The following is a 50,132-nucleotide window of genomic DNA, read 5'->3' as shown; positions in this document are numbered from 1 at the left end:
CCCCGGGGGGGGGAGCCGGTCTGGTCGCGGCCCGGTCCGGGTGGGCTCAGGGGCGGCCGGCGCCCGGTGCGGGCGCCGGGTAGGCGACCAGCCGGCCGGTGGGCTCGGGTGACGGCGGGTCGGTGAAGTCCTGCCCGACGACGTAGAGGTGCGGGTCGGCGCCGCGACTGAGGGCGCAGGCGAACGCGCCGCGGCCGAAGTCGACGGTGGCCAGCACCTCGCCGCCCTCGCGGACCCGGACGCAGTGCTGGTTGCCGACGTCGGCGTACCAGACCGCGCCCTCGGCGTCGACGCAGATGCCGTCGGGGTGGTCGCCGGGAGTGTCGGCCCAGACCCGCCGCTCGCCGAGCCTGCCGCCGGCCTCGATCGGGAACGCGGTGAGCCGGTTCGCGTACGACTCCGCGACGATCAGCGTGCCGCCGTCGGCGGTGACGGCCATGCCGTTCGGGAACGCGAGGTCACCGGCGACGTGGTCGACCCGGCCGTCCGGCGTGACCCGGACGACGAGGCCGGGCGCGAACTCGCCGCCCGGGAAGTCGAACCCGATGCCGTTGACGTACGCGTCGCCGCCCGCCGTCACCACGATGTCGTTCCACGGGTGCTCGGAGAACCCGCCGAGGTCCGCGTGCGGGACCAGCGATCCGTCCGGCTCGCGGCGCAGCAGCAGGCGGCGTGCGGAGTCGACCACCAGCAGCCGGCCGTCGGGCAGGAAGTCGATGCACATCGGGAACGACTCGACCGTCGCCACCACCTCGTGCCGCCCATCGTCGTCGACCGCGATGACCTGGTGGGCGCCCCAGTCGGAGAACCACAGCCGGCCGTCGTGCCAGCGCGGCGACTCGCCGAACGCGATCCCGTCCATCAGCACCCGTGCGCTCACGCCCGTGCCTCCTGTGTCGGTCTGACGGGGTAGACCGCGGCGGAGGCGGGAACTCATCGCGCGCCGCGGTCGAGGCGGCGCAACCGGCGCCGTCCGTACACGGCCAGTGCGGGCTTGAGCAGGATCCACTCGCCGAACCGGTAGTCCGCGCCGCGGACCAGGCGGCGGGCCAGCTCCGGGTGGGCGCGGTGGAGGTAGGCGCGGCCCTTCTCGGCGTGCAGCGGGTGCGACACGATCTTGATGCGGTCGGCATCGGCCAGCAGCGGAGCGACGTTGCGGATGTTCTCCCAGGTGGTGCGGCTGTCCGGCTCGAGCCGCAGGTCGCCGTCGTAGCCGCGCCCGGCCCGCGCGTACCGCGCCATCAGCGTCGCCTCGGGGACCGGCCCGGCGGTGCTGCCGCCGCAGACGACCAGGCGGGACGGGCCGAGGCCGGGCCGCCGCGACCGCAGCCCGGCCCGGACCCGCCAGCGGTTCATCGCGTTCGCCCGCGGTCCCGCGTCGCGGTACCCGAGGACGACGACGGCCTCGCTGCCTCCCGCTGTCGGCGCGTCGCCGAGGCGGCGGTACGACGCCCGCCAGTGCTCGTACTCGCCCCAGAGCAGGACGGCGCCCAGGACACCCGCGACCCACGCACGCCTCATGTCCCGACCCTACGAAGCCCGGACGCGCCGAGGGGCGGCCGGGCCGTGGCCCCGCCGCCCCTCGTCCGGCCGGCTGGCTACTTGCGCAGGAAGCCCAGCAGCGCCTCGGAGACCTCGTCGGCGTGGGTCCAGAGCAGGCCGTGCGGCGCGCCCTCGATCTCGACGTAGTCGGCGTCCGGGAGCCGCTTGGCGAACTCGCGGGCGGTCGCGTCGATCGGCAGGATCCGGTCGGCCGTCCCGTGCAGGATCAGCGCCGGGACGTCGACCTTCTCGATGTCCGCCCGGAAGTCGGTCAGCCAGCTCTGCACCACGGCGAAGGAGGCGTACCAGGACGCTCCGGCGGCGACGTTCCAGCTGGCCCGGACGGCGGCCTCGCCGATGCGGCTGCCGAGGTTCTCGTCGAGGTTGTAGAAGTCGCTGTAGAACTGGTCGAACCAGGCGTAGCGGTCGGACTTCGCCGCCTGCTCGATGCCGGCGAACACGTCCGCCGGCACGCCGGTCGGGTTGTCGTCGGTCTGCAGCAGGAACGGCTCGAGCGACGCGAGGAAGGCGGCCTTGGCGACCCGCTCGCTGCCATACGTGCCCAGGTAGCGGCCCACCTCGCCGGTGCCCATCGAGAACCCGACGAGCACGACGTCGCGCAGGTCGAGGGTGTCGAGGACGGTCTTGAGGTCGGCGGCGAAGGTGTCGTAGTCGTACCCGGTGGTCGGCTGGCTGGATCGGCCGAAGCCGCGGCGGTCGTAGCTGATGACGCGGTAGCCGGCGTCCAGCAGGGCGGCCGACTGCTTCTCCCACGAGTGCCCGTCGAGCGGGTAGCCGTGGATCAGCACGACCGGCTGCCCGGTGCCGTGGTCCTCGTAGTACAGGTCGACGTTCGCCGAGTTCTCGGTTCCGACGGTGATGTACGGCATTGGCGTGGACTCCTTCTAACTGGCTCGGGCGCTTGTGGGGGTTACAAGATCGATCGAATCATGGTTATTCCAACCTGTCAAGAACGTTGATGGGGTTAGGATGGCGGCATGGCGGAGTTGCTGCTGGACCTGGTGAACTCGCGGATCGTCTATCCCGACGGTCCGCACGACGAGCTGGGCTCCGACGCCGCGGCCCGCGAGTGGCTGCGGTCGCGAGGTGCTCAGGGCACGCGCGCCGAGATCGCCGACGCCCGCGAGGTGCGGTCCGTCCTGGCCGCGGTCATCCGGGGCGAGGCGCCGCTGGAGGCGCTGGCGCCGTGGGTCGAGGTCATGCGGCGACGCGCCCGGCTCACCCCCGACGGCCTCCGCTGGCAGGACGACGTCCCCGCCGGCCGGTCGGTGGGGGTGCGGGCCATCGAGGAGTGGGCCGCGCTACAGGGCCCGGACGGGTCGCGCATCCGCCCCTGCGCCGCGCACGACTGCCAGCACTTCCTCGTCGACCACAGCCGGGCCAACGCCCGGAAGTGGCACTCGATGGAGATCTGCGGCAACCGTGCGAAGGCGCGCCGCCACTACGCCCGTTCGAAGGGCGCGACGGACGACTGACAGGGGCTGGGCGACGTTTGCCTCGCCCCGGCGACAGGTGGGACACGGTGGCGACGTGTGCGTTCGGCCGGGTTCGGTCCCCGCCCGGCTGGGAGGGCTTCCCACCCTACGGGCGGGCGCCGACAACGTCCGCTCGCCGACGAACCGTGCGCTGGAACGCAACCGTGGCTATTGAAGTGGCGTCAGTCGCCGAGTTCGGTGAAGAGGGTGAGTTGCAGGCCGCCGGGGGCGTCGAGGCGGGCGTTGAGGGAGTCCCAGGGGGTGCGCGTCGGCTCGGCGAGGACCGTCGCGCCGGCGTCGGCGAGGCGTCGAGTGGTGGCCGCCGAGTCGTCGACCTCCAGGGCGACGCGGATCGGCCCGGCCACCCGTTCGCCGACCTCGACGCGGTCGATGAACTCGGCCTGGTCGTGGTCGACGATCTCGATCGTGGCCCGGCCGGCGCCCAGCAGGACGACCCGGCCGTCGGGGGAGGAGAAGTCGGCCAGCTCGGGCAGGCCCAGCACGTCGCGGTAGAAGTGGACGGCGGCGTCGTGGTCGGGGACGGTGACGACGAGGCGGAGTTCGCGCACCGGCGCGGAGTCGGTCATGCCCCCAGTCTGGACGCCGCCTCCGTTGTCGGCCAGGCCATGCCACGCTGGTCCGCGTGACCCTTCCGCCCCACATCGTCGTCATGGGCGTGTCCGGCTCCGGCAAGACGACCGTCGCGACCCGGCTCGCCGGCGCGCTCGGCCGGCCGTTCGCCGAGGCCGACGACCTGCACCCGGCGGCCAACGTCGCCAAGATGGCGGCCGGCACGCCGCTCACCGACGAAGACCGCGCGCCGTGGCTCGCCACTGTGCGTGACTGGCTGACGAGCGAAAGTCGGCAGGGCCGCGCCGCCGTCGTCACCTGTTCGGCACTGCGCCGGGTGTACCGCGACGTGCTCCGCGAGGCGTCCGGCGGGGTCGTGTTCGTCCAGCTCGACGTCGACCCGGAGCGGCTCGCCGTCCGCATGAGGGCGCGAAAGGGCCACTTCATGCCGCCGAGCCTGCTGCAGTCGCAGCTCGACACGCTGGAGCCGCTGGGCCGGGACGAGGACGGCGTGCGGGTCGCGGCCGGCGGCGAGGCGGACGACGTCGTCGCCGAGGCGCTGCGCCGACTCGGTGCGAGGGCGCACGGTCACGCGCAGTGATGTGACCCCGGCCTCGGTTTCAATTCCGGTACGAACCGGGTATACCGGGTCGGCGGGCAGGGCGCGGCGAGACGTGGTCTCCGCTCGCGGGGGTGGCGGAGAACGTCGCTGCGCCGTGCCCGTCCCCGGGCGGGCCGCAGCGGCGACGGTGTGACCGGCGTCGCCCGGCCGCCCGGAACTCCACGGCGGTCCCGGCCGTCTTCTCAGTGGCCCGAGCGACCAGACCGCGCAACGTACCATCGAAGACGTCATGAGCAGGGAACCCGAACCCGAGAACGCCGAATCCGCCGACACCACCGACCACCCCGAACGGGGTGGTCCGCGTTATCGAGCCGGCCGCCAGAAGCGGACCGGCTGGCGCCGCATCTTCAACTGGAAAGTGTTCGGCTTCACCGTGCTCGGCATGTTCCTGCTGTTCGCGGGGGCCATCGGCATCGCGTTCGCGATGATCGACGTGCCCGAGCCGAACGACTTCTCCACGTCCGAGTCGACCATCGTCTACTGGGACGACAGCCAGACCGAGCTGGGCCGGTTCAGCGCCGAGAACCGTGAGATCGTCGGCATCGAGGAGATCCCCGAGACCCTCCAGCAGGCCGTCGTGGCCGCCGAGGACCGCAGCTTCTACGAGAACTCCGGGTTCTCGATCACCGGCATGGCCCGGGCCGGCTGGGACGCGCTGACCGGCTCGTCCAGCGCCGGCGGCGGCTCCACGATCACCCAGCAGTACGTCAAGAACTACTACCTCACCCAGGACCGCTCCTACACCCGGAAGCTGCGCGAGCTGGTCATCTCGGTGAAGATCGACCAGGACGTCGACAAGGACCAGATCCTGGGCGACTACCTCAACACCATCTGGTTCGGCCGCGCCACCTACGGCGTGCAGACCGCGTCGCGGTCCTACTTCGGTGTCGACGTCGCCGACCTCGACCTCGCGCAGAGCGCCGCGCTGGCCGCGATCCTGCGCTCGCCGACGCGCTACGACCCCACGCTCGGCCCCGAGAACGCGGAGCGGTTCGCGCAGCGGTTCCAGTACGTGCTCGACGGCATGGTCACGACCGGCGCCGTCGACCAAGCCACGGCCGACGCCACGGTCGCGCCGGAGATCCTGCCCGAACAGCAGGTCAACCGGTACGGCGGGCCCAACGGCTACCTGCTGATGATGGTCCGCAACGAGCTGGTCGCGATGGGCTACGACGAGCAGGAGATCGAGACCGGCGGCCTGCGGGTCACGTCGACGTTCAACACGCAGGCGCAGTCGGCGGCCATCCAGGCCATCCAGGACGAGCGGCCCACCGAGGACGCCGACGGCGTGCGCATCGGCCTCGCGGCGGTGCGGCCCGGCGACGGCGCCGTCGTGGCGGTGTACGGCGGGCCCGACGCCGTAGAGCAGAGCTACAACGACGCCGTCGACGCCGTCCCGCAGGCCGGCTCCACGGTGAAGCCGTTCGTGCTGGCCGCGGCGCTGGAGAACGGCTACTCGCTGCGCAGCACGTTCTGGGGCAACTCGCCGTTCGACCCGCCCGAGCTGGGCCCGCCGGTGAACAACCAGGGCAACGAGGACTACGGCCGCAACGTCAGCCTGGAACGCGCGATGGAGAACTCCGTCAACACCGCGTTCGTCGACGTCGCGATGGAGATCGGGGCCGAGAAGGTGGCCGACTCCCTGGTCCGGGCCGGGTTCCCCGACGACGAGCAGTTGTCCGCGAACCTCAACCCGCGGGTCGCCATCGGCATCGGCGGCGTCTCGGCGCTGAACATGGCCAACTCCTACGCCACGCTCGCGTCCCAGGGCCTGCACTCGAACACGACCACCATCCAGCAGATCGTCGACCGCGACGGCGCGGTCACCCACGAGCTGCAACCGGCCGGGGAGCGGGTGTACGAGGAGGACGTCACCCACGACGTCACCTACGCGCTCGCCGAGACCGCCCGTACCGGCACGGCCGAGGTCGCACGCGATCTCGACCGCCCGGTCGCGGCGAAGACCGGTACCCACGACGACAAGACGGCCTGGTTCGCCGGCTACACGCCGCAGCTGGCCGCGTCGGTCGTGTACTTCCGCGGCGATGGCACCGAGTCGCTCGACGGCGTCGGCGGCATGTCGCACTTCAGCGGTGGCGCCTACCCGGGCCGCACGTGGACGGCGTTCATGGAGGGCGCGCTGGAGGGGCTGCCCGAGGAAGACTTCCCCGACGCCGCGAACATCCGCGAGGACAACGGCAACGACGACGAGGACCGGCCGAGCAACAACCGTCCCAACCGTCCGGACGACGACGAGGACGACAACGACAACGGCAACCAGAACGGCAACGAGGGCGGTCAGCCGCCGACCGAGGAACCGCCGCCGACCGAGGAACCGCCGCCGACCGAGGAGCCGCCGCCGACCGAGGAGCCGCCGCCTCCGACCGAGGAGCCGCCGCCTCCGACCGAGGAGCCGCCGCCGGGCACCGACGGCGGAACCGACACCGGCGGCACCGACACCGGTACCGACGCGGGCGGCACCGAGAGCGGAACCGACTCGGGCGGCACCGAGAGCGGCACGCCGGCGCCGGGCGCCCGGTCCGGCCAGGCTGCGGTCGTGCTGGTGGGAGCGGGGGCGCTGGCCGTCGGCGGGATCAGCCGGCGGCGTCGATGACCGCGAGGGCGGTGGCGAGGTCGTGCACCACGATCGGGTCACCGCCCGCGGCGTCGCCGGTCGCCTTCTCGTGTGCCTCGAGCCGTAGCCAGTCGGCCCACGTCACAACCCTGACGCCGCGCTCGGCCAGCAGCTTGTCGACGCCGTCGGGGTCGGACGGCCGGTCCGGCAGGGTGCCGAGGTCGGCCAGCACCGACTCGGCGACCTCGTTGGCGTCGCCGCGGTTGGTCGCGATGACGCCGGTGGGGCCGCGGCGCAGCCAGCCGGTCACGTAGACCCCGGCGAGCGTCGCGCCGTCGTCGAGCACCCGTCCGTCCTGCGACGGGACGGTGCCGCTGCGCTCGTCGAACGGCAGCCCGGGGATCGGCGTGCCGTGGTAGCCGATGGCCCGCACGACCAGCTGCGTCGGCAGCGTGAGCGGCGCAGCGTCGCCGGTCCGGGTGGGCTCCAGCTCGATGCCGGTGACCGCGGTGTCGCCGAGGATGCGCGCCGGCCGGCGCCAGTAGTGCAGGTGGATGCGGCGCGGCGCGCCGGTGGCCGGCCGCTCGGACCACTCGCGGCAGACGTCGACGGTGACCTTGGCGTGGCGGTCGTGGGCCACGGCCTCTTCGTCGGCCGGGCCGAGCACGAGGTCGGCGGGGTCGACGACGAGGTCGACGGCGTCGAGGGCGCCCAGCTCGTGCAGCTCCGGCGAGGTGAACTTGGCCTGCGCCGGCCCGCGCCGGGCGACCAGGTGGACGTCGGTGACGGTGCTCGCGGCCAGCGCGTCGACGACGTGGCGCGGCATCGAGGTGGTGCGCAGCGTGGCGGCGTCCTTGGCGAGGATGCGGGCGATGTCGAGGGCGACGTTGCCGGCGCCGATGACCGTCGCGGTGGTGAGGTTCGCCGGCAGTTCGACGGCGCCCGCCTCCGGATGGCCGGTGTACCAGGCGACCAGCTCGGACGCGCCGTACGAGCCGGGGAGGTCCTCGCCCGGGATGCCCAGCCGGCGGTCGCCGAGCATGCCGGTGGACACCACGACGGCGTCGTAGCCGGCGCGCAGCTCGTCGACGGTGACGTCGCGGCCCACGCTCACGTTGCCGAGGAACCGCACCCGGGTGTGCTCGAAGCCGCGGGCCAGCACCCGGGAGATGTTGCGGGTCTTCGGATGGTCCGGCGCGACGCCGTAGCGGACCAGGCCGTACGGCGCGGGCACGGCCTCGAACACGTCGATGCGGTCGAACAGTTCGCCCTTGACCAGCGCCGCGAGGGCGTACAGCCCGGCCGGACCAGCACCGACGATGGCGGCCGCCCGGCCGGCCGCCTCGGATCGACTCTCGTCGTCCTCCATCGCCCCAACCTAGGCCGAAACCGGCCGCGCGCACCACCCCGATTCCAGGGACGGCTCACGGCCGCCCGCCGCCTGCGTCCGGTCAGCTGCGGGTGCCGCGGGCACGGCGGGCGACCCGGCGCTGCCAGCGGTCCATCTCCGAGCGCAGCGGCGTGGCGAGGAACTCGCCCAGCGTGACGCCCGCGGCCAGCGCCAGCGCGATGCCGAACGCGGCGATCAGCTGTCCCGTCCCGCCGACGACGTCGTCGCCCTCGACCATGCGGAACATCGCGTTGTAGATCGCCAGGCCCGGCAGCAGCGGCGTGATGCCGCACACCGAGATGACCAGGTTCGGCGTCTTCAGCGGCTCGCTCAGTCCGCCGGCGATGAGGCCCACCACCAGCGCCGCGAGGAAGGACGAGCCGGCCGGGCCGATCTCCAGCACCTGACGGCCCAGCAGCAGCACCGCGGCCGCCACCATGCCGACGCCGACCACGACCGGGATCGTGCGCGCCCGCGTGTACGACGCGAGGCTCCAGGCGCCGGCGATGAGGCCGCCGCTGAGGATCTGGATCGTGGTCGGGAGGTTCAGCGTGCCCGGCTCGAGGATCGTCAGCGGGATGCCGGCGCGCTGGCCGAGATCGAGCATGACGCCGATGCCGACCACCAGCCCGATGGTGTGCAGCACCACCTCGTATGTCCGCGCGGCCGCCGTCAGCGGGTAGCCGGCGATGGCGTCCTCGGCCGAGCCGACCAGTGACAGCCCGGCCAGCAGCACGACGATCCCGGACGCCACGATCAGCGACGGCGGCAGCAGCGTCGGCGACCAGCCGAACCGGTCCGTCGCCCACAACGCCGCCAACCCGACCACCGTCGCCAGCCCGGCGCCGATGACCTGCTGGAACAGGTACGGCAGACCCCAGCGGCGCAGCGCACGCAGGGTCCGGTCGATGACGATGGTGGTGGCCGCCGCGACCAGCGCCACCAGCCAGCCACCGTTGAGCAGCAGCGCCACCCCCGAGGCCATCAGGCCCAGCGCCAGCGTCACGATCCAGCGCCGGTAGGGATGCGGCGCCGCCAGGATGTCGTCCAGCTTCCGCTGCGCGTCGTCGAGGGTGACCCCGCCGCGATGCACCTCGTCGACGAGGTCGAACAGCTCCGCCAGCCGGCTGTAGTCGGAGTTGCGCAGGTTGATGACGCGGACCTTCGTGATCGGGTCGTCGTCGCGGTCGATGGACGCGATGATCGAGATGAACGTGATATCGACCTGCAGCCGCGTCACCCCGAACCCGGCCGCGAGCCGCAGCAGCGCCGCCGTCACGTCCGCCACCGGCGCGCCCGTCGCCATCATGGCGTCGCCGGTGCGCAGGATCAGGTCCAGGACCTGCCGTTCCTCGTCCGCCGTCAACCGGCTCTGCAGGCCGCGGATCGCCAGCGGCTGCGTCGGCGGGCCCTGCGGGCGGACCACGCGGCGGGCGCGCTGCCGGAACGGGCCCTGGGCGCTCGGGTCGGACGTCATGATCTGACGGTACGAACATCGCGCAGACTTGTCCTGTGACTCTCATCGCCGTGGCGCACGGGACCCGCGCCCCCGAAGGCCCCGTCGTGCTGGCCGCGCTGCTCGATCGGGTCCGCGAGCTGCTGCCCGGAGTCGACGTGCAGGTGGCCTACGTGGACGTGATCGGGCCGACGCTGGCTGACGTGCTGGCGTCCGTGCCCGCCGGGTCGCGCGCGGTCGTCGTGCCGATGTTCCTGGCGTCGGGGTATCACGTGCGGGTGGACGTGCCCTCTGCCGTGGCGGCGGACGGTGGGCGCGCGGTCGTCACGCCGGCGCTCGGCCCGGACCCGGCGATCGTCGCGGCGGTGGAGGATCGGCTGCGGTCGGCTTCCGTTGAGCTGCCCGACGCCGTGGTCCTGGCCGCCGCCGGCTCGTCCGACCCGTCGGCGCTGGCCGAGGTCTCCGTCGCGGCGTCGCTGCTGTCGTCGGCGCTGTCCCGTCCGGTCCTGCCGGCCTTCGTGACGACCGCCTCGCCGTCGGTGCCCGACGCGGTCACGTCCCTCCGCGGCGCCGGCCACCCGACCGTCGGCGTGGCGTCCTACCTGCTCGCGCCCGGCCTCTTCCAGCAGCGCCTCACCACCTCCGGCGCCGACATCGTCGCCCCGCCGATCGGGCCGCACCCCCTGGTGGCCCGGCTGATCGCCGACCGCTACCGCGCCGCGGTCGCCGTCACCCCATGATCATCAACCTTCTGTGTCGTGATAGCAGCACAGAAGGTTGATGATCATGGCTGCTGCTCGCGGAGCCCGGCGTCGGCGAGGCGGCGGAGACGGTCGGCGTAGCCGTCTGGCTCGGGGCGGCGCACGGTTTCGGCGGAGATGGCGTCGTACACGCCCCGGGCGGTCAGCGCGCGGGCGGCCAGCCACGCCGCCGCACCGGCGCTGCTACCCTCCTCGTCCTCGTCGACCGCGTGCAGCATGTACGTGGTCAGACGGGTCGTTCCCCAGTCCCCGGCCGGAACGGGATACGGGTCGCCGGGAGGCGCCTCGGGGCCGAAGACGTCGTACCAGAGATCGCGCAACCACTCGTCGGTCGCCCACTGGGACGAGTTCGGCAGCGGCGGGTACGACGAGTCGCGGACGTGCACGGCGAGCTCGTCACGGATGGCCCGGAAGCTGCCGTCGGCGTCCTCAGCGAGCCGCTGGGGGGCACGCTCACAGGCCTCGACGTACATGTCGGCGGAGTCGGTGGTGTCGAACCAGGTCCCGATGTACCTGGCGAAGTCCTTGGTCCGTGGGATCACGCGGGGTTCTCCAGGCGTACGTTGTCGGGTCCGGGTGCTGAAGTCGGATAGTACGTGGTCAAGGTCCAGCCGTTCGGTCGCTCTCGGAAGACCAGCCGGACACCCGGGTCGGTGCCATCGACGAGCGGGTCGAACGCCAGGGTCCGGACCGGCGGCGCACATTCACCTTCCCTGCGCATGGCATCGGCTCGCACCCGGACCCAGTCTCGGGCGGACTCGTCGGTGTCCGTCCCAGTACCTCGGAAGCCGGACGCGTCGGCCGGGCGTAGACCCGCGGTGTCCGCAGGCAGGAAGAACGCAACGGCGCCGTCGTCGGCGTGGTCGGCGAACAGTCCGCCGAGGCCGCCCGGGTACCGGTCGGCGTGGGTCAAGAATGCGTCGAGCGGGCGCGCGAACGACTCGGGCGAGGTGAATCGGCTCGCCTCCGTGCCGGCCCGGTGTCGCGACACGACCTTGCCGTCGTCGCGGACGCGCCAGGAGTCGGCGCCGTCGGTGCCGTGGTCGGGTGGGCGGGTCCAGCCGGCGCGGAGTTCGAGGTCGCGGTCGCCGACCTGGGGACCGTGGACCTGGACCGCATGGCAGTCGGGGTGGGAGAGCCACGTCCGCACGAGGTCGCGATGTTCCGGCGCGACCGCCGCCACGATGCGGTCGCGGGCCGCGTCGATGTCGGCCTGCTCGGTGTGCGGATGGGCGGCGGCGGCGGCCTTGGAGGTGGCGCGACCACGGGACTGGTCGCCGAGGACGGTGGCGACGTAGGAGCGGGCGAAACCGTCGGAGAAGGCCGAGAGGAAGGCGGGATCTCCGGCGACGCGGAGCCGGGCGGTGTCGAGCGGCGGCAGCGGGTCCAGGTGGTGGTGGCCGACGGCGAGGAGGTCGAGCAGGGCGTGCACTTCGGTGGCGATCGCCATGCGGGTGGCGGTGGCCAGCGCCGTCAGCTCGGCGGGCACGGCGGCGGCATGCCCCGCCACGTCGTCGGCGGCGCGCCGGGCGAGTGGGTGCCGTGCGGCGCGGGCGGTCTCGGACGGTCGCCGGGCGGACTGGGCAACGCGGGCGCTCACCTCATGGAGGTCGCGTTCGGCGTCGGCGCAGGCCCGCAGCAACGACTCCACCGCCTGACGCAGCACGCTCTGGCCCGGCCCGCTCACACCACCGAAGGTCGCCGCCGGCCCGCTCCTGTGACAGCGCTACCTCGTGGGCCAGGGCACCTCGGTGCGGGTCGGCGTCGCCCACGGTCCGGCGGTGATGGCGCCCAGCTGGCCGTCCAGCCCGTTGCCGGCCAGCGGCGGGGCGAACACGCCCTGACCGTCGGCGCCGGCGACCAGCCAGGTCTCGTCGACGCCTTCCAGCGGCCTGGCGCCGACGGGGCCGGGGTCGACCTCCTGCCACTGGCCGGCGTCGAGTCGCCACAGGCCGCTGGGCTGGAGGGCGGAGCAGTCGCTCGCGGCCTCCTCCATGGTCGCGAAGAGCGACGCACCGTTGAAGAACACGTTCTCGACGATCAGCCCGTCCGGCACCGTCGCGGTGGCGACCTCCGTCAGACCGGCGCCGTCGAGGACGGTGACCTCGGCGCCGCACGCCCCATAGCCGGTGACGACGGCCACCTGCCCGCCGTCGGCCGTGACGGCGATCGGCGCCTGCCGCGAGCCCATGACGTCGTGCGACAACTCGGCGCTGCCGGATGCCGGGTCCAGCAGCCAGATCCGCTCGGACGCCTGCGCACCACCCGACTCGTGCACGAGCAGCTGTCCGCCGACCGTCCCGAGCAGCGTCTTCGACCCGACCGCGTCGGCGGGGAACGTCGGCGTCGTCGTCGTGACCTCGTCCAGGGTCGCGGCGTCGTACCAGGTGAGGACCCCGGAGTAGTCCATGCCGACCACGAAGTCACCGGCCTCGCCGTCGACGGTGGCGTCCTCGAGATAGGCGGGGGTGACGCCGTCGTCCGAGCACCAGCCGCATGGCATCTCGACCAGGGTCTCGTCCGCGCCGGTCCACGAGAACAGCTCACCGTCGTCGGCGCCGAACAGCGTCGACCGGTCCGACGACCAGTCCACCCAACGCAGCCGCACGCCCGGGTCGAGCTCGCGGACCCGCTGGACGCTGCCGCCGTCGAACGCGAACACGACGTCGTCCTGCACGAACACGGCCTGTGTGGCCTCGGACGGGTCGGCCGACGGCGTCGAGGGCGGCTCGCTGTCCAGGACCTGCTCCAGCGCGCCGGTGATGTCCAGGAAGCCGTGGCCCACGCCGAGTCCTAGCCGGTCCTCCTCGTCCAGCGGGTCGAGGTCGGCGGTGTCGACCAACGCGTGCGCGATCCCGCCGCCGGGCGCTTCCGGCGCGGCTGCCCGGATCAACGCGGCCGCGGCGGCGACGTGCGGCGCGGCCTGGGACGTGCCCTGAATCGCCTTGTACCCGCCGCCGGGGTAGGTGGACAGGACGGCGTTGCGCAGGTCACCGCCGCCCGGCGCGACCATGTCGATGTACTCGTTGCGCGTGGAGTACCCGGCGAGGTCGAAGTCCTCCTGGACCGCGCCGACGGCGATCACGTCCGGCAGGGCGGCCGGAGTCTGCAGTTGGTTGTGCTCGTCGCAGTCGGTGAGCGGCGACGGGCCGCAGTTGCCGCCGGACGAGACCACGACCACGTCGCTGCTGACGGCGAAGTACACCGCCGCCGCCTCGACGTCCAGGTCCTGGAGCTCCTCGACGTCGGGCGACTCCGGAATCGGCCCGCCGAAGGACATGTTGACCGCGTCGGCGCCGTGGTTGACGGCCCAGACCAGTCCGGTCGGCCAGCTCGGACCGACGTCGTTGGTATCCTTCAGGCGCACTGGCACGTCGAGGACGCTCACCCGCGGCGCGACCCCGACGATGCCGCCGTTGTCGCGACGGGCGGACGCGATGCCCGCGACGTGCGTGCCGTGGCCGTCCGGGTCGTGAGCGCCCTCACCTGGGTAGTGGCGGCGTTCGACGACGGCGTCGCCGAGGTCCGGGTGCGTCTCGTCGATGCCGGTGTCGAGGATCGCCAGCACGGCGCCGTCGCCGTCCGGCCAGGGCAGCTCGGGCGACCCCTTCTCGGCGCCGAGCCGGTCCAGCGCCCACTGGTCGTGGCGGCGGTCGTCCTCCGCGTCGACGGCGACCTCGCGGACCACGCCGGCGGCGACGACGCCCGGCTCCTCCAGCAGCTCGGCCCGCCGCCGATCGACCTCGCCGGTCGCGACGTACTCGGTGGTCGCGACGAGGCAGTCGTCCTCGTCGACGCGCAGCACGTCCAGGGCGACCAGCGTGTCGTCGCCGGGCGCGGCGATCGGCTGGTCCGGGCAGTCGGGACCGGGGACCGCGCGGTCGAGCAGCTCCCGCTGCTCGTCGCTGAGCACGGCGGCGAGGTCGGCCGCACCGTCCGCGGTGTCGGTGGTGTCGCCGTCGTCGCGGGTCACCACGACGACCGCGACTGCCGCCACGATGACGACGAGGGCGGAGATCGCGAGCAGCAGCCGGCGGTTCACGGCGTGCGGTTCACCCGCTCACCGGGTGGCAGTGGCTCGTTGTGCACGACGACGTCGAACTCGCCGCGGATCTCGATGCGTCGGGCGTCGCCGTCAGCGGCCTTCAAGGCTTGCGCCCAGACGGCGGGGTTGACGCGGAGAACGGTGACCTCGTCGTCGGGCTTCTTCGGCACCGGGTCACCGTACGCCTGTCAGGTGTCCGGCAGGTGTCCTCGGTCGCGACGTGGCGCACGTCACGCCCCGCGCGCCGCCAGCACCCGGCCGAGCGCGTCGACCGCGAGGTCGATCTCGTCGCGCGTCACCACGAGCGGCGGCGCGAACCGGATGGTCGAGCCGTGCGTGTCCTTGACGAGGACGCCCTCGGCCAACAGCGCCTCGCACGCCTCGCGGCCGCTCATCAGCTCAGGGTTGATGTCGACGCCGGCCCACAGCCCGCGCCCGCGCACCTCGACCACCCCGCGCCCGATCAGCTCGCCGAGCCGCGCGTGCAGGTGCGCGCCCAGCTCGACGGCGGCCCGCTGCCACTCGCCGGTCGTCAGCATCGCGACGACGGCGCGCCCGGCCGCGCAGGCCAGCGGGTTGCCGCCGAACGTGCTGCCGTGCTCGCCGGGGTGGATGACGCCGAGGACGTCGCGGTTGCCGACGACCGCGGACACCGGGACGACGCCGCCGCCGAGCGCCTTGCCGAGCAGGTAGAGGTCGGGAACGACGCCCTCGTGCTCGCAGGCGAACGTGGTGCCGGTGCGGCCGAGGCCGGACTGGATCTCGTCGGCGATGAACAGCACCTGCCGCTCGTCGCACAGCCGCCGCACGTCCGCCAGGTACCCGGGCGGCGGCACGACGACGCCGGCCTCGCCCTGCACCGGTTCGACCAGCACCGCCACCGTCGTGTCGTCGATCGCGGCCGCCATCGCCGCCGCGTCGCCGTACGGGACCACCCGGAATCCGGGCGTGAACGGGCCGAAGTGGGTGCGCGCGACCGGGTCGGTGGAGAAGCTGACGACGCTGATGGTGCGGCCGTGGAAGTTGCCCTCCGCGACGATGATCGTCGCCTGGTCCGCCGGCACGCCCTTGACCTCGTAGCCCCACTTGCGGGCCACCTTGAGGCCGGTCTCGACCGCCTCGGCGCCGGTGTTCATCGGCAGCACGAGTTCCTTGCCGGCGAGGTCGGCCAGCTCGCGGGCGAACGGGCCGAGCACATCGTGGTGGAACGCGCGGCTGGTCAGCGTGACGCGATCGAGCTGCGCCTTGACGGCCGCGACGATCTCCGGGTGCCGGTGGCCGAAGTTCACCGCGGAGTACGCGGCGAGGAAGTCGAGGTAGCGGCGGCCCTCGACGTCGGTGACCCACGCGCCCTCGGCCTCGGTGACGACGACGGGGAGCGGGTGGTAGTTGTGCGCGGTGCTGCTCTCGACGAGGGCGATCGCGTCCTGGGTGCGGGTGGCCTGCATCGTCTGATCCCCCTTGTCCTTGCGCAACTCGCCGCCGTTGGCGACCTCGCGGTCAGCGATCGTCATGAGAGCTCCTCGGCGATGGTGGGGGCGTGCAGTTCCAGAGTGGCGCACTTGACGCCGCCACCGGACCTCAACAACTCGGAGACGTCGACGGGAACCGGCTCGAACCCGGCCCGGGCGACGGCGTCGGCGAGCGTCTCGGCCTGGGCGGCCAGGACGACGTGCCGGCCGTCGCTGACGGCGTTGAGCCCGAGCACGAGCGCATCGGCCTCGGTGGCGACGATCGCCTCCGGGAACAGCCCGGCCAGCAGCTCCTGGCTGGCCGGCGCGAACGCTGGCGGGTAGTACGCGATCGTCGTCGCGTCGAGGACGGCGAGCGCGGTGTCGAGGTGGTAGAAGCGCGGGTCGACCAGCTCCAGCGGCACGACGGGAACGCCGAAGACGGCGGCCAGCTCGGCGTGCGCGGCAGGGTCGGAGCGGAACCCGGCGCCGGCCAGGATCCGCCCGCCGGCCCACGCGAAGTCGCCCTCGCCCTCGTTGACGGCGACCGGCTCGGTCACGCCGATGCCGACGCCCTCGAGCCAGGACCGGTGCGCGGGCGCCTCGTCGGCCCGGACCAGCTCGCGGAACCGGGCGCCGAGCGCGCGGTCGCCGACCACGAACGCGCCGTTCGCCGCGAACACCATGTCCGGCAGGCCGGGCCGCGGGTCGAGCTGGTGCACCCGGTGCCCGAGCCGCTGGTACGTCGCACGCAGGTCGTCCCATTGGGTCAACGCACGATCAACGTTGACCGGCTGGGATGGATCCATCCACACATTGATCGAGTAGTGGACGGCGAAATGCTCCGGCCGGCACATCACGTAGTCGCGGGTGGTCGCGACGCGGTGGCCGGGTCGAGGTAGCCGGGTCAGCTCGGTGGCGTCGTTCACGGTCACAGCGCCAAGGTAGAGCGCGGCGGCGGTAGCGATCGAGATCGTTTCATTGCCGCATGCGGGCGAAACGTTGCGTCCGTTCTCGAACGATCGGCGATTCGTTGCGTGCGACGGCGCGGAAGGGGACGATCCACCCATGACACTCGACACGCTGGACGAGCGGATCATCCGGGTCCTCATGGCCGACGGCCGGGCCAGCTACGGCGCCATCGGCCAGAAGGTCAGCCTGTCCGCGCCCGCCGTCAAGCGTCGCGTCGACCGGTTGCGCGCCCGCGGCGTCGTCACCGGGTTCACCGTCAGGGTCGAGCCGGCCGAGATCGGCTGGAGCACCGAGGCGTACGTCGAACTGTTCTGCAACCCGCGCACGACCGGCGAGCAGATCGCCCGCCGCGTCCAGGCCTACCCGGAGGTCGTCGAGGCGTTCATGGTCACCGGCGACGCCGACGCCATGCTGCACGTCTTCGCCGGGAGCATGCAGCACTTCGAGCGCGTCCTGACGGAGATCTCCGCCGAGCCGTTCGTCGCCCGCACCCGCAGCGTGCTGGTGCTGTCGCCGCTGCTCCGGCGCGTGCAGGCGCCCCGGACGGACGAGGCGCCCGCCACCGACTGACGCCCGCCGCACCGCCCGCCCTGCCGCACCGCCCGACTGGCCGCCCCGCCCCGACTGGTCGCCCGCTCGCCGCGCCGCGCCGCCCATCCGAAGTTGATCTTGGAGTAATGCACCTCTCACGGGGCGATATGCCCGATTGATACCGCCGTTGGTCCAAGATCAACTTGGTGGAGGGTGCGGGGACTGGAATTACACGGATGTAGTTGGTCAAGGCGACACGCCGTGTGACTCCTGAAATTCTTGTGGTTCCTGTTCTCTCCCGTGACTTTCTTGGCTACTGTGCTTCGTGGGACGCCAGGTACGGGGGAGGTTGTCAGTGCGGAATCGGTTCGTGGCAGGGGTGTTGGCCACCGCGCTGGCCGCCGGCGTGGTCGGGCCGGCGCACGCCGACCCGGCCGTTCCCACCGAGTCCGAGCTGCAGGACGCTCGCGACGCCGAGGCGGCCGCCGCCGGCGGCGTGGCGGCGCTGGAGGCACGGCTGGCCGATCTGACGGCGCAGGTCGACGCCCTGTACATCGCGGCGGCCAAGGCGATCGAGGCGTACAACGGCGCCCGGGTGCTGCTCGAGCAGGCCACCGAGGCAGAGGCGACGGCGCGCGTGGCGGCGGAACAGCGCGCGGCCGAGGCCGAGCGGGCCCGCGTCGAGCTGGGCCGCATGGCCGCGGCGACGTACAGCCAGGGCGGCCAGCTGGCCGGCGTCGGCATGGTGCTCGGCGCCGAGGACGGGCAGGCGCTCTACGAAGGCATGGGCGCCCTGCGCGCCGTCACCCGCTCGCAGGCCACCATCGCGCAACGGGCCCGCGACGCCCGGCAGGAGGCCGACGACGCGGCGGCACTGGCGGCGACGGCGCTGGCGGAGCGGTCCGCGGCGGCCGAGCAGGCCGACACCGCGCGAGCCGCCGCCGAGGCCGCCGTCGCCGGGCAGGAGCAGGCCGTCGCCGCCGTCGAGGAGCAGCGCGGCGCGGCCGTCACCCAGCTCGCCGCGGCCCGCGGCACCACCGTCGCACTGGAGCAGCAGCGTCAGGACGCGCTCGCCGCCGAACAGGAGCAGGCCGAGCAGGAGCTGGCGGAACAGCAGCCGACCGCCCCGCCGGAGCCGACCACCGAGCCGTCGGTCGGCCCGCCGGACGACCCGACCGTGCCGGTCGAGCCGAGCACGCAGCCGACCACCCCGCCGCAGCCGACGACGGAGCCGAGCCCGCCGCAGCCGACGACGCCGCCGGAACCGCCGGTGCCGCCGCGGCCCACCGTCGAACCGACCCCGGAGCCGACCCAGGAGCCCGAAGAGCCCGAGCAGCCGGACCCGCCGGCCAACGGTGCCGCGGCCGCCGTCGACTACGCGTACGCCCAGGTCGGCAAGCCGTACGAGTGGGGCGCCGACGGCCCGAACAGCTTCGACTGCTCCGGCCTCACCATGCGGGCCTGGGAGGCCGGCGGCGTCGGCCTGCCGCACTGGAGCGTCGCCCAGGCGCAGGCGGTCGACCGCGTCTCGTACTCCGACCTGCGCCCCGGCGACCTGATCTTCTGGTCCGACAACGGCCAGGCCTCCGGCGTGTACCACGTGGGCCTGTACATCGGTGGCGGCCAGATGATCCACGCGCCGCGGCCGGGCAAGAACGTCGAGGTCCAGAACGTCTTCTACTGGGTCGACCCGTCGTTCTACGGCCGCGTCTAGAAGGTCAGTGCGTGCCGCCCGAGTCGATCAGCCGCTGGCGGGAGGCCTGGATCTCGTCCTCGGCGGCGACGCGGTCGACCCACGTGGCGCCCTCGACCGACTTGCCCGGCTCGAGGTCCTTGTAGATCTCGAAGAAGTGCTGGATCTCCAGCCGGTCGAACTCGGGGACGTCGCCGATGTCCTGGATGGTGACCTTCCGCGGGTCGCCGGCCGGTACGCAGAGCACCTTGTCGTCGCCGCCGGCCTCGTCCTTCATCCGGAACATGCCGACGGCGCGGCAGCGGATGAGGCACCCCGGAAATGTCGGCTCCTCGAGGATCACCAGGGCGTCGAGCGGGTCGCCGTCGAGGCCCAGGGTGTCGTCGATGAACCCGTAGTCGTGGGGATAGCGCGTCGACGTGAAGAGCCGGCGGTCGAGTCTGATGCGGCCGGTCTCGTGGTCCATTTCGTACTTGTTGCGGCTCCCGGCCGGTATCTCGATGGTGACGTCGAACTCCACCTGTAGGTCCCTACCTCAAAGCGTCCCGATGTGCTGGTCGGGTCCAGTGTCCCGTACGGTGATTCCCGCCGTGTCAACAGGTGAGGGGGCGACGATGTGGGGGCGGGTCGCGATTGCGACGGGCTGCGTGGTCGTGCTGGCCGCCGGCGCCGGCGTCGTGCTCGACCGCACCACCGGCCTGCCCTGGATCGACGACGACGCGGCGGCCGAGACGTCGCTGCTCCACCCGGCGGCGGCGCCCGCTCCGGCGTGGTCGCCCGCGCCGGGTGTGCTGGCCGGTCCGGCCGACGCCGGCGCGACCGGTGAACCGGCCGTCGGTGACGTGCTCGCGCCCACGCTCGGCGCGGCCGGGCTGGGCGGGCGGGTCGGGGTCAGCGTCGTCGACCTCGTCACCGGCACGCCGTCCTACGAGACCGCCGGCGCCGATCCGCACACACCGGCCAGCACGCTGAAGATCCTCACCGGCGCCGCCGCGCTGCACGCGCTCGGTCCGGACCACCGGTTCACCACCCGCGTCGTCAGCGGGCCGGACCCGTCCGCCGTCACGCTGGTCGGCGGCGGCGACCCCACGCTCACGGCTGAGGACGACGGCGCCGGCACCCGGCTGGCCGAACTCGCCGCGGCGACGGCGCAGGCGCTGACCGACGCCGGGGTGTCGGCGGTGACGCTGTCGTACGACGCGTCGCTGTTCAGCGGTCCGGCCGCGGACCCCGACTGGAGCCCCGGCTACATCCCCAGCGTCGTGTCACCGACGACGGCGCTGGCCGCCGACATCATGGACCGGCCGTCCGACCCGCCGCTCGACGCGGCCGAGGAGTTCGCCGGCCTGCTCGCCGACCACGGCATCGCGGTCGACGGCGACCCGGCCGAGGCCGCCGCGCCCGCCGACGGCGCCGAGCTGGCCGCCGTCGCGTCCGCGCCGCTCGCGACCGTCGTCGAGGACATCCTCACCAGCAGCGACAACGACGGCGCCGAGGTGCTGGCCCGGCACGTCGCGCTCGCGTCCGGCGCGGCCGGAACGTCCGAGGCGGCTGGTCCGGCCGTCGTCGCGACGCTCGCGGACCTCGGCCTGGACGCGTCCGGCGCGACGCTGCTCGACGGCAGCGGGCTGGCCCGCGGCAGCGCCGTCCCGGCCACGCTGATCACGCAGACGCTGGCCCTGGCCGCCGGGCCGGACCACCCGGAGTTGCGCGCCGTCGTCACCGGGCTGCCGGTCGCCGCGTTCACCGGCACGCTCGCCGACCGCTTCGACGACTCCGCCGCGGCCGGACTGGTCCGCGCGAAGACCGGCACCCTCACCGGTGTCAGCGCCCTGGCCGGTGTCGTGGTGGCCGCCGACGGCGTCCCGTACGCGTTCGCGGTGCTCGCCGACGACGTCGGCAACACGACGGAGGCGAGGGCCGCCCTCGACGACGTCGCGGCCGCGCTGGCCGGCTGTGGCTGTGCCTGACGCAGCCCGGCGATCGGTGACGTAGCGTGGTCGTATGACGACCGCTGACGCTGCTCCCGACATGGTCGACTGGGACCTCGCGGTCGCGACGGCGCAACGACTGGCCGGTCCCGGACCGGCGGTCACCGACTCCGAGGCCCGCGAGGCCGTCGCGGAGCTGCGCCGGCTCGCCGCCGAGGCCGAGGCACACGTCAAGGGCTTCACCGGCCTCGACGCCTCGCTCGGCTACGCGCCGCTGGTGGTCGTCGACCGCGGCAACTGGGCCCGGGCCAACGCCCAGAGCATGCGCACCATCATCGCGCCGCTGCAGCGCAAGCTGCAGAAGGACCGCGAGCGCACCCCGTTCCAGCGGGTCGGCCCGAAGGTCACCGGGCTGCAGACCGGCGCGCTGCTGGCGTTCCTGGCCAGCAAGGTGCTCGGCCAGTTCGACCCGTTCTGGGCCGGAAGGCTGGGCGGACCCGACGACGGCGCGCAGGGCCGGCTGCTGCTGGTCGCGCCGAACATCGTCCACGTCGAGCGCGAACTGGGCGTCGACCCGCACGACTTCCGGCTCTGGGTCACGCTGCACGAAGAGACCCACCGCGTGCAGTTCACCGCGGTCCCGTGGCTGCGCGACCACCTCGCCGGCGAGATCGAGGCGTTCGTCGAGGCCACCGACGTCGACCCCGGCGCCTTTCTCACCCGCGCCCGCGACGCCGTCCGGGCCCTCGGCGAGACCGCCCGGTCCGGCGACGGCGGCGGCTCCGTCCTCGACCTCGTGCAGACGCCGGCGCAGAAGGCCGTCCTCGACCGCGTCACGGCGTTCATGTCGCTGCTCGAGGGGCACGCCGACGTCGTCATGGACGGCGTCGGGCCCGACGTCATCCCGTCGGTCGAGACCATCCGGCGCCGGTTCCAGCGCCGCCGCTACTCGTCGGTCGGGCTCGACCGCACCATCCGCCGGCTGCTCGGCCTCGACGCCAAGATGCGTCAGTACCGCGACGGCGCCGCGTTCGTCAACGCCGTCGTCGGCCGCGTCGGCATGCCGGGATTCAACCGCATCTGGGAGTCGCCGGCCACGCTGCCGACCAAGGACGAGATCGCCGATCCCGTCGCCTGGGTGCGCCGGGTGCACGGCCAGCCGGCGCTCGGCTGATCCTGCACCCATGGGGCACCCGCACCTCGACGTCCGGCGGGCCGTGCGCACGGCGCTCGCGGATCTGCCCGCCGGCTCGACGGTGCTGGTGGCCTGCTCCGGCGGGGCCGACTCGCTGTCGCTGGCGGCGTCGACGGCCTGGGTGGCTGCGCGCGCCGGGCTGCGGGCCGGCGCCGTCTGCGTCGACCATGGGCTGCAGCCCGGGTCGGCGTCTCGGGCCCGGTCGACGGCGGCGCTGCTGTGCGGCATGGGGCTGGACCCCGTCGTCACCGTCCACCTCGACGCATCGCGCGGGCCGGACGGTCCCGAGGGCAACGCGCGGGCGGCCCGGTACGCGGCCCTGACGGCGTCGGCCGCTCGTGTGGGTGCGGCCGCGGTGCTGCTAGGGCACACGCTGGACGACCAGGCCGAGACGGTGCTGCTGGGACTGGCGCGTGGATCGGGGCTGCGGTCGCTGTCGGGCATGGCCGCCCGCACCGGCCTGCTGCGGCGGCCGCTGCTCGGGCTGCGCCGCGCCGTGGTGCGGGCTGCGTTGCCGCCCGGACTGACGCCGTGGGACGACCCCCACAACGAGGACGCCGCCTATGCGCGGGCGCGGGTCCGGCACCGCGTGCTGCCGGTCCTCGAGGCCGAGCTCGGCCCGGGTGTCGCCGAGGCGCTGGCCCGCACCGCCGGTCTCGCCCGCGCCGACGCGGACGCGCTGGACGCGCAAGCCGCCGCCGTCGGCACCCTGACCGTGGTCGATCTGGCGGCGCTGCCGCAGGCCGTCCGCTGGCGGGTGCTGCGCCTGGCCGCGATCACCGCCGGCAGTCCGCCCACCGACCTCGCCGCCGCCCACGTCGCCGCCGTCGACGCGCTCGTCACGGCGTGGCGCGGGCAGGCGGGCATCGACCTCCCCGGCGGCCTGCGCGCCACCCGCCGCGACGGCCGCCTGTACTTCGTCGAGCAACCGTGATCACGGCAGCATCCCGCACACCCCGCGCCCGCCGGGGCGACGTGTGAAAGGCTGCGGAGGTGGATCCAGAACACGTCGACGGAGATCTCGAGAAGATCCTCCTCACCGAGGAGGAGATCCAGGGCAAACTGGCGGAGTTGGCGGCCGCCATCGAGCGTGACTACGACGGCAAGGATCTCCTGCTCGTCGGCGTGCTCAAGGGCGCGGTCATGGTCATGGCCGACCTCAGCCGGCACCTGTCGCGGCACGTCGAGCAGGACTGGATGGCCATCTCGTCCTACGGGTCGGGCACGAGGTCCAGCGGCGTCGTCCGCATCGTCAAGGATCTCGACACCGACATCACCGACCGCCACGTGCTCGTCGTCGAGGACATCATCGACACCGGGCTGACGCTGTCGTGGCTGGTGTCGAACCTGCGCTCGCGCGGTCCGGCGTCGGTCGAGGTGTGCACGCTGCTGCGCAAACCCGAGGCCGCGAAGACCGCCGTCGACGTCAGGTATGTCGGCTACGACATCCCCAACGCGTTCGTCGTCGGCTACGGCCTCGACTACGCCGAGCGGTACCGCAACCTGCGGGTCGTCGGTACGCTGGCGCCGCACGTCTACAGCTGATGTGACGCAGTTGTCCGGCATCCCGGGAACACGGGTGCTCACCTGCGACGTTCTCAACGTGTAACCGACCTGCCGGAATGGTCGAGCAGGCCCGCGCAAGGTATCGTCGGACGATCCGACACCTTTGGTGGACATGCCGGGCGTTCGCGGCGTGTGCAGAAGGCAGCCGATCACAGGAGGTACGAGGCCGGCAGGTCTCGCATCATGAACGCCAAGCGATTCACGCGACCACTCATCTGGTTGCTCGTCTTCGTGCTCGCCGCCGTCGTGCTGAGCAGTGTGCTCGACCGTGCCGGCGGCGCGGAGAAGGTCGACACCGCTCGCATCGTCTCCGAGATCGAGGCCGGCAACGTCAAGTCCGCGAAGATCACCGGTGGTGAGACTCAGGAGATCGAGCTCACGCTGGCCGACTCCGACGACACCAAGATCGTCGCCCAGTACGTCGAGGGCCAGGGCCTGCAGCTGCAGGAGTCCCTGCAGGAGCTGCACGACGAGGGCGGCACCAAGCTCGAGTCCTACAACGTCGAGGTGCCGCAGCCGAGCATCCTGTGGGGCATCCTCGGCACGCTGCTGCCGTTCCTGATCCTCGGTGCGCTGATCTTCTTCTTCATGACGCAGATGCAGGGCGGCGGCGGCCGCGTCATGCAGTTCGGCAAGTCGCGCGCCAAGCTGGCCAGCAAGGACGCGCCGAAGACGACGTTCGCCGACGTCGCCGGCGCCAACGAGGCCATCGAGGAGCTCCACGAGATCAAGGAGTTCCTGCAAGAGCCCGGCAAGTTCCAGGCCGTCGGCGCGAAGATCCCGAAGGGCGTGTTGCTGTATGGCTCGCCCGGTACCGGCAAGACGCTGCTGGCCCGTGCGGTCGCCGGCGAGGCGGGCGTGCCGTTCTACTCCATCTCCGGTTCCGACTTCGTCGAGATGTTCGTCGGCGTCGGCGCCTCCCGGGTCCGTGACCTGTTCAAGGAGGCCAAGGAGAACGCGCCGGCCATCGTGTTCGTCGACGAGATCGACGCGGTCGGGCGGCACCGTGGCGCCGGCATGGGTGGCGGGCACGACGAGCGCGAGCAGACGCTGAACCAGCTGCTGGTCGAGATGGACGGCTTCGACGTCAAGACCAACGTCATCCTGATCGCGGCGACCAACCGGCCCGACATCCTCGACCCCGCGCTGCTGCGCCCGGGCCGTTTCGACCGGCAGATCGCGGTCGAGCCGCCCGACCTCGAGGGCCGCGAGAAGATCCTGGGCGTGCACGCGCGGGGCAAGCCGTTGACCGAGGACGCCGACCTCCGCGCGGTGGCGCGCCGCACGCCGGGCTTCACCGGCGCCGACCTCGCCAACGTGCTGAACGAGGCGGCGCTGCTGACCGCGCGTCGCAACGAGAAGCAGATCACGCCGCAGGCGCTGGACGAGGCCATCGACCGCGTGGTGGCGGGCCCGCAGAAGAGCTCGCGCATCATGAAGGACGACGAGAAGCGCATCACCGCCTACCACGAGGGCGGGCACGCTCTGGTGGCGGCCGCGCTGCATCACACCGACCCGGTGCACAAGGTGACGATCCTCCCGCGTGGCGGCGCCCTCGGCTACACCATGGTGCTGCCCGACGAGGACAGGTACTCCACCACGCGCAACGAGATGCTCGACCAGCTCGCCTACATGATGGGCGGCCGGGCCGCGGAGGAGATGGTCTTCCACGACCCCACCACGGGTGCGGCCAACGACATCGACAAGGCCACGACGCTGGCGCGGCGCATGGTCACCCAGTACGGCATGACGGAGCGGCTCGGCGCCATCAAGTTCGGCTCCGACCGGTCCGAGCCGTTCCTCGGCCGCGACATGGGCCACGAGCGCGACTACTCCGAGACCGTTGCCGGCATCGTCGACGAAGAAGTGCGCAAGCTCATCGAGACCGCGCACCAGGAGGCCTTCGACATCCTGGTCGAGAACCGCGAGGTCCTCGATCACCTGGTCATCGCGCTGCTCGAGCGCGAGACCTTGAACAAGGAAGAGGTCGCCGAGGTCTTCGCACCGATCCGCAAGCACGGGCGGCGACCCGCGTGGACCGGTTCGGCCACGCGCAAGCCGTCCGAGCGCGGCCCGGTCGCGTTCCCGATCAAGGTCTCGACCAACGGCCACCACGCCGAGGAGCCGGCCGCCATCACCGTCGCGCCCGAGCCCATCCCGGTGCTGCCGCCGATGCCGAAGCCCGAAGGCCCGGTCGAGGGCTGACGGAGTGAACGCCGAACCGGTGCCGACGCAGCCACCCGGGCAGTTCGATCACGCCCGGGTGGAGGCGGCCGTGCGTGAGCTGCTGGTCGCGATCGGCGAAGACCCCGATCGCGACGGGCTGCTCGAGACCCCCTCGCGGGTCGCGCGGGCGTACCAGGAGATGTTCGGCGGCCTGCACCAGGATCCCGCCGACGTCCTCACCACCACGTTCGAGCTGGGCCACGAGGAGATGGTGCTGGTCAAGGACATCGAGCTGGCCTCGATGTGCGAGCACCACCTCGTCCCGTTCTACGGCTTCGCCCACGTCGGCTACATCCCCGGGCCGACCGGCCGCATCGCCGGGCTGTCCAAGCTGGCGCGGTTGGTCGATGTCTACGCCAAGCGCCCACAGGTGCAGGAACGGCTCACGTCGCAGGTGGCGAATTCCCTGGTCGAGTTGCTCAAGCCGGCTGGCGTCATCGTCGTCGTCGAGGCCGAGCACCTGTGCATGACGATGCGCGGCGTTCGCAAGCCGGGCGCCAAGACGGTCACCAGCGCCGTCCGCGGCCAGCTGCGCGACGCCACCACCCGCGCCGAGGCGATGAGCCTGATCATCGGGCGCTGAGTCCCGCCCCGGGCTCAGGCGGCGTTGTGGCGGTCGCGCCACTCCACCCATGCGCTGATCGAGCCGAGGTCGTAGAGCGGGCCGGACGCGCTGATGGTGAACAGGCTGATGCCCAGTTCGACGAGCGCCTCGGCGGCCGCGCCGGGCCGTCCGCTGACCGCCGTCGAGCGCTCGATCTCGCCCGGGTCGCGGCCGACCGTGGCGCACCAGTTGTCCAGCACCTCGCTCTTGTGCCGCAGCACGGTGGCGTCGCCGAAGGCGTGCCAGATGGTGCCGTGCTCGGCGACGTGGCGCAGCGTCTTCTTCTCGCCGCCACCGCCGATGAGGATCGGGATGTCGCGGGACGGGGCCGGGTTCAGCTTCGACCAGCGGTCCTTGATGCGCGGCAGCGCCTGGCCGAGGTCGTCCAGCCGGGTGCCCGCGGTGCCGAACTCGTAGCCGTACTCGTCGTAGTCGCGCTGGAACCAGCCGCCGCCGATGCCGAGGATGAGGCGGCCGTCGCTGATGTGGTCGACGGTGCGGGCCATGTCGGCCAGCAGCTCCGGGTTGCGGTAGCCGACGCTGCTCACCAGTGCGCCGATCTCCACCCGTGACGTCTGCTCGGCCCACGCGCCGAGCATGGTCCAGCACTCGAAGTGCTTGCCGTCGGGCTCGCCGCGCAGCGGGAAGAAGTGGTCCCAGTTGAAGACGATGTCGACGCCGGCGTCCTCGGCCTCGGCGGCGGCGCGGCGGATCTCCCGGTAGTCGGCGTGCTGCGGCTGGATCTGGACACCGATGCGAATCGGTCGGGACATGCGTGCCTCGGTTCGGGTCGGGGATACACAGGGACAACCCCGCGGCGCCGTCCCGACATTCCGGCCGCGACGGATTACGAGCCGGCGCGACGGTATCCGTGCAGGTCGGTCTGGACCTGGTTCACCCAGATGTCGCCCGTGCCGTCGGGGTCGGGCACCCGGACGGTGAGCCCGTAGTTCTCGTCGACGACGGACGCGGCGAGGCCGCGGGCGGTCAGCCGGGCGGCCAGCGCGCGGACGTCGCCGTCGTACTCGAACGAGAGCTGCACGGACGGCCGGTCGGCGCCGTGCGCCGCCACCAGCCCGCCGCCGGGCGCGACGAAGTCGACCCAGTCGCCGACGTGCGAGGCGATGCGCACCGTCAGGCCGAGGCGGTCCAGCACGCCGGCCGCGCCCGCCACGTCCGGCGAGTACCAGAGCGGCAGCGCCGACAGTGCGGGGTCGGCGCCGGGCTGCGGTGCGGCCTCCGAGCGCTCGTCGACGTGCGCCCGCAGGCCGTCGGGCCCGGTGACCTCCAGCCGGCCGCCGGCCGACACCGTCGCCAGGCCGTTGCGCTCGCATTCCGCGGCGACGGCGAACAGGTCCGGCGCCTCGAAGCCCAGCTCGGCGCCGGACTCGTCGGCGCGGACCACCGCGACCCGGCCGTGCCCGAGCGCGAGGTCGACGCGGTCGCCGTCGCGGCCGGTGACGACGCCGCCGAGCGCCTCGACGACCCGGACCCACGCGTCGGCGTGCGGCGTGCGCCGGACCGGGCGGACGGTGAGCGTCATCGGGGGTCCTCCTGCTCCGCGGTGGCGAGGTACTCCCGCAACACCTTCTCGACGAACGCCGACAGGCTCAGCTCCTCGTCGATGCTGCGGTGCTTCGTGGCGCGGACGACGTCCGGCGGCAGGTAGACGTTGAACTGCACCTTGTCGGCCATGGCTAGGATGCTAGCCGACCAACTGGAACTCGGTGTGCAGCACGTAGGCGCAGCAGCGCCGCCTCTACGTCGAGGCGGTGTTCGCGCTGGCCGGGTTCGAGGGCGAGCCGGTGGATGTCGACCCGCGGGTGGCGACGTGGGCGGAGTACCCGCACGTCTTCGTCGACGGGCCGGCCACCCAGGTGATGTTCGTGACCGCCCGGATGCCGCCGAAGCGGATCCGGGCGGTCCTGCGCGAGTTTCTCGCCGAGGTGCCGCGGCTCAGGTGAAGACGCTCACCCCGCCGGGTCCGACCAGCAGGCCGACGACGATCAGCACGATGCCCCACAACAACTGGCCGCGGACCAGCGAGATGATGCCCCCGATCACGAGGATGACGGCCAGGATCCAGAGCAGGAACTCCATGGTGCCTCCTTCTTCTCATTCCAGACCTTGTGGTGCCCGAACGGGCGATCTCCAAACGGGTGGTGCCGACCGGCGCGGCGTCGTGCGGGAGAATGGAGTCGTGCCCGACAAGCCCGCGATCCTCGACGTCCTCGCCGCCCGCTACGCCTCGCCGGAACTGACCCGGTTGTGGTCGCAGCAGAACAAGATCGTCCTCGAGCGGCGGCTCTGGCTGGCCGTGCTGCAGGCGCAGCGTGACCTCGGCGTCGACGTCCCCGACGGCGTGGTCGAGGCGTACCAGGCGGTGCTCGAGGACGTCGACCTCGATTCCATCGCCGCCCGCGAGCGGGTCACCCGGCACGACGTCAAGGCGCGCATCGAAGAGTTCAACGCGCTGGCCGGCCACGAGCACGTCCACAAGGGCATGACCAGCCGCGATCTCACCGAGAACGTCGAGCAGCTGCAGATCCGCCTGTCGCTCGAGCACGTCCGCGACCGCATGGTCGCCGTCCTCGTCCGGCTGGCCGCGCGCGCCGCCGAGCACGCCGACACCGTCATGGCCGGCCGCAGTCACAACGTCCCCGCCCAGGCGACGACGCTGGGCAAGCGGTTCGCCTCGGCCGCCGACGAACTCGTCGTGGCGTTCGAGCGGGTCGAGGAGCTGATCGCGCGGTACCCGCTGCGCGGCATCAAGGGCCCGGTCGGCACGGCGCAGGACATGCTCGACCTCCTGGGCGGCGACGATGCCCGGCTCGCGGAGCTGGAGCGGCGCATCGCCGGGCACCTCGGGTTCGAGCGGGTGTTCACCAGCGTCGGCCAGGTCTACCCGCGCTCGCTCGACCACGACGTCGTGTCGGCGCTGGTCCAGGTGGCCGCCGGGCCGTCGTCGCTGGCCACCACCGTCCGGCTGATGGCCGGGCAGGAGCTGGTCACCGAGGGGTTCAAGGCCGGGCAGGTCGGCTCCAGCGCCATGCCGCACAAGATGAACACCCGCTCCTGCGAGCGCGTCAACGGCCTCGCCGTCGTCCTCCGCGGCTACGCGTCGATGGCGGCCGAGCTGGCCGGCGCGCAGTGGAACGAGGGCGACGTGTTCTGCTCGGTCGTGCGCCGGGTCGCGCTGCCCGACGCGTTCTTCGCGCTCGACGGCCTGTTCGAGACGTTCCTCACCGTCCTCGACGAGTTCGGCGCCTACCCCGCGGTCATCGCCCGCGAGCTCGACCGCTACCTGCCCTTCCTCGCCACGACCTCCGTGCTGATGGCCGCCGTCAAGGCCGGCGTCGGGCGCGAGACGGCGCACGAGGCCATCAAGGAGCACGCCGTCGCGGTGGCACTGGCCATGCGCGAGCAGGGTGCGGCGCGGAACGACCTGTTCGACCGGCTGGCGGGGGACGCGCGGCTGGGCCTGGACCGCGCGCACCTGGACTCCCTGGTGCGGTCGCCGCTGGAGTTCACCGGCGCGGCGCGGGCCCAGGTCGGCGCCGTCGTGGCCCGGGTCGACGAGATCGCCGCCGCCCATCCCGTCGCGGCCGCCTACACCCCGTCGCCCATCCTCTAGCGCAGTGGACACGCCGATCATCGGCGATTCCTGGCGTCAGGACGCCAGGAATCGCCGATGATCATGGGCGGACGAACCTCCTACAGGTCGGGCCGGTCGGTCACGCGCAGGGCGTTGACGATCGGCAGCTGGTAGCCGAAGCGGTCGTGGAACTGGATGTTCAGCGGACCGCCCTGGTGCTCGACGGTGACGGTGTGCTGGTCCGCCCACAGCCCGCGGACCTCGGCGGCCACGTCGTGGTTGACCAGCACGTAGGCGCCGTTGACGCTGACGTCGAAGACGCGGCGTCCGGGCATCATGTTCGCCTGGAACTCGGCGAACCCGAGCTCCACCTCGTACGTCCCGGCGGGCACGTTGTCGAACCGGTAGCCGAAGATGCCGGACCGCCGGCTCTGGAACATCGTGTCGTCATCGGTGCCGCCGATCGCGCGATTCGTCGACGAGACCTCGACGCGCTGGCCGACCCAGCCCCAGGAGCCGGCGGTGAACTTCCGGTCCGCCTGCCACATGTCCAGGTCGCCGTCGGTGTAGGCGGCGCCGCCGGCGTTGACGCCCACCTGGTAGGCGGGCACCAGCAGCGAGACCGGAACCTGGTGGCTCGGCACCCGCCCGGCGTTCGTCGCGATCATCAGCGTCGCCTCGTAGCGATTCGCCGCGAGGCCGGTGCTGTCGGCCGTGACGGTGACGGTCACCGACTCGCCCGGCGCCAGGGTCCCCGCGGCCGGGTCCTCCGACAGCCAGGACACGTCGCTGGCGTTCGGCACGCCGGTGTCGATGAGGTACGCCGTGTTGGTCAGCTGGCTGGTCGCCCACAGCTCACCGGTGGTGTTCATCTCCAGGCCGGCGCCCGGACCCTCGCCCTGCTCCGGGAACTCGATCGCCGAGATCGTGGCGCAGTCCGACGGGTCGATCTGGTAGATGTACGTGGTCAGCGAGCTGTTGACCATCCACAGCACGTCGGCCGTCGGGTTGTAGGCGAGGCCGGCGATGGACGCGTCCTCGGTCGAGCACTGGGCGAGGGTGGCACCCGGGTCCGCGTGGGACTGGCCCGCGACGGTGTAGATGATGCCCTCGTTCCAGCCGCCGATGTAGAAGACGTCGTCGACGGGGTTGTAGGCGAGGCCGCGCTGCGAGAAGTTGGTCGTCCACGGGGTGCCCGAGATCACGTACTGCTCGGTGCCGTCGGCGGTGTCGAAGCAGTGGATCGCGTTGTCGCCGCCGACGTTGACCTGGCACATCGCGCCGGTGCTGGAGTCCAGCGCCATGTCGCCGTTCCAGGCGCCGCCCCAGTTGCCCGGGAACACGGAGCCCGCCGCACCGGACGTGGAGAACTGGTGGTTGGTGATGGTGTCGGGGTCGGACACCCAGACGTCGCCGTCGAAGCCGACGCCCCAGGCGACGGAGATCCCGGTGGCCGGCCACTCGGCCACCACGTCGCCGGGCGCGGCCGGAGCCATGTCCTGCGCCGCGAGGTCGGCCAGCTGCTCCTTGGAGTACGTGCCGAGCGCGTTGGTGGCGTTCGGGTCGGCCTCCGAGCTGCCCATCAGCGCCGGCGTCGGGGGCGACTGCCGGCCGGTGCCGCGGTCGACCTCGGTGGCCTCCCAGGCCAGGTCCGCGGAGCCGGTGTTGGTGATGGTCACCTCGCCGGAGCGGGTCTGCCCCTCGGTGATCGTCCAGGACAGCTCGTCGGCCTCGACGACGGCGACGCCGGTGCGCAGCGCGTAGTCGACGGTGTTGACCTCGCCGTCCTGGTTGATCAGCACGTCCTCGGAGCCGCCGTCGTACCCGTCGCTGCTCGCCTGCACCGTGTAGGCGCCGAAGAACAGCTGCATGGCGTAGTCGCCGTTCGCGTCCGTGCTCGCCTCCCGGACGACGGTGCCGTCGGGTGCGACGGCGGCCACGGTGGCGCCCTCGATCGGCAGGCCGTCGTTGGCGTCGGTGACGGTGCCGGTGACGGACCCGTTCGGCGGCAGCTCGAACGTGATGGCCGTGTCGTCGGACAACGCGGCCTCGTTGAACGAGTACTGCAGGGCGTCGGTGCCGGTCGCGTTCTCGATGCCGACGGTCGCGCTGGTGCCGAGTTCGCGCGCCTGGGCCGGGTCGAGGTTGCGGTAGGCGAAGGTGACGGTGCCGTCCTCGTACAGCGTCACGCTGAAGTCGATCCGCACGTCCGCGACGTTGAAGAACGACACGTTGCGGTACTCGATGACGAACCCGCCGTCGACGGTGCCGGTGTAGACCCCGCCGCCGGCCTGGATGTTGAGGTCGTCCCAGAACGGCGCCAGCGTGGCGTTGGGCGCGGCCGCGTTCGGCAGCGCCGTGTTCGTGTAGTTGGTGACGGGCGCGAGGAAGTTCACGTGCCCGTTCGAGGACAGGTACGCGGTGTCGTAGTTCTCGCCGTAGAACGGGAAGTCGAACGGCAGCGCGACCGACGCCGTCTGCTCGTCCCCGGTCAGGGCCACCGGGTCGGTGCCCTCGACGTACGCCGACGGGCCGGTGCTGCAGAAGTAGCCGTAGCCGTCGGCCCGCTTCGGCAGCGCGAAGTCCAGCGTCGACGGCCCGCTGACCGTCAGCGCCTGCGTGAGCGGATCGGCGCACTTGCCGCCGTCCGCGGTCAGCTCGTACGAGCCGGCCGGGACCGCCGCGAACGCGTAGGTGCCGTCGGCGCCGGTCGTGACCGGGTCGACGGGCGCGCCGTCGATCCTGACGGTGGCGCCGGCGACCGGGTCGCCGGAGTGGGCGTCGGTGACGGTGCCGGTGACGGGGTGGCTGCTGGCCGGCTCCAGCGCGACGTCGAGCGTCGTCGCGGTGTCGGCCGTGATGGCGGCGGTGGACGTCGCGGTCTGGTAGCCGAACGCGGACACCGTCACGTCGTAGTCGCCGGCGGTGAGCGTGAGCGTGTAGGTGCCGTCGGCGCCGGTGGTGGTCTGCCGCTCCATCGGCCCGGCGACGGCGACGGTGGCGCCCTCGACCGGGGCGCCGGCCGCCGTGACGGTGCCGGTGAGCGTGCCGGTCTCGCCGGTCGGCGCGGCGTCGATCAGCGCGAGCGCGTCGAGCCGGCCCTCGCCCCAGACGTTGTTGTCGTCGGCGGTGCCGCCGCAGCTGAGGTCCTCGACGTCGACGGCGCTCTGGTCGAGCAGCGCGCGGGTGCCCTCGACGTCACCGACCAGCGCCGGGGCGGCCGACCACAGCAGCGCGATGGTGCCGGCCGTGTGCGGCGCGGCCATCGACGTGCCGGACAGCAGGTTGTAGCCGCCGCCGTCGATCGACGAGCGCACGGCCACGCCGGGCGCGGAGATGCTCGGCTTGATCTCGCCGTCCTGGCCGGGGCCGCGGCCGGAGAAGTCGGCGATGGCGTTGTTCGAGTCGTACGCGCCGACGGAGTAGTTGATCGTCCGGCTGCCGGGCGAGCCGCTGCTCGAGCAGGCATCGCCGCTGTTGCCGTTGGCCCAGACACCGAAGATGCCGGCGTTCGCCCACTCGATGAGGATGTCCTCCATGAACGGGTCGTTGGACGGGAACCTCGACCCCCACGAGTTGTTGACGATGTGCGGCCGCTGCGACACGTCCGGGTTCTGGCCGTTCAGGTCGGTCGGCGCGAGCATCCACTCGCCGGACTCGATGAGGTCGGCGTCGGAGCAGGTGTTGCAGCCGTTCGCCGCGATCCACGTCGCGCCGGGCGCCACGCCGATCTGGTTGCCGCTGCCGTCGTCGCCGACCATCGTGCCCATCGTGTGGGTGCCGTGCGAGTTGCCGGCGCCCTCGAACGGGGTGTCGCTGCTGCCGGTGGCGTCGAACCAGTTGTAGTTGTGGTCGAAGCTGCCGCCGTTGTTGCCGCGGTAGTGCTCGACCAGCGCCGGGTGGTCGTAGTCGACGCCGCTGTCGATGTTGGCGACGACGATGCCCTCGCCGCGGACGCCGTACTGCGACCAGACGTCGTCGGCGTTGATGTTGGCGATGCCCCACTCGACGGCGGACGTGCCCATGCCGCCGGACGCCTTCTCGTCGACCGGCTCGGGCTGGTCGTAGGTGCGCGGCGCCCGGATCTGCTCGACGCCGTCGAGCGCGGCGAGCTGCTCGGCGAGGGCGCGGCTGCCGTCCTCGACCAGGATCGCGTTGGTGATCCAGTGCGCCTCGTAGCCGACGCCGCGCTCGTCGAGGAGCTTGCGGGCGGCGGCCTGCGACTGGTCGGCGGTCGCCTTGAGCTGGTCGACCACGAACTGACCACGTTCGGTCCAGTCCTCGATGGCCGACGCGGACGTCGTCCGCGCGGACGAGCCGAACCGGATCCAGAAGTCGGCGCTGTCCTTGACGGCGTCGGGGTCGAACACGCCTGGTTCGATCTTCGACACGGGCTCGGCCGGACGGTCGAATCCGGCCTGCGCCGGTGTGGCGGCCAGGACCGTCGACACCAAGGCGAAGACCGAGAGTACTGCGGCGAGATATCGCCGACCTGCTCGTCTTTCCCTGGTGGGACTCGCCGTCGCGTCGGGACCTCGCGGTCGGCCTCCTACTGGGTGGGCTGGAAGCTGCACGGTGGACCTCCTGTGTGGGCGCGACACGGCGGAGGGAGGTGGCCGGGCACCGTGTCACACGTGTCCGAAATGCGGTGCCGCTATCCTCGCGACGTCCGGCTACCGGCGACAAGGTCGGATCGAGGGCAAGATCGAGGCCGTTGACGGGCGATGTCACAGGGATTGACTCCTGGATGCCCGGGATTTAACCGGAAATATTCCGCGAGACATACCAAACCGTCGTGAAACCTGTCATGCTGCCAAGCAATCGGTGGGGCGATTTGCAGGGAGTTGGTGCATGGTGTCCGCAGCGCCATACATTGAAGCGATCACGCCATTTGTCATCTGTGTCGGCACGACTCTGGAGGACTCGACCGCGATCGCCCAGGCGATCGACCGGCGGGCCATCGTGATGATCGCGCCGGACTCCGAGGCGGCACGCCGGCTGCTGGTCGGCGACACGGGCATACCCGACAGCCCGGCCGGCATGGAGGACCTCGAGTACCGCGTCATCGAACGCGGCTGTCTCCGCGTCGACCTGGTGTCCCGCCAGGTCACCTGGAGCGACGTCGACATCGCGCTGAGCGCCCGCGAGTTCGACCTGCTGGCGACGCTCGCGACGGAGGCCGGCCGGGTCTGGACCTTCGAGGAACTGATGGCGCGGATCTGGAAGACCCGCTACCTGGGCGACGCCGACCCCGTCGTGTCGGCGGTGAAGCGGCTTCGGCGGCGGCTGGCGCTGGTGGTCGACGAACTGCGCGTGGTGTCCGTGCGCGGCGTCGGCTTCCGGCTGGTGGTCCCGGACTGAGGTGGATGGCGGCCGGCCGCAGCCGGCTATGGGTTGGGTGCGGACGGCGGTGGTTCGGTCGGGGCAGGGTGCGGACCGAACCGCCGCCGAGCCGTCCCGGCCCGAGGTGTGTCGGTGCGCGGCGTCCGGGCGGCGCTGCTGCTGCCGATGATCAGGTGACGTATCGCTCAGATTGGCCGCGTCTTCGTCACCTGATCGTTTTGTGTCCGCATCGTGGAGATGATCAGGTGACGCAACGCGCGAATGCCGGGCGCTTCCGTCACCTGATCGTTCTCGTCAGTCGTCCTTCCTCACACCTTGCGCGGCATCCAGCTGGACGGCGCTCGCTGCGGCCGAGACCCGGGAGCCACACCCTTCCGCGGGCCGACTGGGTATCCTGGAGGCGCCCCCAGTTCTCCGCCGCGCGAGGAGCGTGCCCGTGGCCCGCGTCGTTGTCGACGTCATGCTCAAGTCCGAGATTCTCGACCCGCAGGGCAAAGCCGTGCAGGGTGCGTTCGGCCGGCTCGGCTTCGACGGGATCGCCTCCGTCCGCCAGGGCAAGCGGTTCGAGATCGAGCTCGACGGTGAGGCGACGCCCGAGGCCATCGCCGAGATCGAGCGCGCCGCCGCGACGCTGCTCGCGAACCCCGTCATCGAGGACTTCACCGTCCACGTGGAGGCCGGCGTCTGATGCGCGTCGGCGTCGTCACGTTCCCCGGCTCCCTCGACGACCGCGACGCCGCCCGGGCGGTCCGGGTCGCCGGTGGTGAGGCGGTCTCGCTCTGGCACGGCGACGCCGACCTCCACGGCGTCGACGCCGTGGTGCTGCCGGGCGGCTTCTCCTATGGCGACTACCTGCGCTGCGGCGCCATCGCGCGGTTCGCCCCGGTCATGGAGCCGCTGGTCGACGCCGCACGCGGCGGACTGCCGGTGCTGGGCATCTGCAACGGTTTCCAGGTGCTGTGCGAGTCGCACCTGCTGCCGGGCGCGCTGATCCGCAACGACCACCGCAAGTTCGTCTGCCGCGACCAGCCGCTGCGGGTCGAGAGCACGGCCACGGCGTGGACGTCCGGCTACGCGGCCGGCCAGGAGATCGTCATCCCGCTGAAGAACGGCGAGGGCGGCTATGTCGCCGACGAGCGCACGCTCGACGAGCTCGAGGGCGAGGGCCGGGTCGTCGTCCGCTACGCCGGCGACAACCCCAACGGCTCCTACCGCGACATCGCCGGCGTCACCAACGCCCGCGGCAACGTCGTCGGGCTGATGCCGCACCCCGAGCACGCGGTCGAGGCGCTCACCGGGCCGACCACCGACGGCCTCGGCTTCTTCACGTCCGTTCTGGAAGGACTGGTCCGTTCGTGATCGACACCGTCGAGCTGGCCGCGAAGACCCCGGACCAGCCGCAGCCCTGGGGCGAGCTGGGGCTCAAGCAGGACGAGTACCAGCGCATCCGCGACATCCTCGGCCGCCGGCCCACCAACGCCGAGCTGGCCATGTACAGCGTCATGTGGTCCGAGCACTGCTCGTACAAGAGCTCCAAGGTGCACCTGCGCCAGTTCGGCGAGAAGGCGCCGCAGAGCGACGCGCTGCTGGTCGGCATCGGCCAGAACGCCGGCGTCGTCGACATCGGCCACGGCTACGCGGTCACCTTCAAGATCGAGTCGCACAACCACCCGTCCTACGTCGAGCCGTACCAGGGCGCGGCGACGGGCGTCGGCGGCATCGTCCGCGACATCCTCGCCATGGGCGCCCGGCCGGTCGCCGTCATGGACTCGCTGCGGTTCGGCCCGCTCGACGCCGACGACACCCACCGGGTGCTGCCGGGCGTGGTGGCCGGAGTTGGCGGCTACGGCAACTGCCTGGGCCTGCCCAACATCGGCGGCGAGGTGGTCTTCGACCCGTCCTACGCGGCGAACCCACTGGTCAACGCGCTGTGCGTCGGCGTCATGAAGCACGAGGACATCCACCTCGCCAACGCCACCGGCGTCGGCAACAAGGTGGTGCTGTTCGGGGCCCGTACCGGCGGCGACGGCATCGGCGGCGCATCGATCCTCGCGTCGGAGTCGTTCGACGACAGCAAACCGTCGAAGCGCCCGGCCGTCCAGGTCGGCGACCCGTTCATGGAGAAGGTGCTCATCGAGTGCTGCCTCGAGCTGTTCGAGGCGCAGGTCGTCGAGGCCATCCAGGACCTCGGCGCGGCCGGCATCTCCTGCGCGACGTCCGAGCTGGCCAGCAACGGCGACGGCGGCATGTATGTGCAGCTGGAGAAGGTGCTGCTGCGCGACCCCAGCCTGACCCCCGGCGAGATCATGATGTCGGAGTCGCAGGAACGCATGATGGGCATCGTCACGCCCGAGAATCTCGACGCGTTCCTCGCCATCACCACGAGGTGGGACGTCGAGACCGCCGTCATCGGCGAGGTCACCGGCACCGGCCGGCTGATCATCGACTGGCACGGCGAGACCATCGCCGACGTCGACCCCCGCACCGTCGCGCACGACGGCCCGGTCTATGAGCGGCCGTACGCGCGGCCGGACTGGCAGGACTCGCTACAGGCGGATGGCCCGGGCGAGCTGCCGCGGCCGGGCACCGGCGACGAGCTGCGCGGCACCCTGCTGCGGCTGCTGGCGTCGCCGAACCTCGCGTCGAAGGCATGGATCACCGACCAGTACGACCGCTACGTGCTCGGCAACACCGTCCTCGCCCAGCCCGAGGACGCGGGCGTGCTGCGCATCGACGAGTCGACCGGGCTGGGCGTGGCCATCGCCACCGACGGCAACGGCCGCTACGCCAAGCTCGACCCGTACACCGGCGCGCAGCTGGCGCTGGCCGAGGCGTACCGCAACGTCGCCACCACCGGCGCCACGCCGCTCGCCGTCACCGACGGCCTCAACTTCGGCTCGCCCGAGGACCCCGCCGTCATGTGGCAGTTCGCCGAGGCCATCCGCGGCCTGGCCGACGGCTGCCAGGCGCTCGGCACCCCGGTCACCGGCGGCAACGTGTCGCTGTACAACCAGACCGGCGACGCCGCCATCCTGCCGACGGCGATCGTCGGGGTGCTGGGCGTCCTCGACGACGTCGCCCGGCGCACCCCGCAGGGCTTCCGCGAGCCGGGCCAGGTGATCTACCTGCTCGGCGAGACCCGCGACGAGTTCGGCGGCTCCGAGTGGGCGTGGGCCGAGCACGGGCACCTGGGCGGGCGGCCGCCGTCGGTCGACCTCGCCGCCGAGCGCGAGCTGGCCGAGATCCTCGTCAACGCCTCCCGCGACGGGCTGATCGACGCCGCGCACGACCTCTCCGACGGCGGGCTGGCGGTCGCGCTGGTCGAGTCGGTGCTGCGGCACGGCGTCGGCGCGCGGGTGTGGGTGCCCGACGGCCTCGACCCGTTCGTGTTCCTGTTCTCCGAGTCGCAGGCCCGGGCGATCGTCGCGGTGCCGCGGTCGGAGGAGGTCCGGTTCACCGACATGTGCTCGGCGCGGCGGTTTGCGCACCAGCGCATCGGCGTGGTCGACGACGGCGGCGTGCTCGACCTGCAGGGGCAGTTCAGCGTGCCGGTCGACGACCTGCGCACGGCTCACGAGTCGACGCTGTCCTCGGCGTTCGACGCCTGAGCCTTCGCCGCGGCGATGCGGGCGTTGGTGAGCCGCGGCAGCGCGTAGAGCACCATCACGACGTGCGCGGCCGCGGCGACCAGGAACGGCAGCCGCAGTGACCACTCGCGGCTCAGCCAGGTGTCGCCGGCGGTCACCAGCACGCCGCCGAGCAGCGTCCCGAGCGAGATGGCGCCCCAGCCGAAGAACCGGTACACCGAGTTGACCCGGCCGAGCAGGTGGTCGGGGATGATGCTCTGCCGCATCGACACCGTGATGACGTTCCACAGCACGATGAAGAAGCCCTCGACCACGAACACCGGGTAGACGGCGAACGGCGACGACAGCAGCCCGATGGCGCCGAGGCAGCCGCCCAGCACGATCAGCGACACGAACAGCGAGGTGCCCGGGCCGATGCGGGCGCTGATGCGGTGTGCGACCAGCGAACCGAGCACCGCGCCGAGCGCCGTCCCGGACAGCAGGAGGCCGAACCCGGTGGCGTCCAGGCCGAGGATCTCCTGAGCGACGAGCACGTAGATGGCCATCGCGGCGGCGCTCAGGCCGTTGGCCGCGCCGAGCAGGAACGCCAGCGAGCGCAGCAGGTGGTGGTTCCACAGCCAGCGCACCCCCTCGCCGATCTCGGCCTTCCAGTTGATGCGGCCGCTGGTGACCTTGCCCTTCGGGGCGAACTGCCCGGCCAGCATGAACACCAGCCCGGCCGCGATGGCGAACGTGCCGGCGTTGATGAAGAACGGCAGCGCGAACGCCAGGCCCAGCAGCAGGCCGGCCAGCGGCGGCCCGACGAAGTTGTTGACCACGACCTCGGCGCCCCACATGCGGCCGTTCGCCTTCTCCAGGCGATCCTTCGCGACGATGGACGGCAGCAGCGTCTGGGCGGTGTTGTCGCGCAGCACCTCGGCGGTGCCGAGCAGGAACGCCATGAGGTACAGCAGGACGAGCAGCAGGGTGGCGTTGCCGGGCGGTGCGGCCGTGCCGTCGGCGATCTGGTCCGGCGTCGGCAGGTCGGCCTGCCAGGCCAGTACCACGATCGCGAACGCACCCATGACGGCGAACCGCAGCACGTCCATGGCGGCGACCACCTTGCGGCGGTCGAGGCGGTCGGTGATGACGCCGGCCGGCAGCGAGAACAGCAGCCACGGCAGCCGGGTGGCCAGCGTGACGAGCGCGATCTGCAGTGGGTCGCGGGTGACGGCGGTGGCCAGCCACGGGATCGCGACCGCCGAGAGCCCGTCGCCGAAGTTCGAGACGACCGACGCGCTCCACAGCTTCCAGTAGTTGCGGCCCAGCCCGGCCTTCGTGGGTGTGTCGACCGTGGTCACGCGGCACCGTCCTCGGGGTCTGGCAGGTGCCCGCGCTGCGTCGGGAAGATCCCGACGAGCAGACCGTACGTCACCTCGCCGCCGCGTGGCTGGCGGGCGAACTCGTTCAGCAGCTCGAACAGCCGTTGCCGCCACTCCTCCGCCCGCTCCACCGGGATCCGGGCGTACCGGGCGTTCGTCGTCATGGGGAGGTCCTGCAGCTCCGCGGGGAGCTGGGAGATCTCCGCGACGGTCTCCGTGAGCACCCCTTTGGGCTCCAGCCCGATGCCCTCGAACGAGGCGCGGTCCCAGTCGTGGTACAGGAACACGCGGGCGGTGCGGCCGTAGTAGCGGGCCTCGATGGCGCGCACCAGTTTGGTGCGGACCACGTGCACCAGGCCCGCGTACTCCAGGACCTTCAGGTGGTGGCCGACCGTGCCCTTCGGCTTGTCCAGCGCGGCGGCCAGCTCGGTTGTCGTCGCGGCCCGTTCCAGCAACAGGTTGGCGATCTTCATCCGGGTCTCGTCGAACAGTGCCCGGTACTGCGCGGGGTCGTTGAGCTCGAGCTCGTCGGCGAGTTCATAGTCGGGAGTGGCGGACTGGTCGGCCATTCCAGAATGGTCGGCGATTCCCGACCATTCTGTCAAGACACGTACTGGCTGGCGTACTCCGCGGTCGGTTCGATCTCCGTGATGACGTCGACCAGCACGCCGTCGGGCGCCTCGGCGATGAAGTGGCGCTGGCCGAACGGCTCGTCGCGCAGCTCCAGCCGGATCGGCAGCCCGGCCTCCACCAGGCGCGCGTACCAGTCGTCGACGTCCGGGACCTCGACGTTGAGCAGCAGGCCGCGGGCCGCCCGGCGGAAGCCGTCGGGGATGGTCGGATGCCGGTGGTCGACGAACGCCAGCTCGATGTGCGCGGCGGCGGGGTGGCGCAGGCTCACGTACCAGCCCGAGTCGAAGACGAGCGTGAAGCCGAGGTGCTTGACGAAGAAGTCGCGCGTGGCGGCGACGTCGGTGCTGCAGAGGACCGGGTAGAAGCCGGTGATGGTCATGTCTCCTCCTCAGATACCTACCGTTGGTATGTGTCTGACACGGTAGGATGCATACCGCTGGTATGTCAACTGGAGGTGCGGTGTCCCCGACCAAGTCCGAGCAGCGGCAGGCCACGGTGCACGCGCTGCTCACCGAGGCCCGGCGGCAGTTCGCCCGCGACGGCTACGCCGCGGTGAGCCTGGCCGCTCTCGTCGACGCGCTCGGCCTCACCAAGGGCGCGCTCTACCACCACTTCTCCGGCAAGTCCGCGCTGTTCCGCGCCGTCGTCGAGCAGGTCCAGGCGCAGGTCGCCGACCGCGTCGTCACCGCGGCGGAGGCCGAGACCGGCTCGTGGCGGCAGCTCACCGCCGGCTGCGAGGCGTTCCTGCGGGCCAGTGCCGACCCCGAGGTGCAGCGCATCCTGCTCATCGACGGGCCGGCGGTGCTGGGCTGGGACGAGTGGCGCGCGCTCGACGACGCGTCGTCCGGGCGGCACCTGCGCGAGGCCCTGGAGGCCGTCATCGACGACGGCGTCATCGCGCCGCAGCCGGTCGGGCCGCTGACGCACCTGCTGTCCGGCGCGATGAACGAGGCGGCCCTCTGGCTGGCCCGCTCCGACGACCCGCGCGACCTCGACGACACCGTCGCCGCACTGCTCGCCCTGCTCGACGCCCTGCGGGTGCCGACGAGTGGCGCTGTGTGACCTGCGTGTCTAGTGTGGTCGCTGAGGTGATGGCATGACGCCGGGACGCACCTGGAGCGTCGTCGAGGCGAAGGCGCGGCTCGGCGACTTGCTGGCCGCCGTCGAGCGCGACGGCCCGCAGACCATCAGCCGTCGCGGCCGTGCCGTCGCGGTCGTCGTCTCCGTCGAGCAGTGGGAGCGGCGCAACCCCCATCGCGGTTCACTGGCGGACTTCTTCGCCACTTCCCCGCTGCGTGAGCTAGGCGGCGAGCTCGAGCTCCCGTCGCGCGACGAGGCGATGCGAGAGAGCAGCCGGTGAGTCAGCTGATCGACACGCACGTCATCTCCGAGCTCGTCGCCGACCCCTGGCGCGAGGACGGGTAGGCGCAGCGGATGCTGCGGACCGTCGCCATCGCGAACTACCGGTCGCTCCGCGACGTCGTCTTGCCGCTGACCGGCCTCGACGTCGTCATCGGCGCCAACGGCACGGGCAAGTCGAGCCTGTACCGGGCGCTGCGGCTGCTCGCCGACTGCGCCCGGGGCGACGTCATCGCGTCGCTGGCGCGGGAGGGCGGCATGCCGTCGGTCACCTGGGCCGGCCCGGAGAAGATCAGCCGGGAGATGCGGTCGGGGGAGCGGCCGGTCCAGGGCACCCGCCGGACGGGTCCGGTCAACGTCCGCATGGGCTTCGCCGGCGACGACTTCGGGTACCTCATCGACCTCGGCCTGCCCCGGCCGGGCGGCGGGCCGGCGCCGTCGTTCTTCCAGCTCGATCCGGAGATCAAGCGCGAGGCGATCTGGAGCGGGCCGGTGCTGCGGCCGGGCACCTGGCTGGCCGACCGCCGCAACGAGCTGGTGCGGGTGCGCGCCGGCGGCGACTGGGAGCACCTGGCCCAAGGGCTGCGCACCTTCGAGAGCATGCTCAGCGAGGTCGCCGACCCGATCCGGGCGCCCGAGCTGCTGACCGTCCGCGAGCAGGTGCGCAGCTGGCGCTTCTACGACCACTTCCGCACCGACGCCGACGCGCCGGCCCGGCAGACCCGCGTCGGCACCCGCACGCCGGTCCTGTCCGACGACGGCGCCGACCTCGCCGCCGCGCTGCAGACCATCCGCGAGGTCGGCGCGGTCGAGGCGCTCGACGCCGCCGTCGACCGCGCGTTCCCCGGGTCGCGGCTGGAGATCGCTCAGCTCGGCGATCGGCTGGACCTTGCGTTCCGGCAGCACGGCCTGCTGCGGCCACTGGCCGGCGCCGAGCTGTCCGACGGCACCCTGCGCTTCCTGCTGTGGGCCGCGGCCCTGCTGGCGCCCCGTCCGCCGGCGCTCATGGTGCTGGACGAGCCGGAGGCCAGCCTGCACCCGCAACTGCTGCCGGCGCTGGCCGAGCTGATCGTCGAAGCGCGCGGGAGCACCCAGCTCGTCGTCATCACCCACTCGCCGCTGCTGGTCGACCACCTGGGCGCGGCCGCGACCAGGGTCGAGCTGGTCAAGGACACCGGAGAGACGTTCATCGACGGGCAGGACCGATTCGACCGGCCGGCGTGGAACTGGGGATCACGCTGACGCACCCTGGCCGGACTCGGCCAGCAGGTTGATACCAGACGTGTCGAACGGCCGGCCATGATCATCCACATTTTTTGGCTGTCAGAGCAGCCCAAAAGGTTGATGATCATGGTCGACGTCAGTCACCCAGCGGCGGCCGATGCCGCCATCCGCTTCGTTGGGCTCACACACCCGCGGCCGGCACGTGCCGCACGTCCCTGACGGACCCGACGGGTAGCCTGCCGGGGTGGTGAAACGGATGGACCCGGAGACGGCGTGGGCGGCCTACCGGAGCGGTCACGACGCGCTGCGCGGCTGGCTGGGCGAGCTGCCGCCGGAGCACTGGACCGGGCCGAGCGTGCTGCCCGGCTGGACCGTCGCCGACCTCGCGGCGCACCTCGCGCTGGTGGCCGACTCCGTGACGGCGACGGCGGCGGCCCCGCGCGGGGTGGCGGCGCACAGCCTGAGCGAGTACCTGACGACGTACGCGGCGGCGGCCGCCGGCCTGTCCGAGCTGACGCTGGCCATCGCGCGCGCGGCCGGGCACGACAAGGGCCGCGTCCTCGCCGCCGTCGACGAGCGGTTCGCCGCGGCGGCGGCCACCGTCGAGGCGCGCGGGCTCGACGACGTCGTGCTGACGACGCGGCGGATCCCGGTCCGGCAGGGCGACTACCTGCTGACCCGCGTCATCGAGATCGCCGTCCACGCCGACGACCTCGCCCGCTCCGCACCCGGCGCGGCCCCGCCCGCCATCCCCCGCGACACCACCCGGCTCGCCGTCCGCACCCTCCTCGATGTCCTGGCCGACCGCGCGCCGGGCCGCAGCGTCGAGGTGCGGGTCGCGCCGTTCGCCGCCGTTCAGTGCATCGAGGGGCCGCGGCACACCCGCGGCACGCCGCCGAACACCGTCGACCTCACGCCGGCCCTCTGGCTCCGGCTGGCCGGCGGGCGCGTCACCTGGGCCGACGAACTCGCCGCGGGCGCCGTTCTCGCCAGCGGCCAGCGCGCCGACCTGTCGGCGTACCTCCCGTTGTTCTAGGACGAGAGCTCGGCCGTGTACGTGACGCCGTCGGAGCCGATGAGGTCGACCCGCTCGATCTCGTAGATGTTCGTGTCGACGGTGCCGCCGGCCCCGCCGCCGGCCGAGCCGACCTCGTAGTCGGCGATCGTCTGGGCGCCGTCCTCGGTGACGACCGACACCTCGTACGTGCCGGGCGCCGCGGTGTCGCCGAGCACGGTGAACACCCACGACGGCTCGCCCTGGTAGAGGAACACGTGCCCGACCTGCGTGCCGGCGTCGTCGAGGAGTGGCGCCGCGTGGAAGTAGCGGCCGTTCGCCACGTCGAGGGTCTCGCGGTACCCGGCGGCGAGGTCGCGGTCGTCGGACGTCGCCTGCCAGACGACGCCCGCGCCGCCCAGCCCGGCGATCACCGCCGCGGCGGCGTACGGCAGCACCCGCCGCCAGCGGTTCGGCCGCAGCGGGGTCACGACGGCGTCGGGCGGCTCGGCCGCAGGTGGGAGGTCGGCCGGTTCGTCCGGCTCAGACGGGTGCTCGGCCGCGCGGGGCGCCTCCGGCTCGTCCGCCGTCAGCGCCGCGATACGGGCCAGGACGGCGCCCTCGAACCCGGCCGGCGGGTCGTGTTCCGGCGCGACCAGCAGCACTTCGTCGGCGACCCGGGTCAGTTCCTCCAGCTCGCGGCGGCAGTCGGGGCAGTCGGCCAGGTGCGCGAGCACGCGCGCGCGGTCCGGGCCGCTGGCGGCGCCGGTGGCCACCTCGGCCAGGGCGTCGGCGACCTCGCCGCACCTCGTCGGATCAACCATGACTCACCTCGAGCATCGCGCGCAGCCGGGCCAGCCCGGTCCGGATGCGTGTCTTGGCCGTGCCGAGCGGGATCTGCTGGTGCTCGCCGATCTCCCGCGCGGTCAGGCCGAAATGTACGGACAGCAGGACGGCCGTGGCCTGCTCGCGGGGCAGCGCCCGCAGTGCGGTGGTGATGCGGTCGCTGTCGGCGACCCGGTCGCTGTCGTTGGTGGTGGAGATCAGCATCTCCGCCACCACGGCCGGTTCGACCACCACGTCCCGGCGCACCCGCAGGACGTCGATGGCGACGTTGCGGGTGATGGTCAGCAGCCACGTCGACGCCTGCGCCCGGCGGGCGTCGTAGTTGCCGGCGTGCCGCCACGCCCGGACGAACGCCTCCTGTGCCACCTCCTCCGCGACCGCGGGCACGCCCACGACCGACAACGCCAGGCCGTAGACGCGGCCTTGGTGGCGTCGGACGAACGCGGCCATCGCATCCGCGTCGCCGGCGGCCATCCCGGCGAGCAGGGCCTCGTCCGACACCCTCACATCCTCATATACGCGTCGCAGCGATGAATCGATTGGACCCGCAGGTCACGTGGGTCACCGTTCCCGCCACGGGCTCGATCCAACCAGCGACGACGCGGTCAGTGCCAGCCGGCGGTGTCGACGCCGCCGGGGACGTCGGCGCTGGGGTCGTACGGCGTGCGGGTGAACACGAACGAGGCGAGGTCGAGGTGCCGGACGGACCCGTCGGGGTGCCGGACGACGCGCAGCGGCTCGCCGGCGTAGTAGCCGTCGAGGCCGACCCAGCCGCCGTCGCCGTCGGGGCGGAAGCGTGACGTCCGGCCGCCGCCGTTGGCCGGACCGAGCCGCAGCCAGCCGTCGTCGGTGGCCCGCAGCTCGAACGTCCTCGGGCCCCAGTACCAGTGGCCGACCAGCTCGAACAGCTCCGGCGGCACCGCGCCGACGCGCCAGACCGGCGGTGTGCGCGGCTCGGCCGCGGCGAACGTGTCGAGCAGCCCGGACCCGAAGTCGCGGGACAGGCCGGTCGTGGTGTTGGTGAGCACGACGACGCCGTCGCCGGTCTCGACGTCGACCCGCACCTCGGCGAGGAAGCCGGGCATCGAGCCGCCGTGGCCGGTGAACCGGCGCCCGTCGTCGTTCCAGAGCTGGACGCCGAGGCCGTGCGCGTCCGTCCACGGCGCGCCGGGCACGTCGACCACGACCAGCGGGCGGCACATCTCCGCCAGCGTGCCGGCCGACAGCAGGCCGTCGGTGCGGCCGCCGAGGAACGCGGCCCACCGGGCGAGGTCGCGCACCGTCGTCCACAGCTGCCCGGCCGGCGCCATCGCGCCGCCGTCGTGCTCGGGCTCGGCCAGGACGACATCGGCGAACGGGTGGACGGCGAGGCCGTGCGCGTGCGGCGCCACCGGCCGCGACGTCGTGCGGTCCATGCCGAGCGGCTCGAGCAGCTCCTCGGCGATCACCTTCGACCACGACCGCCCGTGCAGCCGGCCGACCAGCTCGCCGAGCACGCCGAACCCGACGTTGGTGTAGTGGAACCGCTCCCCGGCCGGGTGCCGCCGGCCCAGCTGGCTCGACAGCGACCGCCATGGCCCGCCCGCGGTCCGCTCCCACCACGGCCCGTCGGTCTCGGCCTGCACGCCGGCGCCGTGCGACAGCAGCTGGGCGATGGTGACGTCGCCGATCGTGGTGTCCGGGAGGTGCTTGTCGAGCGGGTCGGTGAGGTCGAGCCGGCCCTCGTCGCGCAGCCGCATGACGGCCACCGCGACGAACGTCTTGGTGATCGAGCCCATGCGGTACTGGGTGTGCTCATCGGCGTCGCGGCCGCCTTCGCGCCCGTCGATGCTGCCGCGCGCGGCGGACCAGACGAGCTCGCCGTCGCGCACGATGCCGGCGGCGACGGAGGGCAGCCGGCTGCCGGCCTGCTCTTCGGCGACGAGACGGGCGAGGTCGGTGGCGGTGCTGGGCCGGATCACCCGCCGAATCCTAACCGGCGGCCGGCTCGTAGCTGCGCACCGCCTGGGTGGCTCGCAGCAGATCGCGCAGCGCCCACCGGTCACCGTCGACGGCGTCGTGGGCGCGGGCCTGCACCAGCACGTTGCCCAGCGCCGTCGCCTCGACCGGGCCGGCCAGCACCGGCAGGCCGCAGGCGTCGGCCGTCAGCCGGCACAGCAGCTCGTTGCGGGCGCCGCCGCCGACCAGGTGGACGACGTCGACGGCGCGGCCGGACAGCTCGGCGGCCTGGTGGACGGTGCGGGCGTAGGCGGCGGCGAGGCTGTCGAGGATGCAGCGGACCAGCTCCGGACGGGTCTCCGGTATCCGCGACCCGGCCGCGCGCAGCACGTCGGCGATGCGGGCGGGCTGGTCACCCGGGGGCAGGAAGACCGGGCCGTCGGGGTCGAAGACCGGGCCGCCGGAGGGCACGTCGGCGGCGGCCGCGAGTAGCGCCGGCAGGTCGGCGGGTGGCCCGGCGCGGTTCCACGTCGCGATCGACTCGCTGAGCAGCCACAGCCCCATGACGTTGCGCAGGTAGCGAACAGTGCCGTCGACGCCGCCCTCGTTGGTGAAATTGGCGGCGCGGCCGGCCTCGGTCAGCACCGGCGCGTCCAACTCGACGCCGACCAGCGACCACGTGCCGCAGGAGATGTAGGCGAACCGTTCGTCCGCGGCCGGGACCCCGACGACGGCGGACGCGGTGTCGTGCGATCCGACGGCGGTGACGACGGCGGACGGGTCCAGCCCGGTGTCGTCGAGCACCTCCGGCAGCAGCGGCCCGACGACGTCGCCGGGCCGGCGCAGCGGCGGGAACAGGTCGCGCCGCAGCCCGAGCGCGTCGAACAGCGGCGCCGCCCACGCACCGGACCGGACGTCCAGCAGCCCGGTCGTCGACGCGTTGGTCACCTCGGTGCCGCGCACGCCGGTCAGCCAGTACGTCAGCAGGTCGGGGACGAGCAGCGCGTGCGCGGCCGTCGCCGCGGCGGGGTCGACGGCCAGCTGGAAGATCGTGTTGAACGGCAGGAACTGCAGCCCGGTGACGTCGTACAGCTCGCGCTCGCCCAACTCGGCGTGCACCTCCGCGGCGGCGCCGGATGTCCGACCGTCGCGGTAGTGAAACGGGTTGCCGAGCAGCGCGCCGGACCCGTCCAGCAGGCCGTAGTCGACCGCCCACGAGTCGATGCCGACGCTGCTCAGCACCTCGCCGCCGGTCGTCGCCCGGGCCGCCTGCCCGAGCCCGTCCAGCACGTCGCGGTACAGCCGCAGCACGTCCCAGTGCAGCCCGCTGGGCAGCCGCACCGGGACGTTGCCGAAGCGGTGCACCTCGGTGAGGTCCAGCCGCTGCGCGCTCACCCGCGCCAGCATGACCCGGCCGCTGGACGCTCCCAGGTCGACGGCGGCGACGGTGGTCATCGCAGGAACGCTGCCGCGACGCCGGCGTCGACGGGGATGTGCAGGCCGGTGGTGTGGGAGAGGTCGCCGGCGGTGAGGGCGTGGACGGCGTTGGCGACGTGTTCGGGGAGGACTTCGCGTTTGAGGAGGGTGCGTTGGGCGTAGAACGCACCCAACTGGTCTTCCGGCACACCGTAGACGGCGGCGCGTTGGGCGCCCCAGCCGGTGGCGAAGATGCCGGAGCCGTGGACGACGCCGTCGGGGTTGATGCCGTTGACGCGGATGCCGTGCTCACCCAACTCGGCGGCGAGGAGGCGGACCTGGTGGGCTTGGTCGGCTTTGGTGGCGCCGTAGGCGATGTTGTTCGGCCCGGCGTAGACACCGTTCTTGGACGCGATGTACACGATGTCCCCACCCATGCCCTGGGTGGTCATGATGCGGGCCGCCTCACGCGAGACGAGGAAGGAGCCGCGGGCCATCACGTCGTGCTGCAGGTCCCAATCCGCGGCGGTGGTGTCGAGGAGGGGTTTGGAGATGGACAGGCCGGCGTTGTTGACCACGAGGTCGACCCCACCGAACGCCAGCACCGCGTCCTGGAACGCGGCGGTGATCTGTTCCTCGCTGGTGACGTCCACGGTGACCGGCACCGCCACATCGCTGCCCCCGATCCCGGCCGCCACCTCGGCGGCGGTGTCACCGTTGAGGTCGGCCACGATGACGCAGGCGCCCGCGGCTGCGAGGCGCTGCGCGATGGCCTTCCCGATCCCGGACCCGGCGCCGGTGACGAACGCGACCCGGGTGGCGAGTGGTTTCGGTGCCGGCATCCGGGCCAGTTTGGCTTCTTCGAGGGCCCAGTACTCGATCCGGAACTTCTCCGACTCGGGGATCGGGGTGTAGGTGGAGACGGCTTCGGCGCCGCGCATCACGTTGATCGCGTTGAGGTAGAACTCGCCGGCCACCCGCGCGGTCTGCTTGTCGCGGCCGTAGGAGAACATGCCGACGCCGGGGATCAGCACGATCGCCGGGTCCGCGCCCCGCATCGCCGGACTGTCGGGCGTGGCGTGGCGCTGGTAGTAGGCGGCGTACTCGTCGCGGTAGGTCGCGTGCAGGACCCGCAACCGCTCCACCACCTCATCGACGGGGGTGGTGGTGGGGAGGTCGAGGACCAGCGGCCGGACCTTGGTGCGCAGGA

General features: G+C 72.6%; 48 protein-coding genes. 22 read left to right on the top strand and 26 right to left on the bottom strand.

Translation table 11 applies throughout. The annotated features are described in order from the left end of the window. Positions 1-46: 46 nt before the first annotated feature. The 3 genes from ACW62_RS13425 to ACW62_RS13415 all read right to left on the bottom strand — a co-directional run bounded on the left by ACW62_RS13425 (position 47) and on the right by ACW62_RS13415 (position 2,432). Complete coding sequence (locus ACW62_RS13425; RefSeq protein WP_205629321.1) at positions 47-880, bottom strand: SMP-30/gluconolactonase/LRE family protein; 834 nt, start codon at positions 878-880, stop codon at positions 47-49. A gap of 53 nt (positions 881-933) precedes the next feature. Beyond that, positions 934-1,521 carry a YdcF family protein gene (locus tag ACW62_RS13420; protein ID WP_053204595.1) on the bottom strand — a complete coding sequence of 196 codons (588 nt, stop codon included), beginning with the start codon at positions 1,519-1,521 and terminating at the stop codon, positions 934-936. Positions 1,522-1,598: 77 nt separating this feature from the next. Beyond that, positions 1,599-2,432, bottom strand: coding sequence for an alpha/beta fold hydrolase (locus ACW62_RS13415; RefSeq protein WP_053204594.1), 834 nt, complete (start codon positions 2,430-2,432; stop codon positions 1,599-1,601). A gap of 108 nt (positions 2,433-2,540) precedes the next feature. On the opposite strand from ACW62_RS13415, the gene ACW62_RS13410 reads away from it, so the two are divergent. Further along, on the top strand, positions 2,541-3,038 hold the full coding sequence (locus ACW62_RS13410) for a CGNR zinc finger domain-containing protein (protein ID WP_053204593.1): 498 nt from the start codon (positions 2,541-2,543) through the stop codon (positions 3,036-3,038). A gap of 182 nt (positions 3,039-3,220) precedes the next feature. On the opposite strand, the gene ACW62_RS13405 is transcribed toward ACW62_RS13410, so the two are convergent. After that, the gene (locus ACW62_RS13405; RefSeq protein ID WP_053204592.1) at positions 3,221-3,625 is read right to left on the bottom strand and encodes a VOC family protein; all 405 of its coding nucleotides are present in this window, start codon (positions 3,623-3,625) and stop codon (positions 3,221-3,223) included. Between the two features lie 83 nt (positions 3,626-3,708). Between ACW62_RS13405 and ACW62_RS13400 the strand changes: the two genes are divergently transcribed. After that, a complete protein-coding gene (locus ACW62_RS13400; protein ID WP_053204591.1) occupies positions 3,709-4,209 on the top strand; it encodes a gluconokinase in 501 nt (166 codons plus the stop codon). A gap of 250 nt (positions 4,210-4,459) precedes the next feature. Continuing rightward, a complete protein-coding gene (locus ACW62_RS13395; protein ID WP_053204590.1) occupies positions 4,460-6,844 on the top strand; it encodes a transglycosylase domain-containing protein in 2,385 nt (794 codons plus the stop codon). On the opposite strand, the gene ACW62_RS13390 is transcribed toward ACW62_RS13395, so the two are convergent. Both ACW62_RS13390 and ACW62_RS13385 read right to left on the bottom strand, forming a co-directional pair. Then, positions 6,825-8,174, bottom strand: a complete 1,350-nt coding sequence (locus ACW62_RS13390; protein ID WP_053204589.1) for an FAD-dependent oxidoreductase — start codon at positions 8,172-8,174, stop codon at positions 6,825-6,827. The genes ACW62_RS13395 and ACW62_RS13390 overlap by 20 nt on opposite strands. A gap of 82 nt (positions 8,175-8,256) precedes the next feature. Continuing rightward, positions 8,257-9,672, bottom strand: coding sequence for a threonine/serine exporter family protein (locus ACW62_RS13385; protein WP_053204588.1), 1,416 nt, complete (start codon positions 9,670-9,672; stop codon positions 8,257-8,259). 35 nt (positions 9,673-9,707) lie between these two features. Here ACW62_RS13385 and ACW62_RS13380 point away from each other — a divergent pair, with 35 nt between their 5' ends. Then, positions 9,708-10,391, top strand: coding sequence for a sirohydrochlorin chelatase (locus ACW62_RS13380; protein ID WP_053204587.1), 684 nt, complete (start codon positions 9,708-9,710; stop codon positions 10,389-10,391). Between the two features lie 44 nt (positions 10,392-10,435). Here ACW62_RS13380 and ACW62_RS13375 read toward each other — a convergent pair whose 3' ends face one another. From ACW62_RS13375 to ddaH, 6 genes are all read right to left on the bottom strand, one after another. Beyond that, positions 10,436-10,954, bottom strand: a complete 519-nt coding sequence (locus ACW62_RS13375; protein WP_053204586.1) for a hypothetical protein — start codon at positions 10,952-10,954, stop codon at positions 10,436-10,438. Then, complete coding sequence (locus ACW62_RS34010; RefSeq protein WP_053204585.1) at positions 10,951-12,099, bottom strand: hypothetical protein; 1,149 nt, start codon at positions 12,097-12,099, stop codon at positions 10,951-10,953. The genes ACW62_RS13375 and ACW62_RS34010 overlap by 4 nt, the downstream gene beginning before the upstream one ends. Before the next feature lie 39 nt (positions 12,100-12,138). Continuing rightward, positions 12,139-14,454 carry a S8 family serine peptidase gene (locus ACW62_RS13365; RefSeq protein ID WP_053204584.1) on the bottom strand — a complete coding sequence of 772 codons (2,316 nt, stop codon included), beginning with the start codon at positions 14,452-14,454 and terminating at the stop codon, positions 12,139-12,141. Beyond that, the gene (locus ACW62_RS34005) at positions 14,451-14,627 is read right to left on the bottom strand and encodes a hypothetical protein (RefSeq protein ID WP_157574725.1); all 177 of its coding nucleotides are present in this window, start codon (positions 14,625-14,627) and stop codon (positions 14,451-14,453) included. The genes ACW62_RS13365 and ACW62_RS34005 overlap by 4 nt, the downstream gene beginning before the upstream one ends. A gap of 60 nt (positions 14,628-14,687) precedes the next feature. Then, complete coding sequence (rocD, locus tag ACW62_RS13360; RefSeq protein WP_053204632.1) at positions 14,688-15,905, bottom strand: ornithine--oxo-acid transaminase; 1,218 nt, start codon at positions 15,903-15,905, stop codon at positions 14,688-14,690. Between the two features lie 62 nt (positions 15,906-15,967). Beyond that, positions 15,968-16,765 carry a dimethylargininase gene (ddaH, locus tag ACW62_RS13355; RefSeq protein WP_053204631.1) on the bottom strand — a complete coding sequence of 266 codons (798 nt, stop codon included), beginning with the start codon at positions 16,763-16,765 and terminating at the stop codon, positions 15,968-15,970. Between the two features lie 211 nt (positions 16,766-16,976). Between ddaH and ACW62_RS13350 the strand changes: the two genes are divergently transcribed. Both ACW62_RS13350 and ACW62_RS13345 read left to right on the top strand, forming a co-directional pair. Further along, positions 16,977-17,450, top strand: coding sequence for an Lrp/AsnC family transcriptional regulator (locus ACW62_RS13350; RefSeq protein WP_053204583.1), 474 nt, complete (start codon positions 16,977-16,979; stop codon positions 17,448-17,450). A 331-nt stretch (positions 17,451-17,781) separates the two neighbouring features. Further along, on the top strand, positions 17,782-19,125 hold the full coding sequence (locus tag ACW62_RS13345) for a C40 family peptidase (RefSeq protein ID WP_157574724.1): 1,344 nt from the start codon (positions 17,782-17,784) through the stop codon (positions 19,123-19,125). 4 nt (positions 19,126-19,129) lie between these two features. Here the strand turns inward: ACW62_RS13345 and ACW62_RS13340 are convergent, their stop codons facing one another. Further along, the gene (locus tag ACW62_RS13340) at positions 19,130-19,624 is read right to left on the bottom strand and encodes an inorganic diphosphatase (protein WP_053204581.1); all 495 of its coding nucleotides are present in this window, start codon (positions 19,622-19,624) and stop codon (positions 19,130-19,132) included. Between the two features lie 94 nt (positions 19,625-19,718). On the opposite strand from ACW62_RS13340, the gene dacB reads away from it, so the two are divergent. The 6 genes from dacB to folE all read left to right on the top strand — a co-directional run bounded on the left by dacB (position 19,719) and on the right by folE (position 26,605). Then, complete coding sequence (gene dacB / locus ACW62_RS13335) at positions 19,719-21,074, top strand: D-alanyl-D-alanine carboxypeptidase/D-alanyl-D-alanine endopeptidase (RefSeq protein WP_083459712.1); 1,356 nt, start codon at positions 19,719-19,721, stop codon at positions 21,072-21,074. A gap of 34 nt (positions 21,075-21,108) precedes the next feature. Further along, on the top strand, positions 21,109-22,209 hold the full coding sequence (locus ACW62_RS13330; RefSeq protein WP_205629320.1) for a zinc-dependent metalloprotease: 1,101 nt from the start codon (positions 21,109-21,111) through the stop codon (positions 22,207-22,209). Positions 22,210-22,219: 10 nt separating this feature from the next. Beyond that, a complete protein-coding gene (tilS, locus tag ACW62_RS13325) occupies positions 22,220-23,164 on the top strand; it encodes a tRNA lysidine(34) synthetase TilS (protein WP_053204578.1) in 945 nt (314 codons plus the stop codon). A gap of 59 nt (positions 23,165-23,223) precedes the next feature. Beyond that, positions 23,224-23,775, top strand: a complete 552-nt coding sequence (gene hpt, locus ACW62_RS13320) for a hypoxanthine phosphoribosyltransferase (protein WP_053204577.1) — start codon at positions 23,224-23,226, stop codon at positions 23,773-23,775. A 204-nt stretch (positions 23,776-23,979) separates the two neighbouring features. Continuing rightward, on the top strand, positions 23,980-26,001 hold the full coding sequence (gene ftsH, locus ACW62_RS13315) for an ATP-dependent zinc metalloprotease FtsH (RefSeq protein ID WP_053204576.1): 2,022 nt from the start codon (positions 23,980-23,982) through the stop codon (positions 25,999-26,001). Between the two features lie 4 nt (positions 26,002-26,005). Continuing rightward, the gene (gene folE / locus ACW62_RS13310) at positions 26,006-26,605 is read left to right on the top strand and encodes a GTP cyclohydrolase I FolE (protein WP_053204575.1); all 600 of its coding nucleotides are present in this window, start codon (positions 26,006-26,008) and stop codon (positions 26,603-26,605) included. Between the two features lie 14 nt (positions 26,606-26,619). Here folE and ACW62_RS13305 read toward each other — a convergent pair whose 3' ends face one another. The 3 genes from ACW62_RS13305 to ACW62_RS13295 all read right to left on the bottom strand — a co-directional run bounded on the left by ACW62_RS13305 (position 26,620) and on the right by ACW62_RS13295 (position 28,321). Next, positions 26,620-27,399 (bottom strand): LLM class F420-dependent oxidoreductase, encoded by a 780-nt coding sequence (locus ACW62_RS13305; protein WP_053204574.1) that lies wholly within the window; start codon positions 27,397-27,399, stop codon positions 26,620-26,622. Positions 27,400-27,473: 74 nt separating this feature from the next. Beyond that, positions 27,474-28,169 carry a hypothetical protein gene (locus ACW62_RS13300; protein ID WP_053204573.1) on the bottom strand — a complete coding sequence of 232 codons (696 nt, stop codon included), beginning with the start codon at positions 28,167-28,169 and terminating at the stop codon, positions 27,474-27,476. Next, positions 28,166-28,321: a ribbon-helix-helix domain-containing protein gene (locus tag ACW62_RS13295; protein WP_053204572.1), complete on the bottom strand. Its 156-nt coding sequence runs from the start codon at positions 28,319-28,321 to the stop codon at positions 28,166-28,168. Before ACW62_RS13295 ends, ACW62_RS13300 begins: the two co-directional genes overlap by 4 nt. 77 nt (positions 28,322-28,398) lie before the next feature. On the opposite strand from ACW62_RS13295, the gene ACW62_RS13290 reads away from it, so the two are divergent. Further along, positions 28,399-28,590: a hypothetical protein gene (locus ACW62_RS13290; RefSeq protein ID WP_053204571.1), complete on the top strand. Its 192-nt coding sequence runs from the start codon at positions 28,399-28,401 to the stop codon at positions 28,588-28,590. On the opposite strand, the gene ACW62_RS34735 is transcribed toward ACW62_RS13290, so the two are convergent. Continuing rightward, positions 28,583-28,726, bottom strand: a complete 144-nt coding sequence (locus tag ACW62_RS34735) for a GPGG-motif small membrane protein (RefSeq protein ID WP_169792050.1) — start codon at positions 28,724-28,726, stop codon at positions 28,583-28,585. The genes ACW62_RS13290 and ACW62_RS34735 overlap by 8 nt on opposite strands. Before the next feature lie 100 nt (positions 28,727-28,826). On the opposite strand from ACW62_RS34735, the gene purB reads away from it, so the two are divergent. Beyond that, entirely contained in the window at positions 28,827-30,260 is a 1,434-nt protein-coding gene (gene purB / locus ACW62_RS13285; protein WP_053204570.1) for an adenylosuccinate lyase, read from the top strand. 80 nt (positions 30,261-30,340) lie between these two features. On the opposite strand, the gene ACW62_RS13280 is transcribed toward purB, so the two are convergent. Further along, positions 30,341-34,672: a carboxypeptidase regulatory-like domain-containing protein gene (locus ACW62_RS13280; RefSeq protein WP_053204569.1), complete on the bottom strand. Its 4,332-nt coding sequence runs from the start codon at positions 34,670-34,672 to the stop codon at positions 30,341-30,343. Between the two features lie 400 nt (positions 34,673-35,072). Between ACW62_RS13280 and ACW62_RS13275 the strand changes: the two genes are divergently transcribed. From ACW62_RS13275 to purL, 4 genes are all read left to right on the top strand, one after another. After that, complete coding sequence (locus ACW62_RS13275) at positions 35,073-35,582, top strand: winged helix-turn-helix domain-containing protein (RefSeq protein ID WP_053204568.1); 510 nt, start codon at positions 35,073-35,075, stop codon at positions 35,580-35,582. A 418-nt stretch (positions 35,583-36,000) separates the two neighbouring features. After that, positions 36,001-36,252, top strand: a complete 252-nt coding sequence (gene purS, locus ACW62_RS13270; protein WP_053204567.1) for a phosphoribosylformylglycinamidine synthase subunit PurS — start codon at positions 36,001-36,003, stop codon at positions 36,250-36,252. Next, positions 36,252-36,923: a phosphoribosylformylglycinamidine synthase subunit PurQ gene (purQ, locus tag ACW62_RS13265; protein ID WP_053204566.1), complete on the top strand. Its 672-nt coding sequence runs from the start codon at positions 36,252-36,254 to the stop codon at positions 36,921-36,923. The genes purS and purQ overlap by 1 nt, the downstream gene beginning before the upstream one ends. After that, positions 36,920-39,172 (top strand): phosphoribosylformylglycinamidine synthase subunit PurL, encoded by a 2,253-nt coding sequence (gene purL, locus ACW62_RS13260; RefSeq protein WP_053204565.1) that lies wholly within the window; start codon positions 36,920-36,922, stop codon positions 39,170-39,172. Before purQ ends, purL begins: the two co-directional genes overlap by 4 nt. Here purL and ACW62_RS13255 read toward each other — a convergent pair. The 3 genes from ACW62_RS13255 to ACW62_RS13245 are packed head-to-tail and all read right to left on the bottom strand — an operon-like array spanning position 39,136 to position 41,524. Further along, the gene (locus ACW62_RS13255) at positions 39,136-40,491 is read right to left on the bottom strand and encodes an MFS transporter (RefSeq protein WP_053204564.1); all 1,356 of its coding nucleotides are present in this window, start codon (positions 40,489-40,491) and stop codon (positions 39,136-39,138) included. The genes purL and ACW62_RS13255 overlap by 37 nt on opposite strands. Continuing rightward, positions 40,488-41,081, bottom strand: coding sequence for an ArsR family transcriptional regulator (locus ACW62_RS13250; protein WP_053204563.1), 594 nt, complete (start codon positions 41,079-41,081; stop codon positions 40,488-40,490). The genes ACW62_RS13255 and ACW62_RS13250 overlap by 4 nt, the downstream gene beginning before the upstream one ends. Before the next feature lie 32 nt (positions 41,082-41,113). Further along, positions 41,114-41,524 carry a VOC family protein gene (locus ACW62_RS13245; protein WP_053204562.1) on the bottom strand — a complete coding sequence of 137 codons (411 nt, stop codon included), beginning with the start codon at positions 41,522-41,524 and terminating at the stop codon, positions 41,114-41,116. A gap of 62 nt (positions 41,525-41,586) precedes the next feature. Between ACW62_RS13245 and ACW62_RS13240 the strand changes: the two genes are divergently transcribed. The 4 genes from ACW62_RS13240 to ACW62_RS13225 all read left to right on the top strand — a co-directional run bounded on the left by ACW62_RS13240 (position 41,587) and on the right by ACW62_RS13225 (position 44,764). After that, a complete protein-coding gene (locus ACW62_RS13240; RefSeq protein ID WP_053204561.1) occupies positions 41,587-42,207 on the top strand; it encodes a TetR/AcrR family transcriptional regulator in 621 nt (206 codons plus the stop codon). A 34-nt stretch (positions 42,208-42,241) separates the two neighbouring features. Beyond that, positions 42,242-42,505, top strand: a complete 264-nt coding sequence (locus tag ACW62_RS13235; protein ID WP_053204560.1) for a type II toxin-antitoxin system Phd/YefM family antitoxin — start codon at positions 42,242-42,244, stop codon at positions 42,503-42,505. 74 nt (positions 42,506-42,579) lie between these two features. Beyond that, positions 42,580-43,746, top strand: a complete 1,167-nt coding sequence (locus tag ACW62_RS13230) for an AAA family ATPase (protein ID WP_053204559.1) — start codon at positions 42,580-42,582, stop codon at positions 43,744-43,746. Between the two features lie 226 nt (positions 43,747-43,972). Further along, positions 43,973-44,764, top strand: coding sequence for a sterol carrier family protein (locus tag ACW62_RS13225; RefSeq protein WP_157574722.1), 792 nt, complete (start codon positions 43,973-43,975; stop codon positions 44,762-44,764). Here ACW62_RS13225 and ACW62_RS13220 read toward each other — a convergent pair. The 5 genes from ACW62_RS13220 to rhaD form a co-directional block, all read right to left on the bottom strand. Beyond that, positions 44,761-45,546: a zf-HC2 domain-containing protein gene (locus ACW62_RS13220; protein ID WP_053204557.1), complete on the bottom strand. Its 786-nt coding sequence runs from the start codon at positions 45,544-45,546 to the stop codon at positions 44,761-44,763. The genes ACW62_RS13225 and ACW62_RS13220 overlap by 4 nt on opposite strands. Further along, positions 45,539-46,069, bottom strand: coding sequence for an RNA polymerase sigma factor (locus ACW62_RS13215; RefSeq protein WP_205629318.1), 531 nt, complete (start codon positions 46,067-46,069; stop codon positions 45,539-45,541). Before ACW62_RS13215 ends, ACW62_RS13220 begins: the two co-directional genes overlap by 8 nt. Positions 46,070-46,173: 104 nt before the next feature. Further along, entirely contained in the window at positions 46,174-47,526 is a 1,353-nt protein-coding gene (locus ACW62_RS13210) for a serine hydrolase domain-containing protein (protein WP_420843573.1), read from the bottom strand. Positions 47,527-47,539: 13 nt separating this feature from the next. Then, the gene (locus tag ACW62_RS13205; protein WP_053204555.1) at positions 47,540-48,961 is read right to left on the bottom strand and encodes a rhamnulokinase; all 1,422 of its coding nucleotides are present in this window, start codon (positions 48,959-48,961) and stop codon (positions 47,540-47,542) included. Then, positions 48,958-50,132: bifunctional rhamnulose-1-phosphate aldolase/short-chain dehydrogenase (gene rhaD / locus ACW62_RS13200; protein WP_157574730.1), on the bottom strand; the 1,175-nt coding region annotated here is incomplete at its 5' end. The genes rhaD and ACW62_RS13205, both read right to left, overlap by 4 nt.

The organism is Jiangella muralis, from assembly GCF_001270745.1.
GTDB classification, from domain to species: domain Bacteria; phylum Actinomycetota; class Actinomycetes; order Jiangellales; family Jiangellaceae; genus Jiangella; species Jiangella muralis.
The sequence above is the reverse complement of the archived record's forward strand: the minus strand, read 5'-3'. Positions and strand labels throughout refer to the sequence as shown.

Excerpts from the sequence above, each read along its gene's own strand:
- ACW62_RS13420 (WP_053204595.1), bottom strand. The coding sequence starts at position 1,521 with ATGAGGCGTGCGTGGGTCGCGGGTGTCCTGGGCGCCGTCCTGCTCTGG.
- ACW62_RS13415 (WP_053204594.1), bottom strand. The coding sequence starts at position 2,432 with ATGCCGTACATCACCGTCGGAACCGAGAACTCGGCGAACGTCGACCTG.
- ACW62_RS13410 (WP_053204593.1), top strand. The coding sequence starts at position 2,541 with ATGGCGGAGTTGCTGCTGGACCTGGTGAACTCGCGGATCGTCTATCCC.
- ACW62_RS13405 (WP_053204592.1), bottom strand. The coding sequence starts at position 3,625 with ATGACCGACTCCGCGCCGGTGCGCGAACTCCGCCTCGTCGTCACCGTC.
- ACW62_RS13400 (WP_053204591.1), top strand. The coding sequence starts at position 3,709 with ATGGGCGTGTCCGGCTCCGGCAAGACGACCGTCGCGACCCGGCTCGCC.
- ACW62_RS13395 (WP_053204590.1), top strand. The coding sequence starts at position 4,460 with ATGAGCAGGGAACCCGAACCCGAGAACGCCGAATCCGCCGACACCACC.
- ACW62_RS13390 (WP_053204589.1), bottom strand. The coding sequence starts at position 8,174 with ATGGAGGACGACGAGAGTCGATCCGAGGCGGCCGGCCGGGCGGCCGCC.
- ACW62_RS13385 (WP_053204588.1), bottom strand. The coding sequence starts at position 9,672 with ATGACGTCCGACCCGAGCGCCCAGGGCCCGTTCCGGCAGCGCGCCCGC.
- rocD (WP_053204632.1), bottom strand. The coding sequence starts at position 15,905 with ATGCAGGCCACCCGCACCCAGGACGCGATCGCCCTCGTCGAGAGCAGC.
- ddaH (WP_053204631.1), bottom strand. The coding sequence starts at position 16,765 with ATGTGCCGGCCGGAGCATTTCGCCGTCCACTACTCGATCAATGTGTGG.
- ACW62_RS13350 (WP_053204583.1), top strand. The coding sequence starts at position 16,977 with ATGACACTCGACACGCTGGACGAGCGGATCATCCGGGTCCTCATGGCC.
- dacB (WP_083459712.1), top strand. The coding sequence starts at position 19,719 with ATGTGGGGGCGGGTCGCGATTGCGACGGGCTGCGTGGTCGTGCTGGCC.
- ACW62_RS13330 (WP_205629320.1), top strand. The coding sequence starts at position 21,109 with ATGACGACCGCTGACGCTGCTCCCGACATGGTCGACTGGGACCTCGCG.
- tilS (WP_053204578.1), top strand. The coding sequence starts at position 22,220 with ATGGGGCACCCGCACCTCGACGTCCGGCGGGCCGTGCGCACGGCGCTC.
- ftsH (WP_053204576.1), top strand. The coding sequence starts at position 23,980 with ATGAACGCCAAGCGATTCACGCGACCACTCATCTGGTTGCTCGTCTTC.
- ACW62_RS13305 (WP_053204574.1), bottom strand. The coding sequence starts at position 27,399 with ATGTCCCGACCGATTCGCATCGGTGTCCAGATCCAGCCGCAGCACGCC.
- ACW62_RS13300 (WP_053204573.1), bottom strand. The coding sequence starts at position 28,169 with ATGACGCTCACCGTCCGCCCGGTCCGGCGCACGCCGCACGCCGACGCG.
- ACW62_RS13295 (WP_053204572.1), bottom strand. The coding sequence starts at position 28,321 with ATGGCCGACAAGGTGCAGTTCAACGTCTACCTGCCGCCGGACGTCGTC.
- ACW62_RS34735 (WP_169792050.1), bottom strand. The coding sequence starts at position 28,726 with ATGGAGTTCCTGCTCTGGATCCTGGCCGTCATCCTCGTGATCGGGGGC.
- ACW62_RS13275 (WP_053204568.1), top strand. The coding sequence starts at position 35,073 with ATGGTGTCCGCAGCGCCATACATTGAAGCGATCACGCCATTTGTCATC.
- purQ (WP_053204566.1), top strand. The coding sequence starts at position 36,252 with ATGCGCGTCGGCGTCGTCACGTTCCCCGGCTCCCTCGACGACCGCGAC.
- ACW62_RS13250 (WP_053204563.1), bottom strand. The coding sequence starts at position 41,081 with ATGGCCGACCAGTCCGCCACTCCCGACTATGAACTCGCCGACGAGCTC.
- ACW62_RS13245 (WP_053204562.1), bottom strand. The coding sequence starts at position 41,524 with ATGACCATCACCGGCTTCTACCCGGTCCTCTGCAGCACCGACGTCGCC.
- ACW62_RS13240 (WP_053204561.1), top strand. The coding sequence starts at position 41,587 with ATGTCAACTGGAGGTGCGGTGTCCCCGACCAAGTCCGAGCAGCGGCAG.
- ACW62_RS13235 (WP_053204560.1), top strand. The coding sequence starts at position 42,242 with ATGACGCCGGGACGCACCTGGAGCGTCGTCGAGGCGAAGGCGCGGCTC.
- ACW62_RS13230 (WP_053204559.1), top strand. The coding sequence starts at position 42,580 with ATGCTGCGGACCGTCGCCATCGCGAACTACCGGTCGCTCCGCGACGTC.
- ACW62_RS13220 (WP_053204557.1), bottom strand. The coding sequence starts at position 45,546 with ATGGTTGATCCGACGAGGTGCGGCGAGGTCGCCGACGCCCTGGCCGAG.
- ACW62_RS13205 (WP_053204555.1), bottom strand. The coding sequence starts at position 48,961 with ATGACCACCGTCGCCGCCGTCGACCTGGGAGCGTCCAGCGGCCGGGTC.